Origin of the sequence: Microbacterium sp. Beta (genome assembly GCF_005502545.1) — a bacterium.
GTDB lineage: Bacteria > Actinomycetota > Actinomycetes > Actinomycetales > Microbacteriaceae > Microbacterium > Microbacterium oxydans.
This window is the reverse complement of record NZ_SCOG01000011.1, coordinates 1-57,671: the sequence shown is the minus strand read 5'-3', so window position 1 is coordinate 57,671 and position 57,671 is coordinate 1. Positions and strand designations below refer to the sequence as shown.

Below are 57,671 nucleotides of genomic sequence, written 5' to 3'. Positions count from 1 at the left end.
CCCGACGCCTCTCCCGTGGCTCCGGTGGTGGACGCGATGCCGAAGTCGGTGAGCGCCGGCCTGTTGTACTCGGTGACCAGGATGTTGGCGGGCTTGATGTCGCGGTGCAGCACACCGGCGCGGTGCGCTGTCTCGACGGCACCGGCCACCTGCACACCGACCCGCAGCGCCTCGGCCACCGAGAACGGGTCCTTCCGCGCGCGCAGCTGGAGGTTGGGCCGGGGGCAGTACTCCATCACCAGGTACGGGCGTCCGTCTCCGGCGACCCCTGCCTGGTAGATCGTCACGATCGCGGGGTGCGTGGAGAGCATCGCCATGACGTTCGCCTCATCCGCGAACTCCTGGGCGGCGCCGCTGGAGATGCGATCGGCGAGCAGCACCTTCACCGCGACCCGGCGGCGGGGCATCTCCTGCTCGTAGAGGAAGACGTCGGCGAAGCCGCCGGTGCCCAGCGGCTCGACGTAGGTGAAGCCGGGAAGGTCCGGCGGCGGGGAGGGGCGACGCGTCACGGCAGATCCTCGAAGGCGACCGTGACACCGTCGCCGAGGTCGACGACGTCGCCGGAGAGCACCAGCGTCTGCTCGCCGGGGTGCAGCCGCACGGGGTCGGCTCCCGGCCGCAGCAGGGTGGACCCGTTGGTGGTGTGCAGATCGATGACCACCACGGTGTCGCCCTCCGGCCGTACTTCGAGGTGGCTGCGCGAGATGTCCTGCTGAGGGCTCTCGACGGCGATGAGATGCGGAAGATTCGCGCCGCTCGCCCGCGTCGACCGCGGGCGGCGCCCGATGATCACGGTGCGATCCAGAGCCGTCTCCTGCCCTGTGGACAGGCGGATGCGGCCGACGGAGGCCGCGGCCGGTGCCGGGGCGACATCGAGCACCTCCGTCGGGGCGTCACTGGAGACCGGCGGCTGCTGGCGGAGCGCGCGGAGGTCTGCGGCCGAGATCGTCGCGCCGTCGTGGTCGCCCTCGACGGCGATCGGCGCGGCCGGTGTCGCCGCCCCTCCGACGGAGTGCACCGTGGCGCCCCACAGCTGGTCGAAGTCGTCGTCGACCGGCGGAGCGAGTGTCACCTCGGTGGGCGGCAGGAAGGCATCGTCGATGACGGGGAGCGGTTCCTCGGGCTCCGGCTCCGGCTCCGGCTCGGGAGCTGCCACCGGCTCCGGCGCGGGCTCGGGCTCGGCCACCGGCTCCGGCGCGGGTTCAGGAGCCGCGACCGGCTCCGGCGCCGCGACGTTCGCGGCCGGCGCGGACTCCCCGACGACCGGGGCAGGGCCGAGGATGGAGGGGAGCGGATCGGCATCGCTCGGTTCGAGCTCGGCGCTCACAGCCGCCGCCCGGACGATTCCGCTCTGCACGGGCAGACCGTCGGCGTCGGCATCGGCGCTCTCGACCGTGATCTCGACCTTCGTCGCACCGCCGAGGTAGCGCTCGTTCCAGGTGGTGACATCGGCGCCGGAGAGCTCGAACGACTCCGAGCCGGTCTCCACACTCGCGGTGACCGCCCCCCGCAGGGCGATCCGCATGTCCGACCCTTCGGCGACGGCCGCGACGAACGAGGGCAGCGAAGTGAACGAGACCCCCGACTGCGCGGTGAGCACATCGACAACGGTCGCGAGCGTCTTCTCCTCCGGCAGGCGCTCCCACAGCCGCGCGACGACATCGCCTGGCACCTCGGGCGGGAGGGCGACGAGCGCTCCCGGGATGACGATCAGGTACCACTGTCCCGGTCGGTAGCTGGTCTGCATCAGCGAACCCCTCCTGCTGCGGCTTCTCGTGGACGTGTGTCCTGGTCGATGTCCGTATCGGTGGCCATCAGCGTCCCCGGTCTCGAGGCGACGGAGACGGCGTCGATGACGAGCACCGTGATGTTGTCCCTGCCCCCGGCGCTGACGGCCTCGTCGATGAGCACGTCTGCCGCACGCTGCGGGTCCTTCTCGGCGATCAGGATCTCGCGGATGCGGGCGTCGGCGACCTCGGAGGTGAGGCCGTCCGAGCACACCAGCATCCGGTCGCCGAGCTCGGCGGGGAACATCCAGTAGTCGGCGTCGCCCGTGCTGCTCGCGCCGATCGCCCGCGTGATGATGTTGCGGCGGCGGTCGGAGACGGCATCCTCGACCGTGAGCTCACCCGATTCGATCAGCTCCTGCACCACGGAATGGTCCACCGTGATCTGCTCCAGCTCGCCGTCTGCGAAGCGATAGGTGCGCGAGTCGCCGATGTTGAGTGCGAGCCAGTAGCCCATGCCGTCGACCGAGGCGACGAACACACCGCTGAGTGTCGTACCTGCGCGGCCGTTGCCCGAGGTGGACAGCTCCTCGACACTCTCCCTCGCCAGGGAGAGTGCCAGACGCACGTCGTCGAGTTCGAGCGCGGACCGACCGATGTAGCGCGCGAACTCCGCGATCACGGCGGCGCTCGCGCGCTCCCCCGCTTCGTGCCCACCCATTCCGTCGGCGACCAGGAAGATCGGCGCCGATGCCAGATGCGCGTCCTCGTTCAGCGCTCGCCGGAGTCCCGGATGCGTGGCCGACCCGGTCGAGACGACCAATCCCGGCCTCATGCGTATCCGCCGATCGTGACGATGCGGTCGCCGATCTCGATGGCGTCGCCCAGTCGCACCGGGACGCGCTGCCCCGCGGGACAGGCGATCCGCTGGCCTGCGCGGACGATCGTCATGCCGTTCGTGGAGTGTCGGTCCATCACCCAGCCGCCCGAGGTCTCGGCCGCCGCCTCGAAGTGCGTCTTCGAGAGCGAGAGCGTCTCGTCGCGCACGGGCACGAGCGTCGCTCCCTCTTCCGGTGCGGGGTTGCGCCCGAACACCGTGCGGCGGGAGACGGAGACACGCGTCCCGTCGTCCCACGTGAAGACGAGCCGGTGTCCCGGAACACTGATCCTGGTGTCCTCGAGGTCGTCCTCCTCGGTGGTGCGCGACGCGGCAGGCGCCGCGGGGGCGGCAGGCGCGGCGGGCGGACTCATCGGAGCCGCAGGCTGCTGCTGGATCGTCTCGTCGAGCGCAGGTGAGGGTGCGGTCTCGGGCTCGGGCGCTGGGCGTGCGGGAGCATCCTGCGTGATGCCGGGGACGAAGGCGATGAGGGATCCCGCGTCGGCGACCGGTGCCGCGGGAGCGGCCGGTCGCGGAGGGATCGAAGCGGAGGGCGGCGTGGCGGGAGCCGGCGCCGGAGCCGGAGCAGGAACCGGCGCGGGACCCGGAGTCGGGGCCGGAGCCGAGGCAGGAGCAGGCTGCGGGAGTCCGGGGATCGCCGGTGCGGGCGTCGGGGCCGCGGCCCCGGATCCGGTCGAGGCGGGGACCGCGGTCGTCGCGGTGGCGGGTGCAGGCACGCGCGCGTCCACCATGAGGGAGCCGGCCACCTTGTCGTGCCACCCCTGGTACCGACCGGAGCCGTCGAACAGCGGCGTGAAGTAGCCCACGACGATGGCGGCGGCGAGGCCGAAGATGACGTTGCGCAGCAGCGTCCGTCCGAAGCCGAGGCCGCTCCCGTCCGTCGCCGAGAGCAGCCGAAGGCCCTGGGCGCGCATGCCGATCGAGCCGGTGCCCGCCTGCATCACGGTGTAGACGACGAACCAGCCGAGAAGGATCAGGCTCACGACCGGACCCCCGATCAGCAGGACTCCGACACTGCCCTCGAGGCTGCCGGTGAGCGAGGCGCCGACCAGGAGTCCGCCGCCGAGCACGATCGCGAGGCCCCCGGCGATCAGGGCGTCGATGAGGTAGGCGACGGCGCGACGGGAGACCGGCGCGATCTGGTCGGTCGCGGGCTGCGTCATGAGGTCTCGCTCTCGGAGGACGGGGGCGTCGTGCTGTTCTTGATGGTGCCAGGTTCACTGCGGACGCGCACGGCCGCCGCTTCCTTCAGATTCTGGAATCCGTTCGAGATGGCCGTGCCGCCGACCAGCGAGCGGATGCTCAGTCGCGCCTGAAGACGCTTCCAGAAGCCGGCTTCCTTGCCGAGGCCGCCCACGATGTCATCGACCTCGTGCCAGAAGGAATCGACGTCCTCCTGGCTCGGCTCGGCGGGACCGAACACGTCGGCATCGGCCCGCTCGGCGAGGGCGGTGACCTGCGGAACCGTCAACGAAGACGCCACGACCACCGCCTCCTCGATCCGCGTGCCGCCGGGAGGGATGCGCGCGCCGTAGTCCACGGCACGGTCGGTGAGCTCGTCCCATCCCCCGCTGATGCGGTCGGCGGTGCGTGCGGCCGCGCGTCGGGAACGACGCTTCGCCGCCTTCCACGCACCGATCACGATGAACGGCGATGCCAGGAGTGCGATCACTCCGAGGGAGATGCCACCGATCACGAGGATCGCGCCGATGATGCCCGCGATGTTGAGACTCTCGTCCTCGCCCTCGCGGTCGTCGGGCAGCGTGGGCGGCAGGTCGACGGGCTCCTGCGGCGGAGGCGGGGGCTGCAGCACCTGCGGCTTCGGGTCGACGCGCGGCTTGGTGTTCTGATCGTTCGGCACCTGGTCTTCGGGAGGGGTGGGGTTGAAGGCGATCCACCCGAGCCCCTCGAAGTTGACCTCGACCCAGGCATGCACGTCGTCGCCGGTGGCAGCGAACGTGGCTTCTCCCGCGTTCTCCTCGTCGGGGTAGTAGCCCATGACCACACGAGCGGGGATGTCGACCTGTCCGGCGAGCAGGGCCATCGCCACGGCGTACTGCTCGTCGTCGCCGATCATCTGCTCGCCGCCGACGAGGGTCGAGATGCGCTCGGCGGTGTGTCCAGCCCGGGAGATGACCTCCCCCTCGAGCCCGTGGCTGAAGAAGCCCTCCTTCGCCAGGAAGTTCTCGAGGGCGCGCACCCGCTCGATGGGCGTCTCCGCGCCGACCACCGTCTCGGCGGCGAGGGCTGTGAGCTCCTCCGGCACGTTGCTCGGCTTGGGCATCGAGACCTTGCCGAACGGCACCTCGGCGAGCTGCTCGTCGTCGGGAATGTTCGGCATCACGGCGTCCACCGTGTACTCGTCGCCCTTCGTCAGCTTCGTGGTGGAGACGGCAGTGCCCGTCTCGGTGTTCACGTAGGTGCCGCGGCGCAGCTGCTCGGCGTCATCGCCGGAGAACCTGATCTCGGACAGCTCGCCCGCGGTCGGCATCCACACACCGCGATAGGCACCGATCTCGACGTTGAGCGTCACCGGGACGCCCTCGGCATCCGGTGACATGTTCGAGCGCAGCGGGCTGAAGGCGCTCGACGAGGTGGGTCCGCCGTCGGTGACGTTGTAGACCATGCCGTCGAACTGATCCATGACGGCCGTGCGGATCCGCGCGCCCTTGGGCAGTCCCTGCACCGTGAAGAGCGTCTCGTCCGCCTCATCGCGCACGTTCTTGCGGAACGCCTGCAGGGGGCTCGGGTAGTCCCGGATGTCGAACGGCGGGATGATCACGTCGCGGAACACGTGCCTCGGCTGCGCCGGGTTCGCGACCGCGCTCGTGGCCACCCCCGCACCACCGGCGATCGTCAGCACGGCCACGCCGGCGAGCAGACGACGCGTGCGCATGTGCGAGGCCCTGGAGGGGTCGACCTCGCTGACGGAGATCGCCGTGTTCTGCGGCGCCCACAGCTGGCGAAGCGCGAGCCAGGACATGCTCACGACCGCGAACACGAGTCCCTGCACCAGCGGGAACGCGGGTTCAGGGGTGCCGAGGGCGATCACGAGCATGAGCAGCACGCCGGCCGGGATCAGCGCCCAGGCCACCTGCGACAGGCGCAGCGCGAGCGACGCGGTCACCGTCGTGAACACCAGCGCCAGGAGGAAGGGGACCACGAGGTGACCGTCCGCCGCGGCCACGGGCGCCACCGTGGTGAGCATCTGCTTCCACGCGGTGACCGTCCCGAGCGCGAGCTTCTGCAGCGTCTCCAGCGTCGGGATGAAGCCGAGGATCGAGGTCTGCGGCAGGGCGAACGCGCCGCCGAACACGAAGTAGGCGGCGAGCGTGAGGCCCGCGATGATCAGGATGCCCCAACGGCGCCAGGTCGTGACCGCCGCGATCGCGAGGCCGAGCACGACGCCGCCGACCACGGCGGGGAGGAAGGACGGACCGGCGAACGTCGGCCAGAAGCCGACCAGTGCGGTGACCACCAGGAGAGCGGAGGCACCGAGATCGAGGATCCAGCGACGCACGGGAAGACCGGCGAACGCGGCGGAGGATGCGGTCATGCGAGCACCTTCTGCAGGGCGAGGGGGATCTGCTCCAGCGCACCGACCGTCACGACATCGGCATCGCCGATGCGGCGCAGGGCCGGAGCGGAGGCGGTGGTGTCGGCGACGACCACGAGCACGCGGGCGCCGAACGGAAGACGCGCACAGGCGAGACGGAGGTCGTCGGGCTTGACCCGCGCCCCGCACACGAGCACCACGACGCTCGCGAGCGGCATCGTCGCCGACACCACTCCGGCGAGCTCGGCGATGCCGCCCTCCTTGGGCTTGCTGTTCTCGACGGCCGAGAGGGAATCGAGCAGCTGCTTGCCCGTGCCTGCCGGCAGCTCGCGCCCCTGCACCCGCATGTCGACGCGCTGCGAGTCGCGGAGAGCACGCAGGCCGATCGACCCTGCGGCCGAGACTCCCAGCTCGAAGTCGTCGGGGGTGGCGTAGTCGGCGAGGGAGCGCGACAGACCGATCACGAAGTGCGAGCGCCGGGTCTCCTCGTACTGCCGGACCATCATGGTGCCGGTGCGGGCCGTCGAGCGCCAGTGCACGTGGCGGAGGTCGTCGCCCGGCTGGTACTCGAGCAGGGCGTGGAACGACACGTCGTCGCGGGACAGGTCGGCGGCGGGAAGACCCTCGAGGTCGCGCAGGTATCCGAGGGACTGGCCGTCGAACAGCACCGTGCGCGGGTGCACGAAGAGGTCGACGGGGTCGTCGCGACGGTGCGCCCGCTCGAACAGGCCGAGGGGGTCGCCGCGCACGACGCTCACAGGGCCCACCTTGACCACACCGCGCTTCTGGGTCGGGATCGCGAAGAGCTCCTCCGCCTCCTCCCCCGGCGCGAGCCGCTGGATGCCGAACTCGCCGCGCCCCGAACCGACAGGGAGCACCACTCGCGACGGCAGGATGGCCCTGCTGCCGCGGTTCGCGAGGGTCAGGGCGCCGACCGCGCGCTCTCCCACGACGACGCGGGTGCGGGCGAGGTCGAGGGCGACGTCGTAGGCGGTGCGGCCGATGAGGAACAGCGCGCACAGGGCGACGGCGATCGCGATGACGACCGCGGCGATCGTGAACTCCGACCACCCGGCGATCTGCCCGAGCACCCAGAAGCCGACCGCGAGCGCCATCAGCACCCACGCCAGCGGGCGGATGGCGGAGGTGATCTTGCGGAGGCGCGTCAGGGCGCGCGCACCGAGGACGGCCGCGATGTCGCGCCATCCGGCGTCGCGCTCCGTCTGCGGCGTCGACGCCGGAAGGGCCTCCGCGGTCATCAGGCCGCCGCTCTGGCCTGGGGGGCCGCAACGGCGTCGAGCACGCGGGCGATGACGGTGTCGCTGCTGGTGCCGGCGAACTCTGCCTCGGCGTCGAGCAGCAGACGGTGCTGCCACACCGGGCGGGCGAGCACCTTGATGTCGTCCGGGAGCACGAAGTGGCGTCCCTGAGCTGCGGCCCAGACCTTGGCGATGCGGATCATCGCGATCGCACCGCGCACCGAGACGCCGAGGCGGATGGCGCCGTCTTCGCGAGTCGCCTCGGCGAGCTCTGCCACGTAGCGGAGCACGGCGGGCTCGACGTGCACCGTCGCCGCGAGGTCGGCCATGTCGGCGACGGCACTGGTCGTGATGATCGCGGACAGACCTGCCGACGGGTTGCGGTCGGAGGCGCCGGCGAGGATGCTCTCGGTCACCGCGAGGTCGGGGTATCCGATCGAGGTCTTGATCAGGAAGCGGTCGAGCTGCGCCTCGGGCAGCTTGTAGGTTCCCGCCTGCTCGATGGGGTTCTGCGTGGCGATCACGAGGAACGGGCGCCCGGTCTCGTGAGTGACGCCGTCGACCGTGACGCGCGACTCCTCCATGACCTCGAGGAGTGCCGACTGGGTCTTCGGCGACGCGCGGTTGATCTCGTCGGCGAGCACGATCGACGCGAAGATCGGGCCCTTGTGGAACTCGAAGCGGTGCGACTGCTGGTCGTAGATCGTCACACCGGTCACGTCGGACGGCAGCAGGTCGGGGGTGAACTGGATGCGCGTGCTGGTGCCCTGCACGGTCGCGGCCAGCGCCTTGGCGAGGCTGGTCTTGCCCGTACCCGGTGCGTCCTCGAGGAGCACGTGCCCCTCGGCGAGCATCGAGGCCAGCACGAGGCCGACGATCTCCTGCTTGCCCTGCACGGCCTTGTCGATGTTCTCGACGAGGCGCTGGAAGGTGCCCTGGAACCAGGCGGCCTGCTCGGGGGTCATTGTCATGAGTGTGTCGTTCCTTGTTGTTGTTCAGAACCGGTGTTCACAGCGCGGATGGGGAGACGGGTCATTGCCAGAGGCGGTGCTCGAAAGCGGTGCCGTTGACCATCACCCAGGCCTCGATCACGCCACGGCGGTTGCCGAGGTAGCAACTGAGCCGGCCGCCGTAGTTGCCGTTGCCGTCCATGGTGATCGAGTACGGTCCACCCCAGACTCCGCCGTACGTCGCGTCGTTGTTGTTGCACCGCACGGAGATGGTCTGCCCCGGATCGAAGTCCTGAGCGTTCAGGTAGAAGTACGCGCAGGTGCCGTCGTTGCAGTTCGGCTGGCCGTTCGCGTTGCCGGTCGAGGTGACCCAGGCGCGCGGATTGGGCTTCGGGCCCGACGTGCCTGCTTCGCTCCGCGTGATCTTCTGCCCCGCGTCGTCCGTCACCTCGACGTCGATCGTGTGGCGCTGGCTGTAGCCGTCGCCCACGGTGGTGCTTCCGTTCGCACCGACGTGCGTCCACCCGCCGCCGTCGATCCGGATGCGCACGACCTTGATCCCCCGTCCGTTGGCCGAGACGTTCGCGTTCCATCCGAACGTCACGCTCTTCGGGTTCGAGTTCACCGTCACCGAGGGCTGCCTCAGCGGTCCGTAGGGGTTGCCGGACATCTGGTTCGAGGCGTCGCTCGAGTAGGTCTGGCCGTCGACCGTCGAGACGGCACGGACCCGCACGTTGTAGTTCGTGCCGTTCGAGAGGCCGGTGATGACGTTGTTGCCCGGCATCGCCGCCCAGTTGTCCCCGATGGAGTACTGGTACTGCACCTCGTTCCGCGACGCACCGTTGAGCGCGCCGGGAGACCAGGTGAGCGTGAGCGACCGATCGCCTTCGGCGACGTTCGACAGCGAGGGCGCACCCGGCTTGTTCACACCGCGGCGCGGTGCCGACATCGGGCTCCATTCACCCCAGCCCGCCTTGTTGTTCGCACGGATGCGGTACGTGTACGGCGTCTCCGAGGTCGGGACCTTCACCGCCTGCGACCTGGCGTCGGCTCCCGGCGTGATGGTGTTCCGCAGCGTGCCGCCCTCCCACACCTGCAGCTGGAACGAGTCGATCGGGTCGCCGTTGGCGTTCCCCGGCACCCAGTTCACCTGCATCTGCGCCTCGGTGCCCACGCCCTGCAGCTGTGTGACGGTGGGCGCGGCGGCGGGCATCGGCGGCCCCGCGGGCACCTCGGAGGCCGACCAGCCGCTCCAGCTCGACGGCTCGGGCGCGCGGTTGTGGGCCTGCACGCGCACCTGGTAGATGCCGCCGTTCTCGAGGCCCTCCCAGGTCATCGAGTTCCCGGTGGCCTGCTTCTGCGAGACCCCGGACGGCGGAGCCGGCGAGATCTCCAGCGTGTAGCTCTCCACCGGAGAGCCGGGAGTGGTCGGGGTGGCCCACGCGACCTTGAGCGACTTGTCGCCGAAGGTCAGCGTCGGCGGGGTCGGGGTGTCGGGACGGGCATCAGGACGGGCGACCGCCGAGGTGCCGGACGGCTTCGACTCGCCCACCCGGTTGGTCGCGGTCACCTGGAAGGTGTATTCCACGTTGTTGGTGAGGCCGTCGAGCGTGCACGTCGTCGAGCGGCATTCCTTCGAGTACGGGCTGCCGCCGACCGACTTCACCGTGTACTTGGTGATCTCGGCGCCGTTGTTCGACGGTGCGCCGTAGGAGACCACGACGGTGCGGTCCTGCACGCTCGACACCAGCGGGGTGCCCGGTGCCTCCGGCACGCCCTGCACGGTCACGATGATCTGGCCGTTGGCCTCGCGGTCGGGGTCCTTCGTCGCATCCTGGATGCGGTAGCGCACGACCATGGTCCCGACGAAGCTGGGGTCGGGAGTGACGACGACCTGATCGCCCTTCACGGCCGCGCCGCCGGAGCCCGACTCCGTGGCAGCCGTCATCAGCTTGAGCGGCGTCTCCGGGAACGGGTTGTAGTCGTTCGCGAGCACGGGCACCGTGATGCTCTTGCCCTGATCCGCTTCCGAGATCGTGTCGGTGTTCGCAGCAGGCAGCGGGCGGGTCGAGGCGCCGACGCGCACGGTCACCGTACCTTCGACGGCTTCCGTCGTCCCGTCGGTGATCTCCAGCTTCAGGGAGGACACCGTGCCCTTCTCGACGTCGGACGAGGCCTCGACGAGCAGCTTCGAGCCGTCGATCTTGGCGGTGATGCCCTTGCCCGCGCCGCTGACGTACTTGTACCTGTGCTTGCCCTCGTCCTCCGGATCGGGGTCGGTCGTGAGGGCGGCCAGGTCGAGCGTCGATGCCTTCTCGCCCGGAGCGACGATGACCTCTGCGCCCGTGAACACCGGCTGCTGGTTCTCCGGGGGCAGCACGTTGATCGGGATGCTCAGCGTCGCCGTGCGGCCCTCGGGGTCGTCCGGCCCCGTGCCGTCGGTGACCTCGAACGTGAGCGAGTCCTGCCCGAAGTATCCCTCGGCCGACGTGTACACCAGGGTGGTCTCGTCCTTCACGAGGTCGTCGCCGTTGGCGTACACGGCGTTCACCTTGGCATGCTCGGTGATCCGCGCGGTCCCCCCGCCGGCGACGGTGACGAACTTCGAGAGCGGGATCTCCCTGGTCTCGCCGCTCATGACCTCGAGCGGCTTGGTCGAATCCAGGATCGGCCGCAGGTCGGACTCGGCCGGCACGAAGATGAACGCGGATGCGGCCAGATCGTCCTGATCGGTGATCGTGTAGCGGATGAGCTGCAGCTGCTCGGTGACGGTGACCCGCACCTTGCCGTTCTCCAGCTGGGTCGCGCCTTCTCCGAGCACGAGCTTCAGGCGATCGGTGGTTCCGTCCGGGTCCTCGTCGTTCTTGAGGATGTCGAGGTCGGCACTCATCGTGCCGTCGGTGAGGTCGGTCGGCCGCACACGGTCGTCACGCGCGACGGGCGCCTGCAGCGGGACGTCCTCGTCGACGGTGATCTGCAGCGCCGCGGTCGCCTCGGCGCCCCTCGCGTCACGGATCGTGTACTGCAGCGACGTCTCGAGCTCGCGGTTCGGCGCCTGCACCAGCACCCGATCACCCGAGACGCGGGCCGTGATGCCCGTCTCGGTCGGAACTTCGAGGCCGTCCTTCACGAGGATGATCTTGTCGCCCTCGGGGTCGGAGTCGTTCAGCATCACCGGCACCGAGATCTCGCGACCCGGCCGCACGACCACGGCATCCTTCACCGCGAACGGTCTCTGATTGATCTGCTCGCCCGGTGCGATGCCCACCCGGATCGTGGCGATGCCCTCCTTGCCGAGGCGGTCGCGCACGCGATAGCGGAACACGTCGACACCGGAGGAGTCGTCGAACGCCTCGTACGTGAAGTAGTTCTGCGCCGTCTCGGTGATGCGCCCCTTCTGCGGGCTGGAGGCGATATCGATCAGCTCGACCGAGTCGCCGTCGGCGTCGATGCCGTCGAGAGGGACGGCGATGTTCGCGGTCGACCCGGCGAGCACGCGGGCCACCAGGTCCTGCGGGCGCGGAGCGGCGTTCGTCTCCTCGTCGACCGGAAGGATCTGGATCGTGACGTAGCCGGCGTCCTTCTGCTGGCGCGAATCGACCGCCTCGTAGGTGAGGTAGACGGTCTTCGCGACGGGTCCGGCCTTGAACCGGATCGTGTCCTGCGAGACGAACGCCTCGCCGTCCTCCGGGTCGACCAGCGGCTCGACCAGCTCGGGAACGACGTGCATGACGTCGTCGTTCGGGTGCGTGTCGTTGTCGAGCACCGGGATGGTCACGACATCGCCCGCACGCACGATCGCCGTGTCGTCGTTCACGACGGGTTGCAGGAGCTTGTCCGGCGCGGGGATCGGGATGACCACCACCTCGCCCTCCGCCGACTTGGAGCCGTTGGAGATGCGGTACTTGATGCGCGCCTGGTCGGTGAGCGAGCCCTGATCGGTGATGCGAAGCGTCTCGTGGTTGATGACCGACACGGAGATGCCCGAGTCGTCGTCGATCGAGACGGACTGCACCACCAGGATGCCGCCGGCGGGGTCGACGTCGTTCGCGAGCACGCCGATGAGCACATCGCCGCCCGTCGGCAGCAGCGCCACGTCGCGCACGGCGACCGGAGGGAGATCCGTCTCGCTCGCCTCGAGCACGTCGACGCGCACGATCCCCTCGCCGTTCTCGGGGCCGGCGGTCGCCAGGTACAGCACGTAGTAGGTGCCGGGAGCATCAGCGGTGAAGGAGAAGGTCTTGTTCGGCCCGTCCGTGACGATGGTCGCGCCGGGAACCTCGTTCACGCGGCCGAGTCGCAGCAGCTCGCGCCCCGAACTGGTGTCGTTGGCCAGCGGTGCCACGGTGACCTGCTCGCCGACGCGGGTCACGACGTGATCGGCGTTGGTCTTGGGCTTGGTCGAGCCCTCCGGTCGGACATCGAGGGTCACCGTCGCGGTGGCGCTCTCCCCGTATCCGTCGGCGACGGTGACCTGCACGTCCTTGCGTCCCTGCTGGCTCGCGGTCGCCTTGTACGTGATCTGGCCGTCGGTGCTGAAGTCGACCTCGTCGCCCGGCGCGGGGACGACCTCCTTGAGGTAGACATCGTCGCCCTCGGGGTCGATCCAGTCCGGGAGGATGTTGTACGAGATCGTTCCGCCGGTCTCCACGGTGAGACTGGTGTGCCGTTTGGGCACCGGAGCGGTGTTCACGCTCTTGTCGTACACGGTCAGCGTGACCGCTGCCGTGTCCTTCCCGCCGCGACCGTCATCGGCCTCGTAGGTGAAGGTGGTCGACCCTGTCGCGTCCTCGTCTACCGCGATCTGCAGGGATCCGCCGTTCTGCACCTGCTGGATCGTGCCGAGGGCGGGCTGGGCCTCGGCGAGGGTCGCGACCAGGACGTCGCCATCCGGATCGTTGTCGTTGTCGAGCACGGGGAGCATCGTCGTCACGCCGGGGCGCACACCGAACGTGTCGTCCTCGGCGATCGGAGGGGTGTTCTCCTCCTTGCGCTCGGGGAGCGTGGTCTCGACGGTCTCCTCGGTCGAGTCGTCCTCGTTCTCGGTCTCGCCCTCCGGCGGGGTGAGGTCGTTCCAGTTGTCGACGCGCTGCAGGCTCTCGTTCGCCAGCCAGGCCGCTCCGCCCACCGCGTCGTTGAGGATGATGACGTCGCGGTTGACGCGGAACACGAGGCTCTTCGAATCCTCGGCGCCGTCGACGTTCGCGTTGACGTCGTTCGCCGACCCCGGGCATTCCCGGATGAACGTGGCCGTTCCTGCCCATGCGCCGTAGGTGCAGCCGCGCAGCCACACCGGCGCCGCCGGCACGCCGTCGCCACCCGCCTCGACCTCTGTCGGCTCGCCGCCGTCGAGGGGAACGCTCACCAGTGCGTTCGCGGTCGAGACCGCCACCGCGTCGGTGTTCTCGGAGGCCTGCTGCAGAACGGCCTTGTCCGCGCCGGGGATCTCGGTGCGGACGCCGCCCGGGGAGGTCACGACGCCGGCAGCGCGATCCAGCACGACCGGGGTGCGACCCACGGCGGTGATCGCGGGCTTGGCGGACGCGTCGAGTTCGCCGACCGACGCGGCGGAGGCGTCGAGCGCCTCCCCCTCGTTGTCGACGGGGACGGTGACCACCTCGCCGCGCTCCGGGGCGAGTCCGAAGACGGTGCCGTCCTTGGCCACGGCGACATCGGCGCCAGCGCCCAACTCGGCCACCGGCTCGTTGACCTCGGCCTCGAAGGACGCAACGCCCTGCGCCGGCACGACCCAGAGCTCGCCGGTCTTCTGATCGAGGATCGCAGCCGTGCGGTTGCCCAGTGCGACCTTCGAGGAGGACGGGACCTTCGCCGAATCGCCGAGCGAGACGCGTGCAGGATCGACGGCTGTGAGTGTCGACGCGTTCTCGTCGACGACCAGGATGTTGTTCGTGTCCTGCAGGATGTCGTAGTTCTCACCCGTGGTGCGCAGCCCGCCGTCGAGCACCGTCGACTCGTGGTTGAAGTGCCCCACGAGAAGGCTCGACGTCTTGGTGATCCAGACGCCGCCGTCGTTCAGATCGACCTTGGTGGTCGGGAACCCCTCATAGGTGAAGGCCATCGTGGTGATGGCGATCACGCCCACGGTGACACCGGCCGCTGACGCCAGCGTCTTCGGTCGTGCGCGCATCCATGACAACGCCTTCATACCCGGTTCCCCCCCAGGGTGACACTCTCTGTTCTCCTCGATCGCGACCCGACGGGCCCACGAAGCACCCGTTCATCCTAACTGCGTCCTGGAATACCGCTCGATGGGGAGTTTTGCCCATCGAGCGGGGCGACGTCGAGAAGACCTCGAAGCCGCCCCGCCGATGGAGCATGAGGGCGCGTGCGTCAGCTGCGACCTCGACGCCGTCGGAGGACGAGCGCGCCACCGAGGCTCAGAAACAGCAGAGCGCCGCCGACGAGGTACCAACCGGGTGCACCGCCCGTCGTGGCGAGGTCACCGCCCGTGGACGATGCATCCGCTCCGCCACTGGATCCCGAGCCGGGGGCTGTGCCCGTCCCCGTTCCCGGTGCGACGCCGCCGGAGCCGTCCCCGGCGCGGGTGACCGTGATCGGCGCGGTCGCCTCGGTCCCGTCGGGGAGGATCACCGCCAGTGTGTGCGCACCGGCCGGCGTCTTCGCGGGGATCGTGACAGCGGTCCGGAACGACCCGTCGGCATCGGCGGTCGCGACGCCCACCCGTACCGGTGTGGAACGCAACTCGATCGCGAGCTCCGCAGCCTCGGGGAATCCGGTTCCGGAGATCGTGACCCGGCCTCCGGCCGCGACCGTCTGCGTGCTCAGCGCCACAGCCGGGTCGACGGGATCGACCGGGTCCACCGGGTCCACCGGATCCACGGGGGCGTCGGTGGGACGCGGGATGTCGACGTGCTTGATCTCCGTCGCTCCGGCCGTCGAGAAGGAGTACACCGTGACGCGCACGCGGTCGTCGTACAGTGCGGCGCGCAGCCCGACGGGGTCGGCACCGCCGACGGCCTTCTCCTCCCAGTCCCCGCTCGGTCCGTACATCGTGGTGACGGCTCCGGTGTTCACGACCGTGGGGCCGCTGGCGCGCGTCGGATCCGGCCGCAGCTCTGTACTCCAGTCGTTCAACGTCGGCGACCAGTGCGTGTGGCTGTTGAACATGATGACGTTCGGGTTCTGTGCGAGCAGGGCGGCGAACCGGGCCTCCTCCTGCCCGAAGTCGTTCTCGTAGAACCGCGCGTACGATCCGGAGACCGAGTACGGCAGCAGGTGGTGCGAGAAGAGCAGCACCGGCTGGTCCTGGGCGCGCCAGTGGGCGAGCCGATCACGCAGCCAGGTGAACTGCTCCTCGCTGAAGTCGACGAACGGGCCTGCGCCGGTCTTCGCCGTGTAGTCGTAGAACTCGCTGCCGATCCAGATCAGGGGAAGCTGACCGTCCACGAGCACCTCACCCCACAGCCCACCCTGGCCACCGATGTCGCGCATCCCCGTCGAATCGAGGAAGCGCTCCCGGTACACCGCCGATCCCTCGCTGCCGTAGTACTCGTGATTGCCGATCGTCGAGACGACCGTGCCGTACTCGCCGCCGCCACCCGCCGCGAGCGCCGACAGATAGGAGGTGTAGTTCGCGGTCGATCCGTTGCTGACCAGGTCGCCGTTGGACACGAGCACGTCCGCCGTCTGCGCCATCGCGCGGAACCCCGGCAGCACGTTCTGGCTCAGTCTCGTCGTCGCCCCCTGCACGTCGCTGAAGATGTCGACCACGGTGTTGGCCTCGACTCCTTCGGCGAGTGCCGCGAGCGGGCGCACCACCTGCACGTCGTCGAGCATCCACGATCCCGCGGCGCCGGGGGCGTCGAAGACGAACCGCAGGGTCATCGCGGATGCGCCCGCCGGCACCGTGACCGGCAACCGGAGCTGCGCTGACTCCTCGTCGGCATCGGAGAGCTCGCGCAGCACGGTCTCCGTTCCCTCGTCGAACACCGCCGTCACGGTGCCATGTTGGGTTCCGCCCCTCTTGCGGTAGTGGCTGTCGAGGCGCACCTCCAGCGCATCCCCCGCCTTCACGGCGATCGGAGAGGAGGCGAGGCTGCCGGCGAATGCCCCGCTCGTCGCCTCCGCCACGGCGATCCGCCCCGAAGCGCGGGTGAATGCGTGTCGGCGATCGGTGCCGTACTGGGCGATCACGCTGTCGAGGTTCGACAGCGTCCACGCCCCCTCGCTCGTCCAGCTGTCCGTCTCGAAACCGTCGAACCAGAGCAGCTGCTCGGTGGTCGAGGTGTCCGGGTCATCGGCGGCGAGCACGGTGATCACGAGCCGGGTCGACACGATGCCGGCCCCACCGAGAGACAGCGTCACCGAGCCGGGCGCGAGGTCAGCGGGCAGCGCGACCGAGAACGACGTCTCCCCCGCGGCGTCAGCGACCGGGATACCGGGAACCGCCGCCCCGGCATCGCCGAACGACGCCGTCAGCTGCTGACCGGGGCGCAGTCCGCCGACCTTCACCGGAACCGTCGCACCTGCTCTGGCGACGGGCTTCGCGGCGGAGAGGATGCGCGGTGCTGCGTCGGCCGGCGGGGCTTCGCTGATCTGCACGTCGTCGATCATCCAGAACCAGTTGTTGCTGCTCTCGGCGTACGACCAGCCCACCGTGACGGCATCGGTCCCCGCAGGCACCGGGATCGAGACGTCCACCTGCTCGTCGAGACGGTTCCGGGCGAACGACTCGACCACCACCGGCGCTGCGTCGTCGAAGCGAGCGACGAGCTGCGCGGTCTGCGGCGACTGCCCCTGCTTGTAGTGGCTGTCGAAGCGCACCCGCACCGCCCCGTCCTGACTCTGCAGGTCGACGGCGGGTGCCCACAGCACGGAGCTGAAGCGCCCGTCCGTCGGCCGGTTGGCGTCGGAGTGCACGACCGCGGTGACAGCGTCCGCACGTGTGAAGGAGCCGCGATCGCCGCTGTTCCCCCAGGTCGACACGACCTCGGCCGAGGTGTGGAACGACCAGCCCTGCCAGTCCGCCCGCATACCGGTCACGTTGGTGTTGTCGATCGACCATCCGGCAGGGGGCTGCGAGGCCGTCGCGTCGGTGAAGCCTTCGGTCAGCGGCGGGGCTGCAGCGAAGGCGGGCGTCGCCGCCGCGCCGACGAGCAGCGTGAGGGCGCACGTCACGGCGATGGCGCCGATTCCGTGTCTGGTTCTCATGTCTCTTCCTAGGGGTTGGTCGACCGCTCATGTCGGCCGAGGCAGGGGGATTCCGTCTCTTCCGAGCATGAGGAGCGAAAGTAGTCATGACAACTTTTTCTACGGAAATTCCCCGATTGTTCACCGACGTGCGTCAGAGTGAACATGTCGCGGTCGCCGCGGGGATGAGAAGTCACGACAACAGGAGCACGAACGAGAATGCCCAGACCTCTGCACGAGCAGCTCTACGAGCGGATGCTCGATCGCATCAGAAGCGGCGAATGGCCGGAGGGCGAACGTGTGCCGAGTGAGCACTCCCTGATCGCCGAGTTCGGGACCTCTCGCGGACCGATCAGGCAGGCTCTCGCGACGCTGCGAGCCGAAGGTGCGGTCGACGGCGGGAGAGGCGCACCGCCTCGGGTGCGGCGAATCGTGCCGACGCAGTCGTTCCAGACCTTCGTCTCGTTCACCGACTGGGCACGTTCGATCGGACGACGCCCCGGCCAACGCGTGCTCGAGGCCGCACGCCGACCCGCCTCGGAAGCGATCGCCGATGACCTCGGAATCGAGACGGGCGCCGCGATCGTGGAGATCGTACGGCTGCGACTGCTCGACGACGAACCGGCGATGCTCGAACGCTCGGCGTTCCCTCTCCCCGTCGGCAGACTGCTGCTCGCCGCCGACCTCGACGCGGGGAGCATCTACCAGGCGATGCAGGAGCATCGCCTGGCGCCCGTTCGCGCACGTCATGTCTTCGACGCGGTACCGGCGGACGAGATCGATGCAGCGGCACTGGCGGTGTCCGTGTCCACACCGCTGCTGCGCGTACGACGAACGGGATGGGCGGCCGACGGTTCCCTCGTCGAGGTGGCGGACGACCGCTACCTGCCGACGATGGCCACCTTCGCCGTCGAGAACACCTCCGACGCGCGCTCAGCGCTCACCCGGGAGGCTGCCGGGCACTGAGCGCCGACGGAGCCGACATCACGCCCTCCAGCACCCCGCGATGTGGTCGTCGACCATCCCACCCGACTGCATCAGGGCGTACATGGTGGTCGGCCCGACGAAACGGAACCCGCGACGGCGCAGTTCTTTGCTCAGAGCGGTCGATTCCGGTGTGACGGCCGGGACGTCGGCGAACGATGCCGGGCGCTCACCGGAGACCGCAGGAGCGAACGACCACATCAGCTCGTCGAACTCGCCATCGGCCATGCCACGGACGATGCGGGCGTTGCCGATCGTGGCCTCGATCTTCGCGCGGTTGCGGATGATGCCGGCATCCCCCATCAGACGTTCGACATCGGACTCGTCGAACTCCGAGACGATCTCGGGCACGAACCCCTCGAACACCTCCCGGAACCGCGGACGCTTGCGCAGGATCGTGATCCAGGAGAGCCCGGCCTGGAACCCCTCCAGCGCCATCTTCTCGAACAGCGCGCGGTCGCCGTGCAACGGCGTGCCCCACTCCTCGTCGTGGTAGCGGCGGTACTCGTCGTCGTCGCCCACCCAGGCGCAGCGGTCGCGGGCGTCGGGGCCCGTGAGAAGAGAGGTCATGCGCTCAGGCTATCCGCGGCGACCGACACCGGATGCCCTCGCGCCTCGCGGCTGCGAACGGCGAACGCTCAGGCGAAGGTGGCGGCGTCGATCACGAACCGGTACCGCACGTCGGAGGCCAGCACGCGCTCGTAGGCGGTGTTGATGTCGGAGGCGGGGATGACCTCGATCTCTGCCGCGATGCCGTGCTCGGCACAGAAGTCGAGCATCTCCTGCGTCTCGCCGATGCCGCCGATGTTGCTGCCGGCAAGCGAGCGCCGACCACCGATCAGCGACATCACGCCCACCTCCAGGGGTTCGCCGGGAGCGCCGACGCACACCATGGCTCCGCCGACGTCGAGCAGGCTCAGGTAGGAGCGCAGATCGATCACGGCGCTCACGGTGTTGAGGATCACATCGAACGATGAGCGCAGCTCGCGGAAGGTCTCCCGGTCGCTGGTGGCGCGATAGTGGTCGGCGCCGAGCCGCAGACCGTCGTCCTTCTTGCTCAGGGTCTGCGAGAGCACGGTCACCTCCGCGCCGAGAGCATGGGCGATCTGCACTCCCATGTGCCCGAGGCCGCCGAGCCCGACGACCGCGACGCGTGTGCCGGGTCCGACGTTCCAGTGCCGCAGCGGCGAATAGGTCGTGATGCCCGCGCACAGCAGCGGTGCGGCGACGTCCAGCGGCAGAGCGTCGGGGATGCGCAGCACGAAGGCCTCGGTCACGACCACCTGCTCGGAGTATCCGCCCTGGGTGACGGTGCCGTCGCGATCGATGCCGCCGTAGGTGAGCACGGCCCCCTGGGTGCAGAACTGCTCTTCACCGCGCAGACAGTTGCGGCACTCCCCGCAGGAGTTCACCAGGCATCCGACGCCGACACGATCGCCGACCGCATACCGGGCGACGGCCTCGCCGACCGCAGCGACCGTGCCGGTGATCTCGTGCCCGGGAGCGAGCGGATACTGCTGCGGACCCCAATCGCCGCGGACGGTGTGGATGTCCGAGTGGCAGATCCCGGCGAAGGCGATGTCGATCAGCACGTCGAGCGGGCCGAGTTCGCGTCGCTGGATGACGGTCTTCTCCAGCGGGGCTGCTTCACGGGGTGCGGCATAGGCGTTCACGGCAGGCATCTCGGACTCCTCGGATCGGGTACCTGCCGAGACTACCCAGCGCGGGAGGTGAATCAGCCGTGCCGCGCGAGTCGACGGTCGTCGAGAGGAGAGCGAGCCGCGGGCGGGTCAGCGCTGCTTCTTCTTGAGCGCCTTCTCCTGGATGGGGGCCTGTCCGCTCGCCTCGAGGTCGGCGTAGTACGCACGGGCCTCGTCCTGCCGCCGCTTCTCCAGGCCGCTCGCGATGGGAGCGCGCACGTGCTCGGGCTCGTAGCCGAACGCGTTCACGAGGTCGAGGGAGTACGGGCGCAGACGGGCGCACAGGCGGTCGATGTAGCTCGACACCGCCGCGCCGCGCTGCATCGACAGACGTCCGTGGATCAGATGCCAGGCGAGGTGCTTCTCGATGAGCTGCAGGCCGAACAGGTCGCGCAGCCAGGTGAGCACCTTCTTGGTGTCCTCGTCGTCGATCTGGTGCACGGCGTCGGTGAACGCCTCCCACTGCAGCAGCTCTCCGTGCGCACGGGCGGCCTCGATGAGCTCGGCCTGGTTCTCGTTGAACAGGCGAGCGCCGAGGGCCTTGTCCTTCGCACCGGGGCGGAGGCGCGAGGCGATGTCGGCCACCATCTGCTGCACACGTCCGGCGAGCAGATCGTGCTGCTGCTCCTCGCGCAGGCCCCGCTCGACCGATCGGCTCACCTGACCGAAGTCGGAGACGGCCTGACCGAGCTGACGCAGGCCCGCACCGTGGAACAGCTTGCCCGCGGTCATGCCCACGGCGAACTTGGCGAGGGCCGCCGCATCCTTGCCCTGGAACTGCTTCGCGTAGTCGGTCAGCAGACGCTTGCCCACCAGCTGCAGCAGCACGTTGTTGTCGCCCTCGAAGGTGACGTAGATGTCGAGGTCGGCACGAAGCCCGACCAGACGGTTCTCGAACATGAAGCCGGCACCGCCGGTGGCCTCTCGGGCCTCCTGGAGGGTGTCGAGCGCATGCCACGTCGACAGCGGCTTGAGGGCGGCGGCCAAGGTCTCCAGGTCTTCCCGGTCCGCCGGGGTGTCGGTCCGGCCGGAGAAGACACCGTCGAACTTCTGCAGGAACTCGTCGTGCGCGAAGATCTGCGCGTAGGTGGTCGCCAGGCGCGGCAGCAGACGGCGCTGGTGCTTGCCGTAGTCCATCAGCACCACCTCCTGCCCATCAGCACCGTCGAACTGACGGCGCTGGGTGGCGTAGGTGATCGCGATGTGCAGACCGAGGGCGGAGGCCCAGGATGCCGCGCCGTCGAGGGACACCCGCCCCTGCACGAGGGTGCCGAGCATCGTGAAGAAGCGGCGGCCAGGGCTGTCGATCGCACTGGAGTAGGTGCCGTCAGCCGCGACGTCGCCGTAGCGGTTGAGCAGGTTGGTCCGCGGGATCCGCACGTGGTCGAAGGAGAGGCGCCCGTTGTCGATGCCGTTGAGTCCGCCCTTGAGACCGTCGTCCTCGCGGCCGATGCCGGGGAGGTCCACCCCGTCCTCACCGCGCAGCGGCACATAGAAGCAGTGCACGCCGTGGTTCACGCCGTTCGTGATCAGCTGCGCGAAGACGGTCGCCGCTACGCCGTGCAGTGCGGCGTTTCCGAGGTACTCCTTCGTCGCCCCGCGGAACGGGGTGTTGATGACGAACTCCTCCGTCTCCGGGTCGTACGTGGCCGTGGTGCCGACCGCAGCGACGTCGGAGCCGTGGCCGATCTCGGTCATCGCGAAGGCACCGGGGATCGAGAGGTCCATCACTCCGGGGAGCCACTTCGCGTGGTGCTCCTCCGTACCCAGCTGCAGGATCGCCGATCCGAAGAGACCCCACTGCACACCCGACTTGATCTGCAGGCTGGGGTCGGCCACCACGAGCTCCTCGAAGCCCGCGATGTTCGCGCCGTTGTTCTCCTCGCCGCCGAGCGACTTCGGGAACGCGCGATGCACGGCCTTGTTCTCCACCAGCAGGTGCAGCTGGCTGAGCACGCGCTCGCGGTGCTCGTCCTTGCCGAGTTCGTCCTTGCGCCAGAACGCCGAGTCCTTGATCATCTCGCGGGCCTGACGACGCACGTCACCCCACGTGCCCATCAGGGCGTCGTTCACGCGGGCGACATCGAGACGCGGGGTGGCGTCAGCGTTGTCGGGGGAGGTGCGGGTCGTCTTCGGACGGACGGCGGCGTCGACCATGAGCGTTCCTCTCAGAGGGAAGTGGGAATACTGCCATGGTAGGTCTGCCACAACGGGAGTCCTACTGCCCTGTCCACTTCCTCCAATGCGCTGCGGGGGCATCTCCCCGCCGGCTTGTCGTCAGACCACAGTCCGGGCCGGCAGCGCATCTTCCGGCACGGTAGGCGGTGGCGCTCCTGCCTCCCGCCAACGCCGCTTCGTCCCCGCGCTCAGACGCGCCCACGTGCGATCGCGGATGAAGATCGCATCGATCGCGATCATCGTCAGCGAGAACCACGGCAGCCCCATCAGCACGGCGATGCCGATGTGGAACGACAGGATGCCCAGCAGTCCGATCAACCGCGTGGGACGGGTGAGCAGCATGAGCGGGAACGCCACTTGCAGAATGATCGAACCCCAGCTGGCGACGGTGACCATCGGTCCCCATGTCGTGACGAGGTCGCTCAGCACCGGCCAGGTGCCGAACCGGGCGGTCTGCAGCGGGTTGTAGACCGCATACCCCTCTTCCCACGGCGCGCCGCCCGCCTTGTAGAGAGCGCCGGAGGCGTAGACGAAGCAGACCTGTGCCGTGAGAGCCACGAGCGCCAGGTTGTGGAACATGGTTCCCAGCAGCGCCGGCTGGCTGTTCGGGGCGAACCACTCCCCCGACTTCGCCCGACGCCGGGCATCCAGCGACCAGCGCGCCGCCGGGTCGGCGAAGAACAGCAGCAGCAGGGCGATGCGGAACATGTTGTCGCCCTGATCGCCCACCATGTCGTTCGCCTCGATGAACCCCACCCAGAGGCAGAAGAAGATCGGCAGCACGATCCGGAAGCGCCACCCGAGCACGAACAGCACGGCGAGCACTCCGAGCAGAAGGTAGAGCGCCGTGTAGAGCGCATCGTTCCCCATCGCGGCATGGAACGCACTGAACACCCAGATCCTGGGGAAATCGCTCACCGGCTCCGCGAGCTCGCCGTTCCAGGCCGACCCCGATCCGAACGTGTAGAGCCGGGTGCTGAAGTTCGAGAACAGCAGGCCGATCGCGGTGAGTCCGAAGAGGATGCGCGTGACCGCGAGTCCGTAGAGCGCCTTCTTCCCATGGAAGAGCCAGTCGCCGACGAACGCCGAGATGCGGTCGATCGCCGACAGCACCATCGACCAGAGACCACCGATCATCGACGACACGAAGGTCAGCAGCCGTGTGACGAACGACCGCGGCGGCACGGTGCTCGCCGGAGCCGGTGCCGGGGCGGGTTCGCGAGGAGGGGTGGGCGGCGCGGACGCCGGGGCCGGAGCGGTGATGGTGCTCCGTGGCGCGGATTCCTTCTTCTTCGCGTCCTTCCGGCGGTCCGCGGTCTTGACCGGCGCGCTCACGGCTGGATCCTCTCGAACTGGCCGCGGAAGGTGTTCGCGAAGTTCTCGCGACTCTGCCCTTCCTCTTCTATGGGCAGACGCCATCCGGTCGTCGAGAAGGTCGGGTCGGGGCGCTGCGCGCCGGGGTCGTTGCGATCCTTGTAGGGGACCACGTTCTGGCGGCTCACGCGGTACTGCACCGCGACCACCGCATCCGCCCCCCAGATCGCGTAGGCCACCTGGGTCGCGTACGCGGTCGAGAGGTGCTCCTCGGCCATGTAGGCCTCGGTCGATGGATTGTCTTCACCCTGCAGTTCGTCGAAGGAGCGCACCATCCACTCCTCCCAGTCGTCCTTCATGAAGTCCAGGCCGATGACGGCCTGCTGGTCGGCGTTCAGCTTGTTGTAGGCGTTCATCTGTCCGCTCGCCACCTCACTCGACTGGATGCCGGCCCGAGGAGGGAAGAGGTTGTACCGGATCATCGAGAGCTCCACGTCGGTGGCGCTGACCCACCCGGTCTCGACCTGTTCGCCGTCCTTCTCGATGAGGGCGCGGACGTTGAAGTGATAGTCGCCGTTGATGGGCTCCGGTGCGAACACGCTCCAGGACTGACCGAACATCGGCAGCATGTACCCGGCGAGGACCTGCTGGGTGGGGATCTCCCGCAGTGCGGAGTATGGCGCTATCCACAGGAACGAGGCGCCGATGTGCCACAGCGTCAGGAGGCAGGCCGCGAAGGCGATGAGCTTCACCCACCACGTCGGCCGTGGCCGCGCGGCTGCCGAGGGTTCCGGCTCGACCGCCTCGGAACCTGCCGCGTCGGAGTGCGGTGCGGACTCGAGTCTGGTGCTCATTCACTTCCCTCCATACCGCCGAGGGGTCGGGACCGCCGTGGGGAAACGGTCCCGACCACTCAGCGTTCCTGCATCGCGATCACTCCGTACGGATCAGTCGCCGTCGGGATGTCGCGAGTCTCATCGTCCCCAGGCCGAGGACGAGGAGCAGTGCGGCCAGGGCGATCCAGCCGCCCTGCACCTGTCCACCGGTCGTGGCCAGGCCAGAGGCGACCACCTGGAACGAGGCCGATACGCTGCCCGAGGTCGCCCCGGTCAGTGTCACGGTGTGCGATCCGAGGTCGGTGGCGGTCGGCACGGTCCAGGTGAAGGTGACCGTGCCCTGCGCGTTCGCGACCTGGCTGCCCAGCGCGACCGGATCGGAGGCCATCACGCCGGTGACCTTCTCTCCGGGCTTGAAGCCGGTGCCGACGGCGGTCTGCTGCTGTCCGCGTTCCAGGACCGGCGACCGGAGGGCGATCGCGATGTTCCCGGTCGGGTCGGCTGCCGCGTCCGCCGAAGCGCTCGCGGTGGCGGATGCGGATGCCTCCGCGGTGGCTTCGGCCGAGGCGTCGGCCGCAGCCGATGCCGATGCCGTCGCCGACGAGGACGCGTTGGCCGCTGCGGCCGCAGAGGCGTTCGGGTCCTCATCGGCCGCAGCCGAGGCATCCGCCGCGCTCGTCGAGGTCGCATCGTTCTGCGCCGCCGCCTGAGCCGCCGCAGCCGCGGAGGCGTTCGCCGCCGTGGTGGCCGTGGTCGAGGCATCGGTGGAGGCATCGGTGGTCGCCGCCGCCTGAGCCGCTGCGTTGGCCGACACGTCGGCCGCAGCGGATGCCTGGCTGGTCGCGTCCGCGAGTGCCGCAGCCACTGCCGCGGCCTCAGCCGAGGCGTTGCTGTCGTCGTCAGCCTGGGCGGAGGCCGCTGCCGACGCGGACGCGTTGGTGTTGATCTCCGCCGACGCGTCAGCCGAGGCGACCGCGTCGGACGAGGCATCGGTCGAGGCGTTCGCGATCGCCGCCGCGCTCGCGTTCGCCGCAGCGCTCGTGCTGGCATCCGACGTCGCGGTGGCGTCAGCCGCCGTGTTCGTCGTGGCGTCGGCGAGGGCCGCGGCCTGGGCCGCGATGGCCGCGCCGGCGTTCGCCGCCGAGGTGGCATCAGCCGTCGCCGCCGTGGACGAGGTCGCCGTCGCCGCCGACTCCGATGCGGCGTCCGCTGCCGGGTCGGCCGCCGCCGAGCCCTGCGCTGTCGCATCCGCGAAGGCCGCTGCCTGCGCGGACGCTTCCGCGACGGCCGCGGTGGTGGCGTCGGCGTTCGCCGAAGCGGATGCCGAGGCAGCCGCGTTCGCGTTGGTCGAGGCTTCCGAGGATGCGTCGGTGGAGGAGTCGGAGGTCGCTGCGGACTCCGACGAGGCCGCGGAGTTCGCTTCCGCTGCCGCCGAGGCTGCGGCGTTCGCGTTCGTCGAGGCATCAGCCAGCGCCGCGGCCTGGGCGGCGACGGCCGCGGAGGCGTTGGCGGTCGATGTCGAGTCGGTCGACGCTGTCGTCGATGCCGTCGTCGTCGCCGCAGCCTCGGCGGCCGCGGTCGCGTCAGCGGTGGCGGCTGCCGATGCGGACGAGGTGGCATCGGCCAGAGCAGCCGCCTCCGCAGCGGCCTGGGCCGACGGGTCGCCGTCCGCGGTCGCGTCCGCCGAGGCCGACGCCGACGCGGCTGCGTTGGTGTTGACATCGGAGGGACCGCCGGGCGCCGTCACCTCGGTGGAGTCCGTCGCGGTGACGGCACCGGCGGTCGCGGTCAGCGTGTATCCGGTTCCGGGAGTGGTGCCCGCCGGTACGGGATAGTTCGCAGTGAAGGCTCCCGAAGCATCGGTCGTCGCCGTCACCGGGCCGCCGACGTTCGCGCCTCCGCCCGGAGCTGTCAGCTGCAGCGAGACCGAGGAGCTCACGGGCCATCCAGAGCCGGTCACGGCGAGGTTGCTGCCCGCCGGAACCTGGGCGGCCGCGTCGACCACGACGGGAGCCGCGGTGACCTCCGTCGTGTCCGTCGCCGTCTGCGCACCGACCGAGGCCGTGACCGTGTAGCCGGTGCCTGCCGGGGTGCCGGCCGGGACCGGGTAGTCGAGCGCGAAGCCGCCGAGCGCGCCGGTCGTGGCCGTGCGCGGGGTACCGACGGCCGCGCCGCCGGGTGCGCTCAGCTGCACCGAAACCTGCGTGTTCGCCGGCCAGTTCGCTCCGGTGACGGGCAGATCGTCCCCTGCCTGCACCGTCGCCGCCGCGTCGACCGTGGCCGCCGCAGTCACGGTGGTCGTGTCGGTCGCGGTCTGGGTGCCGACGGTCGCCGTCACCGTGTAGCCCGCGCCGGGCGTCGCGGAAGCCGGAACCGGGTAGTCGAGCGTGAACCCGCCAGACGCGTCGGTCGTGGCCGTCACCGGACCGCCGACGTTTCCGCCACCCGGCGCCGTCAACTGCACGGACACCTGCGTGCTCGCCGGCCAGTTCGTACCGGTCACCGGAAGGCTCGTGCCCGCCTGCACCGTGTCAGCGGCATCGACAGCCGCGGCGGCCGTGACCTCCGTGGTGTCGGTCGCCGTCTGGGTGCCGACGGTCGCCGTCACCGTGTAGCCCGCGCCGGGCGTGGCCGAAGCCGGAACCGGGTAGTCGAGCGTGAACCCGCCAGACGCGTCGGTCGTGGCCGTCACCGGACCACCGACGTTCCCGCCACCCGGCGCCGTCAACTGCACCGAGACCTGCGTGCTCGCCGGCCAGTTCGTACCGGTCACCGGAAGGCTCGTGCCCGCCTGCACCGTGTCAGCGGCATCGACAGCCGCGGCGGCCGTGACCTCCGTGGTGTCGATCGCCGTGACGGCACCTGCGGTCGCCGTGACGGTGTATGCCGCACCCGGAGCCGCAGAAGCGGGAACCGGGTAGTCGAGCGTGAAGTCACCCGAGGCGTTCGTGGTCGCCGTGACAGGGCCGCCGACGTTCGCGCCGCCGCCCGGAGCTGTCAGCTGCACGGACACCTGGGTGTTCCCCGGCCAGTTCGATCCCGTGACCGGAAGGCTGGTGCCCGCCTGCACGGTGGCTGCGGCATCGACGGCGGCCACGGGGGCGTCCGTCACCTCGGTGGTGTCGGTCGCCGTCTGCGTGCCCACCGATGCCGTCACCGTGTAGCCGGTGGCCGCGGGTGTGCCGGCCGGAACCGGGTAGGCGACCGTGAAGGTGCCGGAACCGTCGGTGGTGACCAGTACGGGGCCGCCGACGTTCGGGCCGGAAGCCGGAGCCGACAGCTGCACCGAGACCTGGGTGTTCGCAGGCCAGTTGGCACCGGAGACCGCGAGATCCGTCCCCGCCTGCACGGCGGGGGCGGCATCGACCGTCGCCGCGGCCGTCACCTCGGTCGTATCCGTCGCCGAGACGGCACCTGCCGTCGCGGTGACCGTGTACCCGGTGCCCACCGTCGTCGCGGTCGGGACGAAGTAATCGACCGTGAATGCACCGTTGCCGTCGGTCGTGACCGGAACAGGGTCGTTCACGATCCCCCCGCCGGGTGCGGTCACCTGCACGGAGACCTGCGTGTTCGCGGGCCAGCCGGAGCCGGTCACGGGCAGGTTCGTCCCCGCCTGGACGGTCGGGGCCGCGTCGATAGCCGCCACAGCTGCCGCGGCAGCCTTGACCGTCGAGGAACCGAGGTCGAGAGCGACCCCGCCTCCGACGGCCGGGAGCAGGTTCACTCCGAGCGCACGCACCGTGAAGCTGCCGCCCGGGATGTCTCCCGTCGCCGGCTGCTCGTTGACGGTGATGGTCGCGATGTCCGACAGCACGCCCTGGAGCACGGGATCGAGCGTCGTCAGCACGGGACCCGTGAGAGTGGCGAGTGCCGGCTGCACGAGCGGGATCACGCTGGTCAACGCGGTGTTCACGAGCGGACCCGTCGTCGTGGCGACCGCATTCGTCACCGTCGCGACCACCGGGTTCAGGAGCACGCCGATGTTGAGGCCGGCCAGGGTGATGTCGGTCGCGACCGTGGGAACGGGAGTGGCGGTGCCGGCGAACTGCGCCAGTGAACCCTTGACCGTGACGTCGCCCGACACGAGCGGCGTCCCGGTGAGCGGCACCGTGAGGTCGACGCCGACCGTGATCGTCACCTGGAGGGCGTCGAGCGTCGACTTCAGGATCGTGGAGACCTTGCCGTTCAGGCTGTTCGGGTGCGTGCCCGTGAGTGCGGAGGTGATCCCCTGCTGGATGGCGGAGATCGTCGTGGCGGAGAGCACCGGGGTGTTCGCCGGCAGTGTGTTGAGGTTCGCGCCCGCGCCGGTCTCGACGAGGATCTTGGCGAGATCGACCGAGACCGTGCCGGTGCTCAGGTCGACGAGAACCGAACCGGTCGTGTTCTCGACCGGGGTCTGCAGCACCTGCGTCGTCACGGTCTGCCCGACCGTGTCGAGCCCCGCGATCGAGACGGTGCCCCCTGTCGCGGTGAAGGCGGCGACGAGCGGCACATCGGGGATCGCGTTGATCGTGTTGACGATCGTGGTGGTGAGAGCGGTCAGCGCGCCGCCGGGACCGGCCAGGTTGCTCACGGGAGTGACGGTGCCCTGGATCGCGGAGGCGAGGGTGCCGGAGAGCCCGGCGACCAGGTTGCTGTGCAGATCGAGGTTCAGGTCGGCGATGCGGTACTCGGACGTCACCGTTCCCGCGTTCGACTCGGCACGCGACGCGAGGACGCCGATGCCGATGGAGGCCTGGTCGAGGACCGCATCGGTCAGACCCGCCACGGCGAGCTGGTCGAAGAGGTCTGTGAGCTCGAGGGTGCCGGGGTTCACGCTGCCGTCGATGGCGCCGGTGTCGACAGCCCCACCCGAGGTGATCGTGCCCGACGAGGCGATCGACTGGGTCTGCGTCGGCGAGGAGCTGAAGCTCTGCGCAGCGCCCAGGTCGCCGAGCCGCAGCAGACCCGGCGTGGTGCCGTCGGTCAGCAGCGGCACGTTGAGGGTGCCCACGTCGATGTTGAGCGCCTCGAGCAGTCCGAGGTTCAGTCCGCCGAGCTCCGAGCCAGGGGCGGCCGGGTTGCTCGTCAGCGTGTGACCGAGCGCGGCGATGTCGAGTCCGCCGAGCAGTGCGGCCGGCAGCTGGATGATCTGCCCCTGCGCGACGGACGGATCGTTCGGATTCGCCGCGTCCAGCGCATTCGCCGCTGTCGGCACCAGTGCACTTGCGAGGATCACCGCGCCGACGGTGACGCCGGCGATGCTTCCTCCTGCTGCTCTGCGTCGCCGCAGAGTCCTCTCCTGCAATTCCATTCGCTACTCCCGTGTGATGCGATCTTCCGCGTCACATGGCCCCCCACGGGTCGACGTCAGTCGGCCGAGCGATGTTGAGGACAGTTCTACGGGATACGGGACGCGTTGTCCAGCATTCGTCCAGAGAACTTTTCAGCCATCGTCATCGTCCGAGACACTTCGCCATCGGCCGACATCGGACCCGCGATCGAGGGTTCGCCGACACGACGAAACGCCCCGCGGCCGAAGCCGTCGAGGCGTTTCGCGAATGCCCTCGGGTGTTACAGCGAGAGCCCGTGACCGAAGCGGAACAGCGGGTCGGTCGTGTCGAACGGGACGTCGGGACGCGAGGCCTCGACAGCCGCCATCGAGCGCGGCAGGTCGAAGGGCAGTCGACCCTGCGCGGGGAACGCACCGCTGAGCACGTCCAGCAGCGCCGTCCCGGAAGCGCCCCAGTTCACCGTGATCGCAGCCGCCACCTCGGCGAGCGGCGTCAGGATCGGCGGGCGATCGGCGAGCACGTCGACCACTGTGGGCACGACGGCCGCGACCTCGCCGACATGGGCGATCACGTCATCCGGGAAGTCGAGGGAACCGGCGTGGAAGAAGTTCTCGAACATGGTCGCGCGCTCCTCGAACGGAGCCTGCAGCCGGATGATCGCCAGATCGGCTTCCGACGGCGTCTCGACGACGTCGGCGAACTTTTCAGCCACGGCGACGTCGATGCCCTCGACGTAGAGCTTCGCCCCTCGGGCGAAGGGCAGCGCGCCGTCGTTCGCGAGCACTGTGATCGACGCACGCTGGGCATCCTCCCCCGCGGCACGGAAGTCGGCACGACCCACGATCTCGTCGGCGGCGTCCTCGTCGACGTAAGGGTTCTCGAACAGTCCGAGCTCGAACTTCTCGCGCAGGATGCGTCGTGCGGAGATGTCCAGCCGGGCCTCGGTGATCTCGCCGTCGGCGACGAGCTCGAGCAGCAGCTCCGGGTTCGCCTCGCCGCCGAACTGATCGGCGCCCGCATCGAGCACCTTCTTCATCCGCTCGCGAGGGGTGAGATCTTCCACACCCCAGGCACGCGCAGGGAACGGCTGCCCGAATATCTCGGAATCGCTGATCAGACCCCAGTCCGTGCACACCAGACCGTCGAAGCCGTAGCGCTCGCGGAGCAGACCCGTGATCACCGACTTGTTGAAGCCGAAACCCACCTCCTCGTACTCCGTGCCGACGGGCATCCCGTAATACGGCATCATCTGCCGGGTACCCGCGGCGAGCGCGTCTTCGAACGGCTTCAGGTGAAGCTCGAACTCGCCGCCAGGATAGACCTGCTCGCGGCCGTACGGGAAGTGCGGATCCTCGCCGTCCTTCTGGGGGCCGCCGCCGGGGAAGTGCTTCGTCATGGTCGATACCGAGCCAGGCCCGAACGACTTCCCCTGGAAGCCGCGGATGTAGGCCGCGCCGAGCTTTCCCGACAGCTCGGCGTCTTCGCCGAACGTCGCCGTCTGGCGCGCCCAGCGCGGCTCGGTCGCGAGGTCGACCTGCGGGTGCAGTGCCACGCGCAGACCGACGGCCGTGTACTCCTGGCGGGCGATGTCGGCGAAGCGCTCGACGAGCTCCTCGTCGCGGGTGGCCGCGAGGCCGAGCGTCTCCGGCCACTGCGAGAAGGGCCCTGCCAGGATCGACGCTCCCGGATTCTCGCTGAACGAGTGCCGGGGGTCGGTGGAGAGCGTGACCGGGATTCCGAGGCGCGTGGACGCCGCGAGCTGCTGCAGGGCGTTCTGCCACGCGGCGATCTCCCGGCCGGTGGGCGCGGCGCCCAGCAGGTTGAAGTGCGTCATCTGCTTGGACTCGAGGAACTCGCGGGCCGACGGCGTCGCGAACACCGGGTTGGGCTCCTCGAGGTCGCCGATCGCGATCATGGTGTGGAAGAAGAGCCCTGCCTTCTCCTCGATGGTCATGGCATCGAGCAGCAGCTGCACCCGCTCGTCGACCGAGAGGTCGGTGTCGAGCCAGGGGCGCGCGATGGTGGTCTCTGTCATGGTCACTTGACTCCCTTGATGCGGTAGACGAGCACGGCACCGGCCAGCGCGACGACCGCACCGAACAGGTACCACGTGGTGTAGCCGCCCAGCGGCGTGGCCGCCCCGATGGCGATGATGCCCGGCGCGATCGCGGGGGCGATCGACTGCGGCAGCGCGTTGGCGATGTTCAGCACCCCGAGGTCCTTCGCCACGTCGTCCGGGTTGGGCAGCACCTCGGTGGCGAGGGCGAGGTCGACCGAGAGGAACGATCCGGCCCCGAGCCCGATGATGGCCTGGGCGATGATGACGGTCGTGACATCGGGGGCGATGGCGAGGATGACCAGACCGACCACCATGATCACACCGGCGACGGCGACGAAGGGACGGCGCTTGCCGATCTTGTCGGAGAGGAAGCCGCCGAGCGGGGAGGAGATCGCCATCGCCGCCATCGAGGCGAGATTGGCCGCGAGGATGACGCCCACCGCACCCTGCTCGTCGAGGCCGAACTTGGTGACGAGGTACAGCGGCAGGAAGGTGGCGATGCCGGCATAGCCGAACATCACGAAGAACTTGGTGAGCCAGGTCCAGCCGAAGTCGGGGTGCTTGCGCGGGTTGAACACGAACGAGCCGAAGAACATCCCGATCGTGAACTTCTCGGCGGGCTTCTCGGAGAGGCGGCGGTCCTTCAGGATCAGGACGAAGACGACCACCAGGATCAGCGCGATCACGCCGGGCACGACGAAGCGCTCGAAATCGCCGGGCAGGAAGTTCACCAGGAAGCTGCCGGCGAGGATGCCGATCGGGGTGGTGATACCGATGATGCCGGACACCTTGCCGCGGCTCGTGACCGGCACCTGGTCGGGCAGGGTCGCGTTCGCCGCCGCGAGCACGGCGTTCATCGCGGTCTGCACGAGGCACCAGGCGAGCAGGACCATCCAGACGGAGTTTGCCGAGCCGATGAGGAAGAACCCGCCGAGGCCGACGACGGCGCCACCCAGGATCCACGGACGACGCATGCCCCAGCGCGAGGTCGTACGGTCGGAGAGCCTGCCGACGAGCGGGTTCGCAACGAGGGCGAAGATCGCACCCACGCCCATCACGAGTCCGAGGCTTCCCTCGGTGTTGACGGGGTCGATGTGCTGGATCTTGAACGCCATCGACACCATCACCGGGGTGAGAAGCGCCAGGAAGACACCGAAGTTCACCGCGGCGAGGCCGGGGGTGTAACCGCGCGGGGTCTTGAGCGGCGTGGTCCCCGGGGCCTTGAATCCCGTGGTGCCCACCGCGGCCGCATTGGCGGCGGATGACAGCTCTGTCATGACAGTCCTTTCGATTCACCGCACATCTTCGGGCGATGCGGTTCTGGCATGACAGTACACCAATCTCGACCGGTTGGTAAGTCAAACCAGACCGATTGGTAATGAGCGAGGATAGAGTGATGACGGAGGATGCGATGACGATGACGGCGACCGGCACCCGTCACTCGCGCGCCGTCGCGACGAGGCAGCGCATCCTCACCGCCGCGCACGATCTGTTCGTGACCCGCGGTTACCGATCCACGTCGCTGCGCGACATCGCCGCAGCCGCCTCCGTCAGCCACCCGGGGCTCCTCGGGCACTTCGCCTCGAAGGACGATCTGCTCGGAGAGGTGGTCGCCGGGCTCGAAGCCGAGAACGAGTCCGTGTTCAGCGCGATCTCGGCCGCATCCGAACCGGGCGAGCTGGTCTTCGCCGGCATCGCCGAGCGCAATGCGCGCACCGCCGGCTACCTCGAGCTGTTCGCGGCCCTCACCGGGGAGGCCTCGGCGCCGGACCACCCCGCGCACGAGCGGATGCGCGAGCGCTACTGCCGGATCCGCGCACTCAGCAACGACGTGCTCGAGGATGCCCAGTACCACGGGGTGGTCGCCGCCGACCGCGATGTCGACGGCGAGGCCGTCCGGCACACGGCGGGGTGGGACGGGCTGCAGCTGCTCTCGCAGTACCTGCCCGCTCGGGTGGACGTCGTCGAGATGCTCGAGGAGCGCGAGAACCTGTGGGCGCTGCCGCACGCGTGGCGGGACCTTGACGACGAATCCTCATCCGGGTCCGCGACTCCTGCCGGTCCCCTCCCGCGACTGCGCGCCACCACAGTCGCCGAGGCCGACCCCGGCTACGCGGTCGGCCGCCGCAGGCGCGCACAGATCGTCTCCGATGCGATGCGCCTGTTCGCCCGCGACGGCTACGGCGACACCAGCCTGCAGGACATCGCCACCGCGGTCGGAGTGTCGAAGTCGACGCTGCTGCACCACTACGCGTCGAAGGAGCTGCTACTGAGCGCCGTGCTCACGGAACGCGACAGCGCCATCAACGAGAACCAGATGTTCACGAGCACCGCGTCGGCTGCCACGGTGCTCCGCAGCATTCCCGAGGGCGCGGCGCTCAGCGCACGGGACGAACCGGGACTGATCGAGGTCTACGCGGTGCTGTCGTGCGAGGCCGTCCCCGTCGCACACCCCGCACACGACTACTTCACGATGCGGTTCGCGAACGCCCTCGACTACTTCGCTGAGCTCTTCCGCCTCGCCCAGGTCGACGGCGACCTGCCAGCGCACCGCGATCCCGTGCACGAGGCCACCTGGCTCATCGCGATGTGGGACGGGCTGCAGTACCAGTGGCTGTACGACCGCGACAGGGTCGACATCGCCACGCACCTGCGGGCTCATCTCGACGACGTGCTGCCTCCGCGCTGAGACGGCGCTGCGCTGAGACGATGCCGCGCGGAGACGACGCCGCGCGGAGACGACGCCGCGCGGATCAGCGCAGACGGACGGCGTAGCGCAGATGCGTCGTCTGCGGGGAATCCTCCGCGCCCACCAGGTCGAGCGAGAGGCGTTCCCCGTCCACACCGTCGAACAGGCGCACTCCTGCCCCGAACAGCACAGGTGAGAGAGCGATGTGGAACTCGTCGACCAGACCGGCATTGAGGAACTGGACGATCGTCTCACCGCCGCCCGAGATGCGGACGTCGAGGTCGCCGGCAGCAGCGCGCGCCTGGTCGAGCGCCGACTCGATGCCGTCGTTCACGAAGTGGAACGTGGTGCCGCCGCGGCGCTCCCACGGCTCGCGCTCCTCGTGGGTGACGACGAAGACCGGCGTATGGAACGGCGGGTCCTCCGGCCACGCGTGCTCGCCGGCGTCGAACATCCGCTTCCCCATCACACTCGCCCCGGTGCGCTCGAACGTCTCGCGCACGATGTCGTTGTCGCGTCCCTCGTCCCCACCTTCGCCCAGGTGCAGATTCTCGCGGAAGGACCGCTGCCGGAACACCCACTTCTGCAGCTCCATCCACTGCCGACCCATCAACTCGTCCGGCGACTCGGGGGCGATGAACCCGTCGAGAGACATCGAGACGCTGAAGAACACTGCTCCGGCCATCAGCGCTCCCCTCGCGCGATCGCCATCTCCGCGACGTGGACGGCGAGGTTGTCCAGTGTCTGCCGGCCACCCTCGAGTGCGCCATGTCGCTCGATCGCCCGGTCGCGCAGTTCCGGTGTGGGGAACACCGTGCGCATCTCGATGCGGGTCCGATCGCCGTCCGGCACGAACGTGAGGTGTGATTCGAATGCCTCAGGATCGTCGCGGTGCTCACCATGGAGCATCACGATCCGCTCCGGCGCGACGATGTCGGTCCACACGATCCACTCCGGGTAGTCGGTGCCGTCCGGTCCGTGCATCACGAACTCCCATTCGCCCCCGACACGGAACTCGAACGATCGCGTCGTCGTGGTGAAACCGTCGGGGCCCCACCACCTCGAGAGGTGCTGCACCGTGGTGAACGCCTCGAACACCAGCGCCGGCGCGGCGTCGATCACGCGCGAGATCACGATCTCGCGATCAATCGTCGTATCCATCCACTACTCCTGCCTTCTTTCCGCTTTCAGGTCCTGCACGTAGGCGTCGAGCCGGTCGAAGCTCTCGTTCCAGAACTGCTCGAAGCCGCCCGTCCACTCATGGACGGCCCGGAGCCCCGTGGCGTCGAGCCCGTAGACCCGCTGCTTGCCCTCCCGGCGGTCGCGCACGAGACCGACCTCGCGCAGCACACGCAGGTGCTTGGAGGCACCCGGCTGAGTCATCCCCAGCACCTCGGACACCTCGATCACGGGGCGGTCGCCACTGCGCAGCAGCGTCAGGATGTCCCGGCGTCGCGGTTCGGCGATCGCGTTGAAGACATCGGATGTGGTTGCCGCTCGCGCCATGTGATCAACATATACCCATATGGGCAAGTGTTCAAGACGCCACGATCCGGAGTACGCCCGAAGGCGAGGCGTCGGGCGTCGGCGTCAGGCGCCGGCGATCACCGCGAGCACGCCTTCGCCGTACGCCTCGCGCTTCTTCGCACCGATGCCGGTGATGCCGTCGAGGTCGGCGAGAGCAGCAGGGCGGTGCTCCGCGAGCGCGCGCAGCGTCGCGTCACCGAACACGATGTACGCGGGCACGCCCTGCTCGCGAGCGGTCTCAGCACGCCATGCACGCAGTGCCTCGAACAGTGGCCGATCCCCCGCGTCCAGGGCATCGGCGGCGCTGGCCTTGCGGGCGCGGCCCGACGAGGTCGGACGCCCGATCGTGTCCTTGCGCAGGGGCACAGCGGTCTCACCACGCAGTACTCCTGCCGCCTGCTCACCGGGCGCGAGGGTGCCGTAGTCACCCTGCGCGACGAGAATGCCGCGGGCCAGGAGCTGACGGACGACGCTGCGCCAATCCTGATCCGAGAGATCGCTGCCGATGCCGTAGGTCGCGAGCTTGTCGTGATCCTGCTGCCTGATGCGCTCTGTCGAGGCCCCGCGGAGGATGTCGATCAGGTGCCCGGCGCCGAACGCCTGATTGCGCTCGCGCTTCAACCGCACGATCGTCGACAGCAGCTTCTGTGCTGGGACGAGCCCGTCGAACGTCTCGGTGTCGTCGAGGCAGGTGTCGCAGTTGCCGCACGGCTGCGACTCCTGGCCGAAGTAGCCGAGCAGGTTCTGCCGACGACACTCCACGGTCTCGCACAGCGCGAGCATGGCGTCGAGGTGCTGCCCCATGCGCATCTTGAAGGTGCGATCACCGGGACTCTGGTCGATGAGCCTGCGCTGCTGCACGACGTCGCCGAGCCCGTAAGCCATCCAGGCCACCGAGGGCTCGCCGTCTCGACCGGCGCGCCCGGTCTCCTGGTAATAGCCCTCCACGGACTTCGGCAGATCGATGTGCGCGACGAAGCGCACATCCGGCTTGTCGATGCCCATCCCGAATGCGATGGTGGCGACCATGACGACGCCGTCCTCGCGGAGGAAGCGCGCCTGGTTCGCGGCGCGCACCTCGCCGGGCAGACCCGCGTGGTATGGCAGGGCGTCGAACCCCTGGGCGGCGAGATAGGTAGCCGTCTGCTCGACCGACTTCCGGCTGAGCGCGTACACGATGCCCGCCGCGCCCTCCGGCTGCGAGCGGATGAACTGGACGAGCTGCTTGCGCGGATCGACCTTCGGCACGATGCGGTACTGGATGTTCGGGCGGTCGAAGCTCGCCACGAAGTGCGCTGCGCCGTCGAGGTGCAGGCGCTCGGTGATCTCCTTGTGCGTCGCCGCGGTGGCCGTCGCCGTGAGAGCCATGCGCGGCACCCCGGGGAACCGCTCGCCCAGGTCGCCGAGGGTCAGGTAGTCGGGGCGGAAGTCATGACCCCACTGCGACACACAGTGCGCCTCGTCGATCGCGATCACGCTGAGCGTTCCGCGCTGGAGCAGCGCCGTGGTCTGAGAGTTGGAGAGACGCTCGGGCGCCACGTAGATGAGGTCGAGCTCGCCGGCGACATAGGCCCGTTCCACCTCGCGACGCTCGTCGATAGCCTGGGTGGAGTTGAGATAGGCGGCCTTCACGCCGTTGGCGCGCAGCGCATCGACCTGGTCGTGCATGAGCGCGATGAGCGGGCTGATGACGAGACCCGTGCCCTCGCGCACCAGCGCGGGCACCTGGTACGTGATGCTCTTTCCGCCTCCGGTCGGCATCAGCACCACGGCGTCTCCGCCCGCGATGACCTGTTCGACGATCTCGGCCTGGTCGCCGCGGAAGTCGTCGTATCCGAACACCGTGTGCAGCGCGTCGCGCGCCGTGGCATAGCGGCTCGGCGTCGCGCGGCGCTCGACGGGCGGGCGCACGGTACTAGAAGAGGTGGTGGAAGACGTGGCGCTAGAGGTGACCGGCGTGACCGGACCCTGACCCCAGTCCAGCGGCGGCTCGAACCCGGCCCCCTGCGGCTCCCAGTCCATCGGCTCCGGCGGGTAGGAAGACTCCCAGCCGTCGTCGTAGGGCTCGTCGGCGTACGGCAGATCCGCGTACGGGTCACGGGGAGTCTGCGGCATCCCTCCAGCGTAACGACCCCCGCCGACGGCAGCTGCGTGTCATCCACAGCCTCGAGCGCCCCTGCCGCCGAAACCCAGACCACCCGCCGCCCCTGCGGAGTGTCGCGCTCCGACGCGCCAGTGCGGCAGCGGACGGTCTGGGTTTCCACCGGGCCCGACCCCGCACGCGGGGCGTAGGTTGGAGTCAACCCGTTCGAAGGAGCCTCCGATGACCGACATCACCGTGACCCGCAACGACGACGAGTCGCGCTACGAGATCCGCTCCGACGACGTGCTCGCAGGTTTCGCGGAGTTCGACCTGCGCCCCGGATCGATCCGCTTCATCCACACCGAGGTCGACCCGGCGTTCCAGGGCCAGGGGCTGGCGGGCAAGCTCGCGTCCGAGGCCTTGGCGGATGCTGTCGGACGCGGTGAGGCGATCGTCCCGCTGTGCCCGTACATCGCGAAGTACCTCGAGACGCACGACGTGCCGGGTGCCGAGATCCGCTGGCCGAAGTCCCCGTCCGGATCCGCCGGATCCGCGGGCGAGGACCCGACGGGCCGGGCGGAATGATCGGACAGCACCGCCTGCTCATCGAGCCGCGCGAAGTGCCCCTCGGCGGAGTGCGCGGCATGAACGTGCTGCGAGCGCTTCCCCATCGCAACCTCCCCACCATCGGAGCCTGGTGCTTCCTCGATCGGTTCGGGCCCGCTGACACGAAGATGCGGGTCGAGCCGCACCCGCACATCGGGCTGCAGACCGTGACCTGGCCGCTCGTGGGAGAGATCCGTCACCGCGACTCGCTCGGCAGCGACGCCGACCTGCGCCGCGGGCAGCTGAACCTGATGACCGCCGGCAACGGGATCTCGCACTCGGAGTACTCGATCGGCGACGAGCCGGTGCCCCTCGACGCCCTGCAGTTCTGGGTGGTGCTGCCCGAGTCGAGCCGACACGGCGATGCGGGCTTCGAACGGCACACCGACTTGCCGGGGGTCACGCTTCCGGCGGACGAGGGTGCCGTGGCCGAGGCCACCGTCGTGCTCGGCGACTTCGCGGGGGCGCACTCCCCCGCCACCGTGCACACCCCCATCGTGGGAGCGGAGATCGTGCTCGCCCCCGGTTCCCGCGTGCGCCTGCCACTTCGTTCGGACTGGGAGCACGCGCTGATGCTCGTCGAGGGCGATGCCGTGGTGGCGCAGCATCCGCTCGATCGCAACGCCCTGCTTTACGTGGGCGACTCGCGCGATGAGATCGAGGTGTCGAGCGACGACGGCGCACTGCTCTTCCTACTCGGTGGCGAACCCTTCGAAGCGGACATCGTGATGTGGTGGAACTTCGCCGGCCGCTCGCACGACGAGATCGTGGAGGCGCGCGAGCAGTGGGAGGCGGCGTCGGACCGCTTCGGGATCGTGGCCGGACACGACGTGCGCATCCCGGCCCCTCCACTCCCTCCCGTTCGGCTCATGCCCCGCAGCCGCAAGCTCTGACATCCGCTCGGGTCGCGCATCTGCTGCTCCGGTCGCGATATGGCAGCTTGCTGCGCCAGCCGGGCTGTCATATCGCGACGGGAGCGCCAGACGCCGTGCGGTCAGCCGCGCTCGGGGGTGTGCACGCGCGCGAGGAAGCGCTCGGTGCGCGGCGACGGACCCCGCGGATCCAGCAGCGAGACGACGACCGTGACCGCTGTGGCGAGCGGGATCGTCCATGCGGCGGGCTGCGCGAGATAGGGCGCCGCTGCTCCGATGCCGCCGACCGCCGCGTGCACCAGCAGGGCGAGTCCCGCAGCGCACCCACCCGACACCATTCCGGCCACCGCACCTCGTGCGGTGAGCCCCCGCCACCACACGCCGAGCAGCACGACCGGCGAGAGGGTCGACGCCGCCACCACGAACACGACACCCACGCTCGACCCGAGGCCCGCCGGGGCCGTGAGCAGCGCCACGGCGAGCGGCACCAGGGCACAGAGCACCGCCGACAGCCGGAACGACCGTACGGATCCGGAGAACACGTCCTGGCTGATCACGCCGGCGAGCGACACGACGAGGCCGGCCGATGTCGCCAGGAACGCTGCGAACGCTCCGGCGACGATCAGCGCGGTCAACAGTTCACCGAACGCCCCGGGGAAGACGCGCGAGGGGAGCAGCAGCACCGCCGTGTCGGCGACTCCAGGCACCGCCAGGTCCGGAGCGGCGATGCGCGCGAGCAGCCCCATCGTGCTCGACACCGCGTAGAAGGCGCTCACCATGCCGATCACGATCACGGTCGTGCGCCGTGCGGACACCCCGGTCGGACTCGTGTAGAAGCGCACCAGCACGTGCGGTAGACCCATCGTGCCCAGCAGCAGCGCGAGCAGGAGCGAGGCGGTCTCGTAGGCGTCGAACCCCGAGGGCCCGGCCTCGACCGGGAACACCAGCGCTGGATCGAAGTCGTGCGGCCCGCCGCTGAGCGCGAACGCGATGAAGACCACGGGAACGAGGAGCGCGGTGAGCTTGAGCCAGTACTGGAAAGCCTGCACGTAGGTGATGGCGCGCATGCCCCCGGCCGCGACCGCTGCGGCGACGAGCACCGCGACGGTGACGGCGCCCACCCACTCCGGCAGCCCGGCGACGACCAGCAGGGTCAGCCCCGCTCCGTGCAGCTGCGGCACGATGTAGAGCCAGCCGATGACCAGCACCGCGACGCTCGTGACCCGGCGCGCCGACGGCGACTCCAACCGCGCCTCGATGAAGTCCGGGATCGTGTAGGCGCCGCTGCGCCGAAGGGGTGCCGCGACGAATGCCAGGACCAGGAGATAGCCGGCCGCGTAGCCGATGGGGAACCAGAAGCCACGGGCGCCGTCGAGCAGCACGAGGCCGGACAGCCCGAGGAACGTGCCGGCCGAGAGGTACTCGCCGCTGATCGCCGAGGCGTTCCATACCGGCCGCACGGTGCGGGACGCGACGAAGAAGTCGCCGGTCGTCCGCGAGATGCGCAGACCGTAGATGCCGATCAGCAGCGTCGCGACGATCACGAGCGCGACGCCGATGAGGTCGAGCACCGCATTCATTCGCGATCCCGGAGGGCACGATATCGACGTTCGTTGCGCGCTGCGGTGCGCACGTAGAGCACCGCGAACACCACGATGATCGGATAGAACGCGTACGCCTGCAGCAGCCATGACAACGGCAGGCCCCAGACCATGACCTGCCCGATCTCCGGGATGAGCGCGATCGCCAGAGTCAGCGCGATGACGACGATCACGAACCCGGCGACCGTTCCGAGTGCGAGTCGCAGCTGACTGCGCATGAGAGCCCTGGCGTAGACGGCATCCGCCTCGTCGACGGGTGCGCCCGGCAGCGCGATTCCCCGGGTGAAGGCCGCCGGCCGACGATCAGGCAGATCAGCGGTCACCCGCACCCGCACGCGCTTCGGCTTCTCCGTCATCCCCCGACCTCCCCGCGCAAAAGGGCATCGCGCACCGCTGGCACCAGGCGTCTGCTCACCGGCAGCGAGACGGCGCCGATCGAAACCGAGGGTTCAGCGCCGGAGAGCCGGGCCTCGGACACGACGGCGATGCGCACGAGCGAGGAGCGATGGATGCGCAGGAACCCGGCTTCCGCCCACCGCGTCTCGAGTTCCGAGATGGGCGTGCGCACCAGGTGCCCCGCACCGTCGCCGGTGTGCAACCGGGAATAGTCCCCCTGGGCCTGCACCCAGCGCACCTCGCTGCGACGCACGAACCGCACCACGGATCCGATCGTGACCGGCAGCATCTCGTCGTCGCCGGGCGTCGGAGCCTCCGCGACCTCGACCACCCGTCCGACCGCCTGTCGGAGCCGCTCGATGCGCACGGGCTTGAGGAGGTAGTCGGCGGCACGCAGCTCGAACGCCTCCACCGCCCTGGCATCATCGGCGGTCACGAACACGACAGCCGGTGGTTCCGCGAGGGCGAGCAGCGCACGCGCGAGCTCCATCCCGCCGAGCCCCGGCATGTGGATGTCGAGGAATGCGATCCGTACGGCCCGCTCCGACAGCAGCCGCAGGGCTTCCGCACCCGATGATGCGGTGACGATCGCGCCGATGCGCGCGTCCGTGCGCAGCAGATGGACCAGCTCATCCAGGGCGGGTCTCTCGTCGTCCGCGACGAGCACATCGATCGGCTGCACGCTTCTGGTCATGCTCGGCCGTCGCCGTCCGGGTCGTGCTGCGGCTGGGACTTCGGGACCCGCATGCGCACCAGGGTACCGGCGCCCGTGTTCGTCTCGACCACCAGAGCGCCGTCCGCCCCGTAGAGCTGGCGGAGCCGGGTGTCGACGTTGCGGAGTCCCACGTGGACCCCGTCGTCGCCGGCGGTGAGCGTCGCATGAAGAGCCTCGGGGTCCATGCCCACCCCGTCGTCCTCGACCGTGATCTCGGTGTGGGTGCCGTCGTCGCGTGAGGCGATGCGGATCTCCCCTCCCCCTTCGCCGGGCTCGAGCCCGTGACGGACGGCGTTCTCGACCAGCGGCTGCACCGAGAGGAACGGGATGACGGTGGCCAGCGTCTCCGGTGCGATCTGCAGCGTCACGCGCAGACGGTCCCCGAACCGCGCTCGTTCGAGCTCGAGATACGAGTGGATGCTGCCGAGCTCGTCGGCCACCGTCGTGAACTCCCCCTGGCGCCGGAAGGAGTAGCGGGTGAAGTCGGCGAACTCCAGCACCAGCTCGCGCGCGCGTGCGGGGTCGGTGAGCACGAAGGAGGCGATCGCCGTGAGGGCGTTGTAGATGAAATGCGGCGAGATCTGCGCACGCAGCGAGCGCAGCTCCGCTTCGGCCAGCTGCGTCCTGGACGCGTCGAGTCCGCCGAGCTCGACCTGCGCGGCACACCAGTCGGCCACCTCCTCCGAGGCACGCACCAGCGCGGCACGGACGGGCGCCGCGAAGGCGACCACGACGCCGATCACGCGTCCATCGACCAGGATGGGCGCCCCGACGGCCTCGAGGTCGTCGTCGGCACCGGGCGCGGGGAAGACCTGCCTGCGTCCCGACTCCCCGACCCCGGCGGCGATGCGGCGGGCAGCGGATTCCAGTCCGTCGGACGGCCCGTCGAACGACACCGTGCCCTCGGCGCTGACGATCGCGACCGCCGCGCTGCCGAGGAGCACCCGGAGGTGACGCGCGGCCTTGACGACGTCGGGGGCGGACAGTCCAGCGCGCAGATGCGGTGCCGCCAGACTCGCCTGATGCAGCACGGTGAGGGCGGCCTGTTCGGCGTCGCTCCCCAGCTCGGCGGCGCCGCGGGCGAGTCGACGTGCGAGCAGGAGGAGCACCGAGAGGACGATGCCGCCGAGCACGCCGAGGATCGCTGCGAGAACGACGTCGGTCATGGGTTCAGCCTACGGAGCCGCGCACGCCTCAGCAGCAGCGGGCACCGGGGTTGCGATCCTGGTCGTCCATCCGCTGCCGCCAGAACTGCCGCTCGGTCAGCGGCTCCTCGCCGGGATGCACGCGACCGTGATGGGCGACGTACGTCGCGTAGGCGCTGTCGCCCATCAGGGTCGTGATGTACCAGCGGATGCCGCGGCCGGCCCGCACCGCGGCGCTGAGCAGCGTCCGCAGGAGGGTGGTCGCGGCATCCGTCCGACTCGTGGTGTCAGCCATCTCAGTGTCTCGACATCAGTGGGTCGACGCCTTGCGCTCGTCGGCGAGGATCGGCTCCCACTGCTTCTCGAGCTCGCGTTCTTCGGCGCTGGGCAGGAACCCGGCCGGGGCGAAGCGGCGCGAGGCCACGGGTGCGTCCTCGGTGTTCTCGCCACCACCGTTGCGGATCGCCCTGATCGTGACGATCACGGCCGCCACCATCACGATGATCGCCAGGGTCACGAAGATGATCGACAGCGTGCCCTGCACGGCGGTGTTGCGGATGACCGCATCGAGCACCGCCGGCTCGCCGAGCGAGGTGTCTCCGCTGTCGCGGGCGGCGACGTAGCGGAAGTGATTCGCCCAATAGCCGATGGCCGGCACGGGAGAGGCGATCTTGTACAGCGACGCCGTGATCGTGACCACCGCGGTGAAGGCCAGAGGCAGCCCGATGATCCACAGCCACTTGATGTAGCTCTTGCCGCGCTTGGCGACGATGGCCATCACCACGGCGAGCGCGATCGCGGCGAGCAGCTGGTTCGCGATGCCGAACAGCGGGAAGAAGGTGTTGATGCCGCCGAGCGGGTCGGTGACGCCGAGGATGAGGATCGCTCCCCAGCCGGCCACCATGATCGCGGTGCAGATCCACACCCCGGGGCGCCAGGAGACGTCGCGGAACTTGGGGAACCAGGCGCCGATCGAGTCCTGCAGCATGAACCGGGCGACGCGGGTTCCTGCATCGACGGCCGTGAGGATGAACAGCGCCTCGAACATGATCGCGAAGTGGTACCAGAACGCCATGAGGGCCTGGCCACCGAGAGCCTGTTGCATGATGTGCGCAAGACCGAGCGCCAGGGTGGGGGCACCACCGGTGCGCGAGACGATCGACTCCTCCCCGACAGCCGCTGCCGTGCCTGTGAGCATGTCGGGCGTCAGGTTCACCCCCGTCAGGCCGAGCGAGTTCACGAAGGCCACGGCCCCCTCGACCGTGCCCCCTGTGGCGGCGGTCGGTGCGTTCATCGCGAAGTAGATGCCCTGGTCGATCGAGATCGCGGCGACGAGTGCCATGATCGCGACGAACGACTCCATGAGCATGCCGCCGTAGCCGATGAAGCGCGTCTGACGCTCCTTCTCGATGAGCTTCGGGGTGGTGCCGGAGGCGATCAGGGCGTGGAAGCCCGACAGCGCTCCGCAGGCGATCGTGACGAACAAGAAGGGGAACAGCGGACCGGCGAACACCGGCCCCATGCCGTTCTCACCGAAGATGCTGATGGCGGGGACGGTGATCTCGGGACGGACCAGCACGATGGCCCCGGCGAGCATCACGATCACGCCGATCTTCATGAAGGTCGACAGGTAGTCGCGGGGGGCGAGCAGCAGCCACACCGGGAGCACCGCGGCGATGAAGCCGTAGATGATGATGCCCCAGGCGATCGTGGTGCGGTCGAGGTGGAAGATCGCCTGGCCCCACTCGGTGCCGGCGACCCAGCCCCCGCCGATGATCGCGGCCATGAGCAGCACGAAGCCGATGATCGAGACCTCGGTCACCTTGCCCGGGCGCAGGTAGCGCAGGTACACGCCCATGAACAACGCGATCGGGATGGTCATCGCGACCGAGAAGACGCCCCACGGGCTCTCCCCGAGCGCGTTGACGACGACGAGAGCGAGGATCGCGACGATGATCAGCATGATCAGCAGCGAGGCGATGATCGCGGCGGTTCCACCGATCTTGCCGAGTTCCTGACGGGCCATCTGCCCGATCGTGCGACCACCGCGTCGCATCGAGAAGAAGAGCACCGTGTAGTCCTGCACGGCGCCTGCGAGCACGACGCCGACGATGATCCAGATCGTGCCGGGGAGGTACCCCATCTGCGCCGCGAGCACGGGGCCGACGAGCGGGCCGGCACCGGCGATCGCGGCGAAGTGGTGACCGTAGAGCACCCGGCGGTCGGTGGGGACGTAGTCCTTGCCGTCCTGCTTCACCTCGGCGGGGGTGGCCCGGCGGTCGTCGGGGCGCGTGATGTAGCGCTCGATGACCTTGGAGTAGAACCGGTAGCCGATCAGGTATGTGCAGACCGCGGCGAACACGAACCAGATCGCGTTGACCGTCTCGCCGCGGACGATCGCGAGCATGGTCCAGGCGACGGCACCCAGCAGGGCGATCGCGGCCCACAGGATGATCTTCGGTAGGGTCCAGCGGTTCGCCTTCTCGTGGTGCTCTTCGGTGAGGGCCACGGGAGGGAGGTTCGGGTCGGTGACGATGATGGGCTCGTCGTCGACGAGTCCGGCGCCGTCGCGGCGGCGCGACGAAGGTGCGGTCATGGGGGTCTCCTCGGGATACGCGACGTTGCGTTCCCCCACGTTAGGAAGATCCCGCTCCCGACATGACCGCTCGCCGCGGTTGCTGCGACGAGCGGCGCGGATGGCGCGATGAACGGATACCGGGGATGTCCGTTCGCCCCGCCGCATCAGGCCCTCCCGCCACATCAGGCGGCTGCCTCGTGAATCGGCCTGTCTCCGCGGGATCGCCTGTTTCCGAGCGCCACGCACACGACGCCCCGCGGAAGGGAGACCGCGGGGCGTCGTGTGTGTGTGGAGGGGCTACTCCGGCTTCGCCGTCTCCGGCGCACTCGTCGGAGGCGCGCCCGTCGGCGATGCCTCGGGTGCCGGGGTCTCCGGAGCCGGGGTCTCCGGTGCCTTCGTCTCCGGTGCCGGGGTCTCCGGTGCCTTCGTCTCGGGCGCCGGAGTCTCCGGAGCCTTCGCCGCCGGCACGTCGACCGTCAGGACGGTGCGCACGTCGGATTCGCCGTACTGCACGACCCCGAGGTAGCGGGTGCCGGCGGTCAGGCCGGTCCAGCCGAGGTTGTACGACGTCTTCTTGCCGCGCACCGGGGCGAGCGGGTTCGGCGTGGCCGTGAGGTCACCCTCGCCGTCGGCCAGCACGTTGGCGTAGGTCATGTCCCACGTCATCGGGCCCGTCGTCGAGTAGATGTTCGCCACCACCAGGTAGGTTCCGGCCTTCGGCGACGGGATCGTGACCTGTTCGTCCGCCGAGCCGGTGGCCGAACGCCAGCGCTCGTAGTACTGCAGGTCGTCCGGGCTCACCACCCGGTACACGGTGAGGTCGAGGTCGCTGCCTTTGTCGTCCGACGAATCGAGGTCGAACCGCGAGAGGGTCGTGCCCTCGGGTACGTTCACGATCCACGAGACGTCCTTGTTGGCGTCGCCCGACTTCTCGTCACCCGAGTGCCCCTCGACGGGGTTGTCCGCGTCGGCGAGCAGTTCGAACGGCGTCAGACCCGAGAGTCCGAGCGCGAGGTCACCGGTGAGACCGGGGGTGATCTCGACAGCGGTGCTGCCGTCGACGCCACTGCCCGTGACCTCGGCCGGCGCATCGGCCGTGACCGGGAACAGCGCGATCGGCGAGCGCACCGAGTTCTTCGCACTCGTCCAGGTGAGCGAACCCGTGGCCCACTGCTCCACCGGAGCCGTGGCGTTGTCGAAGGTCACCGTGAACGTCTTGGTCTGGCCCGGACGGTCGAACTTCAACTGCTGCGGCGTGACCTTGATGTTCACTCCGGGCACCGAGGCCTTGGCCGTGAAGGTGCCCTTCTCGGTCGAGGTCACCGTGCGGGTGACGGTCTGTGCGCTGGTCAGGGAGCCGATCGAGATCGACGCCTGGTTCAGGTCGCTGCCGTCGATGGGGTCGATGCCGGGGAAGTCCGACAGTCCCTTCCCGTCGAGGAACGCCGCCCAGTCCTTCACACCGTTGAGGTAGAGCAGACCCGGGTTCACGTAGCGCTTCGGGTCGACCTGGCCTGCACCCTGCTCGAACGGATTCGTGTTCTTCGATCCGTCGGGCAGCACGGTGTCGTAGGCGGTGGTCATCATCGCCGACTTGATCTCCGCTGGCGTCGCCTTGGGGTGCTCGCCGAGGTACAGCGCGGCGAGGCCGGCCACGTGCGGGGAGGCCATCGACGTGCCGGAGAGGATGCCGAACGTCGGCTTCTCCCCCGGAGCGTTCTCGGTCGCCGCGAGGATCGCGACACCGGGAGCCGCGACATCCGGCTTCATCACGTCGCTGCCGTCGGCCAGCATGGGTCCGCGGCTCGAGAATCCCGCGATCTGCGGGGTCGGGGTGACGACGCCGGTGGTGTTCTCACCCACGAGGGTGATGGGACGATCCACGCCGCCCTGCACATACGCGAGCACGGCCGCGCGGTGCACGGCGTTCAGGTGCACGGTCGGCACCGCGTGGAAGTCGTTGTCGAGCGAGTCGGCGCCGCCGGGCACGTTCACGAGCACCATGCCCATGCCGCCGGCGTCCTTCACGACCTGCGACTTCTCGGCGCGGGCGTTGCCGCCACGGTCGCAGACCACGATGTGTCCGGCGACCTTGGCAGGATCGAGGGTGCCGGGCAGGCAGAGCTGCGGGGTGACGGCGCCCGCCGCCGCGGCGTCGACTGCGGCGATCGACGGGCCGGTGACCTTCTGACCGAACGGCACGCTCACCGAGGCTCCGGCCTGCGCGAACCCGTCGAACTGCACGGTGCCCTCCCAGGTCGGGATGGTCGATGCGGCCACCGTGGTGTACCAGGGCGAGGCGTGGTCGGCCGTGACCGGGTCAGGTCCGTCGTTGCCGGCGCTCGTCGCCACGAAGACGCCTGCTGCTGCGGCGTTGAAGAACGCGAGGTCCTCCGGGGCCATCACGGTGCTCGCAGCTCCGCCGCCGATGGAGTAGTTGATCACGTCGACGCCGTCGGCGACGGCCTGGTCGATCGCGGCGATCAGGTCGCTCTGCGCGCAGATGTCGTCGGTGGTGACCGTCGTGTCGGGGCCGACGTAGCAGGCCTTGTACGCCGAGATCTTCGCGGCCGGTGCGACACCCGAGATCGTGCCGAAACCGACGTTCTCGATGCTGGCCTTGACCTTGAAGTTGCCCGCCGCCGTGCTCGCGGTGTGCGAGCCGTGGCCGTCGCCGTCACGCGGCGAGAGGTAGTCGTACTGGAAGTCGAAGCCGGCGGCCTCGGCCCCGGCGTAGAAGTACTGTCCGCCGATGAGCTTCGAGGAGTAGTCGCTGGTGTCCCAGTCCTGACCCTCGACCATCGCGGCCTGGAACTGCCCACCGTCGGACTTGTCGAAGTAGACGTAGGTGCCGTCGGTGTAGGGCTGCCCGCCCTTGTTGCGGTTGTGCTGCTTCTTCTGCTTCTTGATCTTCTTCCCCTCGAAGGAGGGGTGCTCGGGGGCGATGCCGGTGTCGATCACACCGACGACGACGCCCTCTCCGGCGGTCGCGACCCCTCCGGTCTGCTGCCACACTCCGCCCTTGCCCTTGCGGTCGTCACCGAGGCCGAGGTAGTCGGTCGAGCTCTGCGCGTCGGGGTGACGGATCTCATCCGGGTAGACGCCGAGGACGTCCTTCGAGGCGCGGAGCGCATCGACCTGCTCGCCGCTGAGGTCGGCGCTGAAGCCGTTGAGGACGACCTGATAGGTGGTGTCCGGCGTGACCCCGATGTCGCTGACGAGGTCTTCCTGCTCGGTCTGGAGATGTTCGACGTAGCGCTGCGAATCCTGCGACTGCGTCTCGAGCTGGTCGCCTTCGGCGGGCTTGGTGGCCTTCAGACCCTTGACATCGCCCTCGTAGGTGGCGAGCGGATCCGACTTCATCACCACGATGTAGTGCCCTGGTGTGCCTGCGACGGGGACGGGGTGCCTCACCTCCTCCGTCGCGTAGCCCGCGGTTGCCGTCGATGCGATGAACAGCGTGGCCAGGGTGGTGGCTGCCGCCATCCGGAGGGGTGTTCGACCCATGTGGTGCTCCCGATGATCACGGTGCGGCCCTCTTGCTGCACCGCGGCCAACATATGCCCGACCCTGGCGATTCTCAGGAAGTCTGGCCGATCGGTCACCCGGCATTCGCCGATCGGCCAGGGTTATCCACGGCGGCCCTCGCGATACGTCGACAGTAAGCTGGAGAGGTGGCCCGCACCTCTGTCCTGACGACCCGCGTCCTGCTCGTATGCGCGGCCATCGGGGTCGCCACGGGCATCCTCGCCGGTATAGCCGGGTGGGTGACTCCGGTGCTGCTGGCGAGCCCCCTGCTGTTCCTCTACGGCCTGGTCCTCGGCTCGCACGTGCTGCCGGGCATCATCGCGCAGGAGGTGCTGCGCCTCCCGCTCGTCGCGCTGATCACCCATGTGTTCGCCGCTCTGATCGCGAGCGCCTTCAACCCGGCCTGGGCGTTGCGGTTCATCGGCACCGCTCTGCTGTTCGGCCTGATCCAGGAGGGGGTGGCCGCCCTCACCCGCTACCGCTCCTGGGGCCCGTGGCGCTTCTTCCTCTCGGCGGCGATCATCGGCGTCTTCGTGGCGGTCGTGGTGTTCTTCGCCGCCCACCTCTCGGTGATGCCGCTGTGGGCGCAGATCCTCTACCTCGCGATCTCGGTGCTCGGGCCGATCGCGTGGACAGCCATCGGCCTCGCGATCGGCTCGGCACTCAGCCGCGCCGGCGTCGCCCGCCGCTAGGCACTCCGCCCAGCCGCCGCGCGACGGCGCCCGAGACCGAGCTCACGAGCGCCTCGAGTGGACCGCGACGCTTCAGCGCCGCCAGGATCGCGCCGATGACGATCGCGCCCAGGATGTGGACACCGAGGATCGCCGGCCCCAGGTACCACCACGGGAGATCCGTCGACGCGTCGACCGCACCGGAGAGCAGCACGAACGAGGTGGCCGCCGCGGCGAGCACGTGCACCGTGTAGACCGTGAGCGGAGCAGCCCCCGCCGCCCTGACGGGCTCGAGCACGCGAAGCGCGGACTTGGGGAGGACTCCGGCGAGGAACAGCATGCTCGCGATGACGAAGAGGGCGATGCCGACCCCCCGCAGGATGTCGAGGGTGGTCCCCGTGTGCGGCGTCTGCAGCACGAGCGCCCACCACTGCGGAGAGAGTGGAGCGCCGAAGCCCGGCGTGCCGATGATGCTCTCGGTGGCGGCAGCCGCCTCGGGCGGCAGGGTCGCGACGAGGACCGCGCGCCCGAAGAACTCGTAGACGAGGGCGCTGGTCGACACGGCGAACACGGCGAGGAAGGCGCCGATGCCGGCCGTCCACGCGACGAATCGCTTCTCCGTCCCGTTGCGCCGAGCGGCGATCAGCAGTGTGGCGACGGCCATCCCGACGAGAACGTAGACGATCCAGGTCACGACGGGATAGGTGCCGGTGACGAAGATCGCGCGCAGCGCCACCGCCGGCTCCCCCCACTGCGGCCAGGACACTCCGCCGCCCTCCCCGATGACCCCCAGGGCCTGTCGCAGGAAGGCGTTGAGGATCGGCCCCGCGATCGCGAGGATCGCCGCGGAGACGAGCAACCAGCGCGGACTCACCCTGAGGAACGGGATGCTGCACAGCATGGCGACACCGAAGTAGACGAGGACGACCACGATACTTCCCGGCGCCAGGGCGAGCGTCGCCCCGATGAGGATGACGAGCACACCCCGCACAGCCATCGCCCACCGTGCGGCGGCGACGTGGCCGCGTTCCAGGTAGGAGCGGGTGGCGAGCACGACGCTGATCCCGCCGACGACGGCGAACAGGGTCGAAGCGTTCCCGTCGACGATGGTCGACACCCATTCGACGTGGCCTGGCAGGCCGGCCGGCGGGAGCAGGTGGGCGCAGAACATGCCGATGATCGCCAGGAAGCGCGCGAAGTCGATGCCGACCATCCGGCCGAGCTCGCCGCGACGACGTGCCGCATCCGACTCCGGTGGAGGCGTCGGCTGCTCCCTCCGCGCCGTACGGTGCGGTCGGGCGATCGTGTGCGTGTTCGTGTCTTGTGGCACGGTGCTCCCTCGTTCCTGCGGCGCCCGGTCGGCGCCTCTACGACGATGCCGGTTCTTCGGCCGCTCCACGTCCGTCCACCGGATGATCGATGTCATCCGCCGGAGGGCTTCTGTGCGCGTGGATAATCAGGTAAGGCTCAGCTAAGTTAGAAGGGTACGATCCGCCGACCCGGGACTCCGCCGTGCGCCCATCCGCGCCCCTGCTGAGCGTGCGTGACCTCTCCCTCACCCACGCCGATGCGGCGCACCCCTCTCCGCGCGATGTGACCTTCGACATCGATGCAGGAGAGGTCGTGCTCCTGCTCGGGCCCTCCGGTTCGGGCAAGTCGACGCTCACCCTCGCCCTCAACGGGCTCATCCCGCACGCCCTCCCCACAGCCATGATCGGCACGGTGGAGGCGGGCGGCATCGACACGGCGAGCGCTCCGACCGCGACGCTGAGCACCCGCGTGGCGATGGTGTTCCAAGACCCCGATGCGCAGATCGTCACCGGCAGTGTGTACGACGAGGTCGCGTTCGGCCCCGAGAACCTGCGGCTGCCGCTCGACGTGGTGGAGAGTCGTGTCGAGGAGGCACTGCGCCGCGTCGGGCTCTGGGAACGGCGCACGGTGAACCCCGACCACCTCTCCGGCGGCGGACGGCAGCGACTCGCGATCGCCGGTGCCCTCGCGATGGGCTCACCCCTCATCGTGCTCGACGAACCGACCGCGAACCTCGATGCCCAGGGCATCGACGACGTGTACGCCGCGCTCGCTGAGGTGGTCGCTGCGGGTGACCGCGCCATCCTGCTCGTGGAGCACAACCTCGATGCGGCTATGTCGTTCGTCACACGGACGATCGTGCTCGACCGCGAGGGTCGGGTGGCTTTCGACGGACCGGCGGCCGAGATCATCCGCGAGAACGCCGACGAGCTGGTCCGGATGGGCGTGTGGCTTCCGGCCGCCACCCTGACGGCGCTCCGACTCCGGGGTCAGGGGTTCACGCTCGATCCGCTGCCGCTGTCTCCCCAGGAACTCGCCGTCGCACTCGAAGGTCAGCCGGTCTCGTCCCTGCCACCGAGCCGTACGACGTCATCGAGCCATATGACGTCACCGAGCCGCACGACGTCGTCCGCCGCGACGACGAGGAGAGACGCCACGACACGGGTCGAGCCGATCATCCGCGCGCGAGGGCTGACGGTGCGCCGGCGTCGCGCCGAGATCCTCCACAGTGTCGACCTCGACCTCGCCCCCGGCAGTCTCACGGCCATCGTGGGTGCGAACGGGGCGGGCAAGACCACGCTGATCCAGGCACTCGCGGGCGTCGTACCGCCACCGCGTGGACAGGTGTCGGTCGACGGCATCGACCCGGGGACCGCGTCTCCCCGCGACCTCGCCGCGCGGATCGGGTTCGTGTTCCAGAATCCCGAGCACCAGTTCATCGCCCCGACGGTGTTCGACGAGCTCGCCCATGGGCTGCGGCTGCGCCATGTGCCCGACGCCGAGATCACGGCGAGAGTCGACGAGATGCTCACGCGCTTCGGACTCGAGCACAAGACGGACGTGCATCCGTTCCTGCTCTCGGGCGGTGAGAAGCGGCGCCTGTCGGTGGGCACGGCGCTGATCACCCGGCCCCGTGTGCTGGCGCTCGATGAGCCGACCTTCGGACAGGACCGTGCGAGAGCCGCCGAGCTGCTCGATCTGCTGCAGGAGCTGCGCGCGGACGGGACGACCATCCTGATCGTCACGCACGACCTGCAGTTGGTGGCCGAGCACGCCAGCCACGTCGTGCTCCTCGCCGAGGGTCGGGTGCGGGCGACCGGGCCCACCGCCGCGCTCCTGCAGGACGAACTGCTGTTCACGGATGCAGGGCTGCAGCTGCCGGCCCTGCAACGCGTGCTGGCGTCCGCCGGCCTCGGGGTGAGCTCATGACCGCGGCGACGTTCGACCCCTATGCACGCATGACGGCGACGTCGCGCCGGCAGTTCCTCTACACACTGAATCCGCTCGCGAAAGTCGCCGGCTTCGCACCCGCGATGGTGCTGCTCGTCTTCGTACGGGATCTGGCGACCCCCGCCGCGTTCCTGGTGCTCGCCTATGCGCTGATCCTGGTCGGCGCGCGTCTCACCGTGCGGCTCCTCGCCCTGCTGCTGCTCGCTCTCCCCGCCGGGATGCTCCTGATCGGCATCGGCTTCTCCCTGTGGGTCGACACCGGACTGGTCCACGACACCACCCCGGTCGTGCACATCGGGGACTGGACGCTCTACAGCGGGGCTCTGCTCCTCGGCTTCGCGACCGCGCTACGGCTCGGCTCGATCGTCGCTCTCGCGCTCGTCGGCGGGCTCACCAACAGCGGACCCGACCTGGTGCGAGCCGGCGTGCAGCAGCTGCGGGTGCCGTATCGGATCGGGTACACGGCCTTGGCTGCCTTCCGCTTCGTGCCGCGGTTCGGGCACGAGCTCTCCGTGATCAGGGCGGCCCATCGGGTGCGCGGGTATCACGGCGGTCGCGGACCCCTCGCGCGCATCGCCCGGGGCTGGGGGTACATCGTGCCGCTGCTCGCCGGCGCGATCCGCCACGCCGAGCGCGTCGCGTTGGCCATGGACTCGCGGGCGTTCGGTGCACATCCGACGCGCACCGAGCGGCACCTGGTCCCGTTCCGAACGCGAGACACCGTCTTCACGGTCGCGACCCTGCTGGCCTCTGCAGCCATCTTCGTCGTCTTCTTCCCCTGGCAGCTTCCCTGAAAGGCGTCCTGATGGCGTTCAGCAAGATGGTCAAGCCCGAGTCGTCCGAACTCCTCCATCTGACGGTGCTGCGCACGGAGCAGCTCTCGGCGCACTGGATCCGGGTGACGCTCGGCGGTGGTGACATCGAGAAGTTCCGGCCGATGGGGTTCGACCAGTGGTTCCGATTGTTCCTGCCGATCGGAGGGGATGCCGGGCTCGACCGGGTGCCGGCGAAGGCGAACAAGGTGTTCGGGTACCTGAAGTTCCTGCGCATCCCCGACGGTGAGCGTCCGGTGATGCGCAACTACAGCGTGCGCGCGTACCGTCCGGCGACCGCGGAGGCCGGCGCCGAGATCGACGTGGACTTCGTGCTGCACGGCTCGGCCGCGGACGGCACCGCCGGCCCCGCGTCGCGATGGGCGGAGACCTGCGAGCCTGGCGAGCACGTGCTGATCATCGACGAAGGCCTCACGTTCAACCCGCAGCGCGGGGTGGAGCGGGTCGTGCTGGTCGGCGACGAGACCGCCCTGCCCGCGATCTCCTCCATCTGCGCCTCGCTGCCTGCCACTGCGACGGGCACCGCGATCGTGGAGGTGCCGAGCGACGACGATGCTCTCGCGTTCATGCATCCCTCGGGCGTCGAGGTCGTGTGGATCGTGCGGCCGCATGGCATCGCTCCCGGGGCGCTCGCCCTGGAGACGCTGGCACGCGCTGCCCTGCCGGATGCGCCGTTCCACGCGTATGCGGCGGGCGAGCAGGCACTCGCCTCAGGGGTGCGCAAGCATCTCGTGGGCACGCGCGGGGTCGACAAGAATGCCGTGAGCTTCTGCGGCTACTGGAAGATCGGCGCCTCATCCCCCGCCTCGAAGGCCGCGCGCGACGCTGCAGCGGAGCCCCTCGCGTGAGCGGAACGGATGCAGCCGATGGCCTCGCCTCCAGGGGGTCAGTGGGAGATGCTCCCGCAGCAGCAGCAGCCGGACATCGCGCGTCAGTCGCCGGTGGACGATTCCGCTTCCCCACCGCCATCCTGCTGACCTGTGCCGCGCTCGGCGTCGCCGGGGCGGTGCTGCTCGCGCCGATGAACTGGTTCTCGACGCTGTTGACCGGGCCGCTGCCCTTCGTCGGCATGGCCCTCGCCGGCCTGTGGCTGTTGCCGTCCGTGATCGCGCTGAGGCTGCTGCGGAAGCCGCTGGTCGGACTCCTCGTCGCGCTGATCGCCGGCCTCGTGATGGTCCCGTTCTCCGTGTACGGTTTCAGCAGCGTGCTGACGAATCTCTGGTGGGCGGCGTTCACGGAGCTGCCGTTCCTGTTCGTGCTCTGGCGCTACTGGGGAACGTGGATGCACTACGTCGGCGCCGTCGTCGTAGGCGTCGTCTACCCGATCTCGGCGTGGGCCTGGTTCGATCTCGGATCCATGTCTCTCTTCGCCCAGGTCGCCTTCTTCGCCGTGACGATCGCCAGCTGCGTCGGCGGCACCGCCCTCGGCATCCTGATCGCCGACCGTCTGCGCAGGGCAGGAGTGGGCAGGGCAGGAGCGGGAAGGGCAGGAGTGGGCAGGGCAGGAGTGGGCAGGGCAGGAGTGGGCAGCGCCGGAGTGGGCAGGCCAGCTGTCAACGGGCGCCGCTGAGCCTCAAGAGCACAGCCGCCCTCATCACACTCCTCAGGTGGGGTCGACCGGTGCCGTAAGACGGAGCACATCGCACCGTCGGGCGGCGTCCTCACCCGAGACCCCCCACCAGACGACCGTCACCAGAGACCAGCCTCACCAGAGAGCAGCCTCACCAGAGACCAGCCCACCAGAGACCAGCCTCACCAGAGACCAGCCCACCAGAGACCGACATCCTCACGCAGCGACGTCGAGGCGTGCGCGACCGCCGAGCCTCGGGGTCTGCGCAGGATCGACGTATAGCGGCGGAATGAACCACACCCGCGCGCCGCTCCCAGTCCCCCTCCTACTCCCGCCCCCACTCCTACTCATACTCCCGGCATCGTCGATACGGATCTCCCACCCGTTGTCGTGGATGCGGTGGTGACACGTTTCGCACAGCAGTACCCCGTTGGAGAGGTCGGTCGGCCCGTGATCTCGTTTCCACCAGCGGATGTGATGGGCCTTCGTCATCTCGGGCGGCAATCCGCACATCGCGCATCCCCCGTCGCGCTCCACCAGCGCCAGCCGTTGTGCGCGGGTGAACAGCCGCTTCTCGCGACCCCATTCGAGGATCTCGCTGTCGCCGCCGAGAACACACGGGATCACACCGCCACCGGCCGCCATCCTGCGCGCAGCTCCGACGCTGACCGGGTGATCGACACCATCCAGGGTCGCCGACCCCGTGCCGGCTTCCAGATCGTCGAGGTTCATCCGCACGATCACCGTCGCACCCGCTACCGGCACCCGCTGCTCGCACCCGAGCACGTGCGCACAGAACACCGCCAGAGCATCAGCTTGGATCATCGGCACCGTCCGGCGGTCCGCATCGGGCGCACCCTCGTCGGGCGCATCTTTTCGCGCGGCGAACGCAGCGGTCACGTACCCCCGGATCGCGGTGACCACCGGAGCCGCGGTCTCGACGTCGAGCACCGCGTTCAGATGCACCATGCCGTCACGCTCGAACAGCGATAGCGCACGTCTGTTGCGCCGCTCGTCCTCCCTGGGCTCCAGACCGTCCGGGTCGAGCCATGCTTCCGCGCGGACCACGAGCTTACGCACATCGTCGAGCGCCAAACCCGCCGCTTTCTCCGCCAGCACCCGCTCGCCTTCGGCGATACGTTCCGCTCCCGCGGCGATCCGACAGCGATCGAGGAGCGCGATGATCATCGCGGCGGCCGGGGCGCCGAGCGCACCCGAGTCGAGTGCCGTACTCACCGACGGGTACTTCGCCGGCAGAGGGGCGCCAAGGAGGTCGCTGCGGGGTGCAGTCGCTTCGCCCACCTTGACGAGGCGCGAGGCATCGCCCGTCGACACTCCCGTCGCAGCCGCGATCAGCGTCGCCGGATTGCGGTAGCCCTGCTGCTTCGCCAGGCTCTCCGCGCCGAGCTCTGGACGCGACTCACGCGATATGCACGCCGCCACCGAGATATGCACGGCATCCAACCGACGCCGCAGCACCCCGATCGACTCGCTCACCGCCATCAACTGCTCGCGCGACAGGTCTCCGGAGTCGTCGGCATCCGACCACGCCTCATCGAGGCGGGACATCGCCTCGTGCAACGCGGTCAATCTGGACATGCTTCATTTTATCGCGGATTGTGCCGAGATTCGAAGATTTGTTCGATCGCATGCCGGTGAGACCGGTATCCCGAAAGGCACCCTCCCCGGAC

The 57,671-nt window shown here is 69.4% G+C and carries 39 protein-coding genes (1 of these 39 running past the window's edge); 9 read left to right on the top strand and 30 right to left on the bottom strand.

What is annotated here, in order from left to right; translation table 11 throughout:
* The 9 genes from FFS56_RS12310 to FFS56_RS12270 all read right to left on the bottom strand — a co-directional run.
* A protein-coding gene (locus FFS56_RS12310; RefSeq protein ID WP_127011740.1) for a serine/threonine-protein kinase crosses the window boundary here: on the bottom strand, positions 1-509 show its 5' portion. It extends 1,135 nt beyond the left edge of the window; 509 of the gene's 1,644 nt are visible here — the first part of the coding sequence; its start codon is at positions 507-509; the stop codon falls past the left edge of the window.
* On the bottom strand, positions 506-1,747 hold the full coding sequence (locus FFS56_RS12305; RefSeq protein WP_046746680.1) for an FHA domain-containing protein: 1,242 nt from the start codon (positions 1,745-1,747) through the stop codon (positions 506-508). Before FFS56_RS12305 ends, FFS56_RS12310 begins: the two co-directional genes overlap by 4 nt.
* The gene (locus tag FFS56_RS12300) at positions 1,747-2,562 is read right to left on the bottom strand and encodes a protein phosphatase 2C domain-containing protein (RefSeq protein ID WP_046746681.1); all 816 of its coding nucleotides are present in this window, start codon (positions 2,560-2,562) and stop codon (positions 1,747-1,749) included. Before FFS56_RS12300 ends, FFS56_RS12305 begins: the two co-directional genes overlap by 1 nt.
* Positions 2,559-3,788: an RDD family protein gene (locus FFS56_RS12295; protein ID WP_137772134.1), complete on the bottom strand. Its 1,230-nt coding sequence runs from the start codon at positions 3,786-3,788 to the stop codon at positions 2,559-2,561. Before FFS56_RS12295 ends, FFS56_RS12300 begins: the two co-directional genes overlap by 4 nt.
* Positions 3,785-6,181, bottom strand: a complete 2,397-nt coding sequence (locus FFS56_RS12290; RefSeq protein ID WP_137772135.1) for a transglutaminase domain-containing protein — start codon at positions 6,179-6,181, stop codon at positions 3,785-3,787. The genes FFS56_RS12295 and FFS56_RS12290 overlap by 4 nt, the downstream gene beginning before the upstream one ends.
* The gene (locus FFS56_RS12285; protein WP_046746638.1) at positions 6,178-7,440 is read right to left on the bottom strand and encodes a DUF58 domain-containing protein; all 1,263 of its coding nucleotides are present in this window, start codon (positions 7,438-7,440) and stop codon (positions 6,178-6,180) included. Before FFS56_RS12285 ends, FFS56_RS12290 begins: the two co-directional genes overlap by 4 nt.
* Entirely contained in the window at positions 7,440-8,411 is a 972-nt protein-coding gene (locus FFS56_RS12280; RefSeq protein ID WP_046746637.1) for a MoxR family ATPase, read from the bottom strand. The genes FFS56_RS12285 and FFS56_RS12280 overlap by 1 nt, the downstream gene beginning before the upstream one ends.
* A 61-nt stretch (positions 8,412-8,472) precedes the next feature.
* The gene (locus tag FFS56_RS12275) at positions 8,473-14,538 is read right to left on the bottom strand and encodes an Ig-like domain-containing protein (RefSeq protein WP_164734073.1); all 6,066 of its coding nucleotides are present in this window, start codon (positions 14,536-14,538) and stop codon (positions 8,473-8,475) included.
* A gap of 203 nt (positions 14,539-14,741) precedes the next feature.
* Complete coding sequence (locus FFS56_RS12270) at positions 14,742-17,582, bottom strand: metallophosphoesterase (protein ID WP_127011737.1); 2,841 nt, start codon at positions 17,580-17,582, stop codon at positions 14,742-14,744.
* Positions 17,583-17,780: 198 nt separating this feature from the next.
* Between FFS56_RS12270 and FFS56_RS12265 the strand changes: the two genes are divergently transcribed.
* Complete coding sequence (locus tag FFS56_RS12265; RefSeq protein WP_127011736.1) at positions 17,781-18,527, top strand: GntR family transcriptional regulator; 747 nt, start codon at positions 17,781-17,783, stop codon at positions 18,525-18,527.
* Positions 18,528-18,545: 18 nt separating this feature from the next.
* Here FFS56_RS12265 and FFS56_RS12260 read toward each other — a convergent pair whose 3' ends face one another.
* The 8 genes from FFS56_RS12260 to FFS56_RS12225 form a co-directional block, all read right to left on the bottom strand.
* Positions 18,546-19,115, bottom strand: coding sequence for a DNA-3-methyladenine glycosylase I (locus FFS56_RS12260; RefSeq protein ID WP_046746634.1), 570 nt, complete (start codon positions 19,113-19,115; stop codon positions 18,546-18,548).
* Between the two features lie 68 nt (positions 19,116-19,183).
* Entirely contained in the window at positions 19,184-20,227 is a 1,044-nt protein-coding gene (locus tag FFS56_RS12255; protein WP_127011735.1) for an NAD(P)-dependent alcohol dehydrogenase, read from the bottom strand.
* A 108-nt stretch (positions 20,228-20,335) separates the two neighbouring features.
* Complete coding sequence (locus FFS56_RS12250) at positions 20,336-22,402, bottom strand: acyl-CoA dehydrogenase (protein WP_046746632.1); 2,067 nt, start codon at positions 22,400-22,402, stop codon at positions 20,336-20,338.
* 120 nt (positions 22,403-22,522) lie between these two features.
* Positions 22,523-23,758, bottom strand: coding sequence for an HTTM domain-containing protein (locus FFS56_RS12245; protein WP_127011734.1), 1,236 nt, complete (start codon positions 23,756-23,758; stop codon positions 22,523-22,525).
* Positions 23,755-24,591 (bottom strand): DUF5819 family protein, encoded by an 837-nt coding sequence (locus FFS56_RS12240; RefSeq protein WP_127011733.1) that lies wholly within the window; start codon positions 24,589-24,591, stop codon positions 23,755-23,757. Before FFS56_RS12240 ends, FFS56_RS12245 begins: the two co-directional genes overlap by 4 nt.
* A 79-nt stretch (positions 24,592-24,670) precedes the next feature.
* Positions 24,671-29,866, bottom strand: a complete 5,196-nt coding sequence (locus FFS56_RS12235) for a choice-of-anchor G family protein (RefSeq protein WP_127011732.1) — start codon at positions 29,864-29,866, stop codon at positions 24,671-24,673.
* 260 nt (positions 29,867-30,126) lie between these two features.
* The gene (locus FFS56_RS12230) at positions 30,127-31,881 is read right to left on the bottom strand and encodes a glycoside hydrolase family 3 N-terminal domain-containing protein (RefSeq protein ID WP_127011731.1); all 1,755 of its coding nucleotides are present in this window, start codon (positions 31,879-31,881) and stop codon (positions 30,127-30,129) included.
* Positions 31,882-31,883: 2 nt separating this feature from the next.
* The gene (locus tag FFS56_RS12225) at positions 31,884-33,182 is read right to left on the bottom strand and encodes an MFS transporter (RefSeq protein ID WP_127011730.1); all 1,299 of its coding nucleotides are present in this window, start codon (positions 33,180-33,182) and stop codon (positions 31,884-31,886) included.
* A gap of 119 nt (positions 33,183-33,301) precedes the next feature.
* Here FFS56_RS12225 and FFS56_RS12220 point away from each other — a divergent pair, with 119 nt between their 5' ends.
* Complete coding sequence (locus FFS56_RS12220) at positions 33,302-34,594, top strand: TetR/AcrR family transcriptional regulator (RefSeq protein ID WP_233437376.1); 1,293 nt, start codon at positions 33,302-33,304, stop codon at positions 34,592-34,594.
* Between the two features lie 64 nt (positions 34,595-34,658).
* On the opposite strand, the gene FFS56_RS12215 is transcribed toward FFS56_RS12220, so the two are convergent.
* The 4 genes from FFS56_RS12215 to recQ form a co-directional block, all read right to left on the bottom strand.
* Positions 34,659-35,279, bottom strand: a complete 621-nt coding sequence (locus FFS56_RS12215) for a dihydrofolate reductase family protein (protein WP_127011729.1) — start codon at positions 35,277-35,279, stop codon at positions 34,659-34,661.
* Positions 35,279-35,755, bottom strand: a complete 477-nt coding sequence (locus tag FFS56_RS12210; RefSeq protein ID WP_127011728.1) for an SRPBCC family protein — start codon at positions 35,753-35,755, stop codon at positions 35,279-35,281. Before FFS56_RS12210 ends, FFS56_RS12215 begins: the two co-directional genes overlap by 1 nt.
* A gap of 3 nt (positions 35,756-35,758) precedes the next feature.
* Positions 35,759-36,100, bottom strand: coding sequence for a metalloregulator ArsR/SmtB family transcription factor (locus FFS56_RS12205; protein ID WP_137772136.1), 342 nt, complete (start codon positions 36,098-36,100; stop codon positions 35,759-35,761).
* Positions 36,101-36,184: 84 nt separating this feature from the next.
* Complete coding sequence (recQ, locus tag FFS56_RS12200; protein ID WP_127011727.1) at positions 36,185-38,236, bottom strand: DNA helicase RecQ; 2,052 nt, start codon at positions 38,234-38,236, stop codon at positions 36,185-36,187.
* Between the two features lie 208 nt (positions 38,237-38,444).
* On the opposite strand from recQ, the gene FFS56_RS12195 reads away from it, so the two are divergent.
* Both FFS56_RS12195 and FFS56_RS12190 read left to right on the top strand, forming a co-directional pair.
* The gene (locus tag FFS56_RS12195; protein WP_127011726.1) at positions 38,445-38,789 is read left to right on the top strand and encodes a GNAT family N-acetyltransferase; all 345 of its coding nucleotides are present in this window, start codon (positions 38,445-38,447) and stop codon (positions 38,787-38,789) included.
* Positions 38,786-39,703: a pirin family protein gene (locus FFS56_RS12190; RefSeq protein ID WP_127011725.1), complete on the top strand. Its 918-nt coding sequence runs from the start codon at positions 38,786-38,788 to the stop codon at positions 39,701-39,703. The genes FFS56_RS12195 and FFS56_RS12190 overlap by 4 nt, the downstream gene beginning before the upstream one ends.
* A gap of 101 nt (positions 39,704-39,804) precedes the next feature.
* Here FFS56_RS12190 and FFS56_RS12185 read toward each other — a convergent pair whose 3' ends face one another.
* From FFS56_RS12185 to FFS56_RS12155, 7 genes are all read right to left on the bottom strand, one after another.
* Positions 39,805-41,262, bottom strand: coding sequence for a cation acetate symporter (locus tag FFS56_RS12185; RefSeq protein WP_046746620.1), 1,458 nt, complete (start codon positions 41,260-41,262; stop codon positions 39,805-39,807).
* A complete protein-coding gene (locus FFS56_RS12180; RefSeq protein WP_046746619.1) occupies positions 41,259-41,639 on the bottom strand; it encodes a hypothetical protein in 381 nt (126 codons plus the stop codon). Before FFS56_RS12180 ends, FFS56_RS12185 begins: the two co-directional genes overlap by 4 nt.
* On the bottom strand, positions 41,636-42,373 hold the full coding sequence (locus FFS56_RS12175; RefSeq protein WP_046746618.1) for a LytTR family DNA-binding domain-containing protein: 738 nt from the start codon (positions 42,371-42,373) through the stop codon (positions 41,636-41,638). The genes FFS56_RS12180 and FFS56_RS12175 overlap by 4 nt, the downstream gene beginning before the upstream one ends.
* Positions 42,370-43,560 (bottom strand): histidine kinase, encoded by a 1,191-nt coding sequence (locus FFS56_RS12170; RefSeq protein WP_127011724.1) that lies wholly within the window; start codon positions 43,558-43,560, stop codon positions 42,370-42,372. Before FFS56_RS12170 ends, FFS56_RS12175 begins: the two co-directional genes overlap by 4 nt.
* Before the next feature lie 28 nt (positions 43,561-43,588).
* The gene (locus FFS56_RS12165; protein ID WP_046746616.1) at positions 43,589-43,834 is read right to left on the bottom strand and encodes a YbdD/YjiX family protein; all 246 of its coding nucleotides are present in this window, start codon (positions 43,832-43,834) and stop codon (positions 43,589-43,591) included.
* Positions 43,835-43,849: 15 nt separating this feature from the next.
* Positions 43,850-46,135: a carbon starvation CstA family protein gene (locus FFS56_RS12160; protein WP_127011723.1), complete on the bottom strand. Its 2,286-nt coding sequence runs from the start codon at positions 46,133-46,135 to the stop codon at positions 43,850-43,852.
* A gap of 279 nt (positions 46,136-46,414) precedes the next feature.
* A complete protein-coding gene (locus FFS56_RS12155; protein WP_171011023.1) occupies positions 46,415-49,624 on the bottom strand; it encodes a S8 family serine peptidase in 3,210 nt (1,069 codons plus the stop codon).
* Positions 49,625-49,791: 167 nt separating this feature from the next.
* On the opposite strand from FFS56_RS12155, the gene FFS56_RS12150 reads away from it, so the two are divergent.
* Entirely contained in the window at positions 49,792-50,337 is a 546-nt protein-coding gene (locus tag FFS56_RS12150; protein WP_045264328.1) for an ECF transporter S component, read from the top strand.
* On the opposite strand, the gene FFS56_RS12145 is transcribed toward FFS56_RS12150, so the two are convergent.
* Positions 50,309-51,646, bottom strand: coding sequence for a heparan-alpha-glucosaminide N-acetyltransferase domain-containing protein (locus tag FFS56_RS12145; protein ID WP_233437375.1), 1,338 nt, complete (start codon positions 51,644-51,646; stop codon positions 50,309-50,311). The two genes, FFS56_RS12150 and FFS56_RS12145, sit on opposite strands and share 29 nt — an antisense overlap.
* Positions 51,647-51,828: 182 nt before the next feature.
* Between FFS56_RS12145 and FFS56_RS12140 the strand changes: the two genes are divergently transcribed.
* Genes FFS56_RS12140 through FFS56_RS12125 form a run of 4 tightly spaced genes read left to right on the top strand, consistent with a single transcriptional unit; the run spans position 51,829 to position 55,980 of the window.
* Positions 51,829-53,556, top strand: coding sequence for an ABC transporter ATP-binding protein (locus FFS56_RS12140; protein ID WP_137772138.1), 1,728 nt, complete (start codon positions 51,829-51,831; stop codon positions 53,554-53,556).
* Positions 53,553-54,371 carry an energy-coupling factor transporter transmembrane component T gene (locus FFS56_RS12135; RefSeq protein WP_127011720.1) on the top strand — a complete coding sequence of 273 codons (819 nt, stop codon included), beginning with the start codon at positions 53,553-53,555 and terminating at the stop codon, positions 54,369-54,371. Before FFS56_RS12140 ends, FFS56_RS12135 begins: the two co-directional genes overlap by 4 nt.
* A gap of 11 nt (positions 54,372-54,382) precedes the next feature.
* Complete coding sequence (locus FFS56_RS12130; protein WP_127011719.1) at positions 54,383-55,258, top strand: siderophore-interacting protein; 876 nt, start codon at positions 54,383-54,385, stop codon at positions 55,256-55,258.
* Positions 55,255-55,980, top strand: coding sequence for an ECF transporter S component (locus FFS56_RS12125; protein WP_249352981.1), 726 nt, complete (start codon positions 55,255-55,257; stop codon positions 55,978-55,980). Before FFS56_RS12130 ends, FFS56_RS12125 begins: the two co-directional genes overlap by 4 nt.
* Before the next feature lie 216 nt (positions 55,981-56,196).
* Here FFS56_RS12125 and FFS56_RS12115 read toward each other — a convergent pair whose 3' ends face one another.
* The gene (locus FFS56_RS12115) at positions 56,197-57,579 is read right to left on the bottom strand and encodes an HNH endonuclease signature motif containing protein (protein ID WP_249352980.1); all 1,383 of its coding nucleotides are present in this window, start codon (positions 57,577-57,579) and stop codon (positions 56,197-56,199) included.
* Positions 57,580-57,671 lie beyond the last annotated feature (92 nt).

What these genes read in the sequence shown, in the direction of transcription:
- FFS56_RS12215 (WP_127011729.1), bottom strand. Translation starts at nt 35,279, where the DNA reads ATGGCCGGAGCAGTGTTCTTCAGCGTCTCGATGTCTCTCGACGGGTTC.
- FFS56_RS12270 (WP_127011737.1), bottom strand. Translation starts at nt 17,582, where the DNA reads ATGAGAACCAGACACGGAATCGGCGCCATCGCCGTGACGTGCGCCCTC.
- FFS56_RS12280 (WP_046746637.1), bottom strand. Translation starts at nt 8,411, where the DNA reads ATGACAATGACCCCCGAGCAGGCCGCCTGGTTCCAGGGCACCTTCCAG.
- FFS56_RS12155 (WP_171011023.1), bottom strand. Translation starts at nt 49,624, where the DNA reads ATGGGTCGAACACCCCTCCGGATGGCGGCAGCCACCACCCTGGCCACG.
- FFS56_RS12195 (WP_127011726.1), top strand. Translation starts at nt 38,445, where the DNA reads ATGACCGACATCACCGTGACCCGCAACGACGACGAGTCGCGCTACGAG.
- FFS56_RS12290 (WP_137772135.1), bottom strand. Translation starts at nt 6,181, where the DNA reads ATGACCGCATCCTCCGCCGCGTTCGCCGGTCTTCCCGTGCGTCGCTGG.
- FFS56_RS12160 (WP_127011723.1), bottom strand. Translation starts at nt 46,135, where the DNA reads ATGACCGCACCTTCGTCGCGCCGCCGCGACGGCGCCGGACTCGTCGAC.
- FFS56_RS12170 (WP_127011724.1), bottom strand. Translation starts at nt 43,560, where the DNA reads ATGACCGACGTCGTTCTCGCAGCGATCCTCGGCGTGCTCGGCGGCATC.
- FFS56_RS12260 (WP_046746634.1), bottom strand. Translation starts at nt 19,115, where the DNA reads ATGACCTCTCTTCTCACGGGCCCCGACGCCCGCGACCGCTGCGCCTGG.
- FFS56_RS12305 (WP_046746680.1), bottom strand. Translation starts at nt 1,747, where the DNA reads ATGCAGACCAGCTACCGACCGGGACAGTGGTACCTGATCGTCATCCCG.
- FFS56_RS12180 (WP_046746619.1), bottom strand. Translation starts at nt 41,639, where the DNA reads ATGACGGAGAAGCCGAAGCGCGTGCGGGTGCGGGTGACCGCTGATCTG.
- recQ (WP_127011727.1), bottom strand. Translation starts at nt 38,236, where the DNA reads ATGCCGCAGACTCCCCGTGACCCGTACGCGGATCTGCCGTACGCCGAC.
- FFS56_RS12175 (WP_046746618.1), bottom strand. Translation starts at nt 42,373, where the DNA reads ATGACCAGAAGCGTGCAGCCGATCGATGTGCTCGTCGCGGACGACGAG.
- FFS56_RS12130 (WP_127011719.1), top strand. Translation starts at nt 54,383, where the DNA reads ATGGCGTTCAGCAAGATGGTCAAGCCCGAGTCGTCCGAACTCCTCCAT.
- FFS56_RS12230 (WP_127011731.1), bottom strand. Translation starts at nt 31,881, where the DNA reads ATGACAGAGACCACCATCGCGCGCCCCTGGCTCGACACCGACCTCTCG.
- FFS56_RS12165 (WP_046746616.1), bottom strand. Translation starts at nt 43,834, where the DNA reads ATGGCTGACACCACGAGTCGGACGGATGCCGCGACCACCCTCCTGCGG.
- FFS56_RS12115 (WP_249352980.1), bottom strand. Translation starts at nt 57,579, where the DNA reads ATGTCCAGATTGACCGCGTTGCACGAGGCGATGTCCCGCCTCGATGAG.
- FFS56_RS12255 (WP_127011735.1), bottom strand. Translation starts at nt 20,227, where the DNA reads ATGCCTGCCGTGAACGCCTATGCCGCACCCCGTGAAGCAGCCCCGCTG.
- FFS56_RS12135 (WP_127011720.1), top strand. Translation starts at nt 53,553, where the DNA reads ATGACCGCGGCGACGTTCGACCCCTATGCACGCATGACGGCGACGTCG.
- FFS56_RS12265 (WP_127011736.1), top strand. Translation starts at nt 17,781, where the DNA reads ATGCCCAGACCTCTGCACGAGCAGCTCTACGAGCGGATGCTCGATCGC.
- FFS56_RS12210 (WP_127011728.1), bottom strand. Translation starts at nt 35,755, where the DNA reads ATGGATACGACGATTGATCGCGAGATCGTGATCTCGCGCGTGATCGAC.
- FFS56_RS12295 (WP_137772134.1), bottom strand. Translation starts at nt 3,788, where the DNA reads ATGACGCAGCCCGCGACCGACCAGATCGCGCCGGTCTCCCGTCGCGCC.
- FFS56_RS12220 (WP_233437376.1), top strand. Translation starts at nt 33,302, where the DNA reads ATGACGGAGGATGCGATGACGATGACGGCGACCGGCACCCGTCACTCG.
- FFS56_RS12285 (WP_046746638.1), bottom strand. Translation starts at nt 7,440, where the DNA reads ATGACCGCGGAGGCCCTTCCGGCGTCGACGCCGCAGACGGAGCGCGAC.
- FFS56_RS12185 (WP_046746620.1), bottom strand. Translation starts at nt 41,262, where the DNA reads ATGAATGCGGTGCTCGACCTCATCGGCGTCGCGCTCGTGATCGTCGCG.
- FFS56_RS12300 (WP_046746681.1), bottom strand. Translation starts at nt 2,562, where the DNA reads ATGAGGCCGGGATTGGTCGTCTCGACCGGGTCGGCCACGCATCCGGGA.
- FFS56_RS12240 (WP_127011733.1), bottom strand. Translation starts at nt 24,591, where the DNA reads ATGAGCACCAGACTCGAGTCCGCACCGCACTCCGACGCGGCAGGTTCC.
- FFS56_RS12250 (WP_046746632.1), bottom strand. Translation starts at nt 22,402, where the DNA reads ATGGTCGACGCCGCCGTCCGTCCGAAGACGACCCGCACCTCCCCCGAC.
- FFS56_RS12225 (WP_127011730.1), bottom strand. Translation starts at nt 33,182, where the DNA reads ATGACAGAGCTGTCATCCGCCGCCAATGCGGCCGCGGTGGGCACCACG.
- FFS56_RS12275 (WP_164734073.1), bottom strand. Translation starts at nt 14,538, where the DNA reads ATGCGCGCACGACCGAAGACGCTGGCGTCAGCGGCCGGTGTCACCGTG.
- FFS56_RS12205 (WP_137772136.1), bottom strand. Translation starts at nt 36,100, where the DNA reads ATGGCGCGAGCGGCAACCACATCCGATGTCTTCAACGCGATCGCCGAA.
- FFS56_RS12235 (WP_127011732.1), bottom strand. Translation starts at nt 29,866, where the DNA reads ATGGAATTGCAGGAGAGGACTCTGCGGCGACGCAGAGCAGCAGGAGGA.
- FFS56_RS12190 (WP_127011725.1), top strand. Translation starts at nt 38,786, where the DNA reads ATGATCGGACAGCACCGCCTGCTCATCGAGCCGCGCGAAGTGCCCCTC.